Consider the following 55,793-nt stretch of genomic DNA (forward strand, 5'->3'; position numbering starts at 1 on the left):
GCCTGCCTTGAGCGGCTGGCCGCCGGCCTCGCCGGTGACCGACATCATGCCGCTCTCCGCCTGTGCCGCAATGTCGAGCCCGGGCCGCGTGCGCGACGGCCCGCGCGTGCCGAAGCCGCTGATGGAAGCGTGGATCAGGCCGGGACGCGCGGCGCGCAGCGTGGCGGCGTCCAGCCCCAGCGCTTCCATCACGCCGGCGCGGGTGTTGTGCAGCACCACGTCGCTGGCCAGCGCCAGCCGCCGCGCCGCATCCAGCCCGCCGGGGGTGCGCAGGTCCAGCGCGATGCCGCGCTTGCCGCGGTTGTAGGCCAGGAACATCGGGCTTTGCGGGCTGGTGCCGTCAAAGCGCCGCGCGCTGTCGCCGCGCAGCGCTTCCACCTTGACCACGTCCGCGCCCAGGTCGGCCAGCATCATGGCCGCGCCCGGCGCCGCGATGAACTGCCCGAACTCCGCCACGCGTATGCCTGCCAGCGGCAGGTCTTGCCGGTTTGCCATGCGGTTTCACTCCCCGAAGAAGCCGGCGCGGCCGGCGGTTGGCGTCGATGTGGAGCGATCATGCGTTAGCACCGCGCCTCGCGGCAGATGCCAAAACGGCTGCGATGCAAACCGTTGGTTAGCACCCTCGGGTTATCCCGAAGCCCGCGGATTGCCGCTATGCTGTGCGCCCAGTGCGTCGTCTGAGTGGAGACAAATCCATGCGTCTGAGCCAAGTCCAGGACTTCATCGCCGTGGCCGAGCACGGCAGCATCCGCGCCGGAGCCCGTGCGCGCGATGTGTCGGCGCCGGCACTGACCAAGAGCATCCGCCAGCTGGAAGAGGAGCTGCATGTGCCGCTGCTGACCCGCACCACCCGCGGCGTGGTGCTGTCGCGCTTCGGCGAAGCCTTCCTGCGGCGCGCGCGGCTGATCGCCACCGAGGCCCGCAAGGCCAGCGAGGAAATGGCGCAGATGCTGGGCGCGCGCAACGGCGTGGTGCGTGTGGGCGCCACCGGCGGCCCGGCGCACCTGCTGCTGCCGGCGGTACTGACGCGCTTCCGGGCCCAGCACCCGGACGTGCTGGTCTGCATCGACAGCGGCGTCTACCCGATGCACCTGGACGACCTGCGCGCGGGCGTGATGGACATGGCGGTCAGCCCGGTTCCGGACGAGGGCATCGAGCGCGAGTTCACCTGCGAGCCGCTCTACAACAACGATTCGGTGGTGGTGGCGCACCGCGAGCACCCGCTGCGGCATGCGCGCCGTCTGCACGAACTGGTGGGCTCGGACTGGGTGCTGACCGGCCAGCGCATGCAGGGCCCGGGCGCGGCCATCCTCGACGCCTTTCGCGAGCACAACCTGCCGCTGCCGCGCGTGGCGGTGCGCTGCGACACCATCGGCATGATCCAGTCGCTGTTGCAGGACCGCCATCTGCTGTGCATGCTGCCGCGCCAGCTGGTGCCGGGGCAGCTCGCCGCCGCCGGGCTGGTGCCCTTGCCGATCGAAGACCGGCTGCCCAGCCACCGGGTCAGCCTGATCTACCGCGCCGATTCGCCGATGACGCCGGTCGCCGCGCAATTTGCCACGCAGCTGCGGCGCGAAGTGCACTACCTGACCCACCTGCCCGACAGCCCGCTGCGCCGCCCCGCCTGAGCGCGCGTACCGCAGCGCGCGGCGCGCGGGAACTGCCAGCAGCGGCATGGTGCTAACCAGCGGTTTACACCTGAAATTCCGGAACCGCCCTGTTGCCGCGCCGGCGCTGCGTTTGCGGGCGGCATGCCGCAGTGCGGCGGGATATTCCCCAATCGCTGCCCCGCGCCCTTTTGCCTGACAGTGATGCCGACATTCAGCGGAACACAGGGAGGCAAGCATGCAGGACATCGAAGAGCGGCCGTCGGCGCTGGTCACGGGCAGCGGCATCGAACGCGCCGGCGACGGCGTATGGCTGCTGCACGGGCAAGGCCAGAGCCTTGTCGCCGATGTGGGCAACGGCCTGCTGGTGGTCGACAGCGGGCCCGGCGGGCGCATCACGCGCGGCATGATCGAGGCACTGCGCACGCAGACCGATTTGCCGGTGCTGGCGATCTGCTACAGCCACGGCCACATGGGCTACAACGCCGGCCTGCAGCAATGGCTGGACCACGCCGCCGCGCGCGGCGAGCCCGCGCCGCGCGTGCTGTCCCACGTCAACGTGCTGGCGCGCCAGGCGCGCTACCGCGAGACCCAGCGCATGCAGGAGCGCATGGCCGAGATCCAGTTCCGCCAGCCGGCCGGCGCGCTGGCGGGCAAGCTGGTCCATGTCGAACCCACCGAAACCTTTGCCGACGGCCTGACCCTGGGCCATGGCGAGCGCCGCGCGGAAATCCTGTGGGCGCCGTCCGAGACCGACGACGCCGTGGCGGTCTGGCTGCCTGGCCGGCGCCTGCTCTACGGCGGCCCGGCGGTGATCGACTCGATCCCCAACATCGGCACCCCGTTCCGCACCATGCGCGACACCGTGCGCTGGGCCGACACGCTGGAACGCCTGGCGGCGCTGCAGCCGCGCTCGGTGGTGCGCGAGTTCGGCGCGACCGTGCAGGGCGAAGCCGAATGCCAGCGCGTGCTGGGCGAAACCGCGCGCGCCCTGCGCTGGCTGCGCGCCGAGGTGGTGCGGCTGATGAACGCGGGCTGCAATGAACGCCAGATGCTGGCCGCGCTGCAGCCGCCCGCGGCGCTGTTCGACCAGCCCTGGATGCGGCCCACGTACGGCGACCCCAGCTACATCGCGCGCGACATCTACCGCTCGGAGAACGGCTGGTGGGACCGCAACGCGACCACGCTGCACCCGGCGCCGCCGCAGCAGGCCGCAGCGGAGATTGCCGCCGCCGTAGCCGACCACGGCGCGCTGCTGCGCCACGCGCAGGCGCTGGCCGAGCGCGGCGATACGCAGCTGGCCCTGCACGTGATCGACGTGCTGGCGCTGGCGCCGGATGAAACCCCCACCGTGCGCGAGGCGCGCCGGCTCAAGGCGGCATGGCTGCGCCAGCGCGCCACGCAGGTGCGCAGCTATGTGTCGCGCAGCCTGTATGGCGCGGCCGCCGACGCGCTGGAGAGCGAAGCGGCGGACAACTTCGGCCTGCACTAGGGAGACACCATGAAAGACACCGTGCCACGCACCCCCCTTGCGGCCGCGCCCACCCGGCTGACGGATGCGCGCCGGCGCGCGCTGCTGCGCAGCCTCGCCGCGCTCGGCCTGGGCGCCACGGCGGGCCGCCTTTACGCCGGCAACGACTGGCCGGCGCGGCCGATCCGGCTGGTGGTGCCGGCGCCGCCAGGCGGCGGCACCGACCTGTTCGCGCGCACGCTGGCGGCAGCGCTGGGCAAGGCGCTGGGCCAGACCATGGTGGTCGACAACAAGCCGGGCGCGACCGGCATCATCGGCAACGATGCCGTGGCCAAGGCCAGTCCCGACGGCTACACGCTGCTGTTCACCTATGCCGCCGCCGTGGTGATCAACCAGACCCTGCAGCCGAAGCTGCCGTATGACGGCCTGCGCGACCTGGTGCCGGTGGCCCAGATCGGCGCGGGCGGCAATTTCCTGGTGGTGACGTCGGACGTCCCCGCGCGCACGCTCAGGGAATTCGTCGCCCATGTCCTCAAGCGCCCGGATGCCTACGACTACGGCTCATGGGGCATCGGCTCGGGTGGCCACCTGACCATGGAAGCGCTCAGGATGCAGACCGGCATGAAGCTGCGCCACGTGCCATACAAGGGCGTGGCGCCGATCCTGGCCGACCTGCAGGGCGGCGTGATCAAGGCGGCCTTCGTCGACACCTCGTCGTCGCTGCCGCTGATCCGCGCCGGCAAGCTGCGCGCGCTGGCCGTCAGCGGCACGCGCCGCGCCCCGGCCACGCCCGACGTGCCGACCATGACCGAGCAAGGCTATCCGTTCGACACCGACAGCTGGTATGGCCTGTTCGCGCCGGCCGGCACCGGCGCCGCGATCGTGCAGCGGCTCAATGCCGAGGTGAACCGCCTGCTGGCGGACGCTGCCATGCGCGAGCGCTTCCTGCAGCTGAACATGGGCATGGCGCCGCCCAGGACCCCCGAACAGTTCGCGCAGACCGTGCGCGCGGACGTGGGCACGTGGGGCAGGCTGATCCAGGCCAACCACATCACCGTCGACTGATGCCGGCGCGCGACGCCTGCCCTGGCTCCCGCCAAAGAATCAAATGCCACTGTCATTCCCGCGAAGGCCGGAATCCAGTGTCTTAAAGGTCCCGCTTCGGGGGTAATGCCGTTCAGGATGTTGGTTCGGCCGGGGTACCGCGGTTGGCTTCTTTGTCGTGCTTGGCGGGCGCGGCTCTTTCGCCGGCTTAGCCGGCGACCTCCTTTCTGTCCAAGCGACAGAAAGGAGGCAAAGAGCGCGTCGCCTAAGCGGCTGGCTAAGGCGGCGTTGGTGGTTCCAGTGGAGGTGACTTGCGGTCAGGGGTTCGGTGGTTCCACCCTGCTGACGCTACCGGGAGGTGCCTGGCGTTCGAGGTCGGATGGACGAACCCGACTTTAGGTCGGTGGCAACCTGCTGACTACGTTATTGGTGGGACGCCTTCGGCTGCGCTGCGCGCGCTCCCAATCTCAGGTCTTAGGCTCTGGCACGGAGTGCATCGCTGCGCTCGCACAGCGTTGTCGCGCGCGAGCCCAAAGGCTTTCTCTCCCGCTGGTTTGCTCCCCTCTCCCGCTTGCGGGAGAGGGGCGGGGGAGAGGGCCGGCGCATCCACGAGGTCAACCGCATCCATCCATGCGCCCCCACATCATCCCCGGAATTCGGCGATGAACCTGACCTTATCCCCGAAGAGGACGTGAAAGACGCTGGATTCCCGCCTACGCGGGAACGACGGTGGTCAACTGAACGGCATTACCCCGGCGGCGTTCTGCTTCTCGATGGCGGTGTTGCCGCTGGCCACGGCCTCGCCGTGGCTGTTGGACCGCGGCGCGCTCGCCTATGCACCGTGGCTTGGCAGCGCCATGGTGGCGCTGGCGCGCCGCGCTGCCGTGAGGCGGCGGCGCCAACAGTCGACTTCCTCCTATATCGATGTCGGAATCGCACCGACAGCGCGTGCGCTGGCCAGCCACTAGTATCCATTCAGAAAAACAGCACGCCCCACGACAGCCTGGTGCCGCAAGCGGCATCCGGGCGCGGCTGCGCGCTGCATGGTCAACAGCAACAACAGGAGGAGCACCATGGACCGCCGCCAGTTTCTCAAGTGGGGGAGTTTCCTGACTGTCACCGTTGCCACCGGCGGGCTCAGCGCCTGCGGCGGCGGCGACGATGACCCGGCGCCGGAACCGGATACCGGCAACCCCGGGAACTTCAACTTCGTGCATGGCGTGGCGTCGGGCGACCCCCGTCCCGACAGCGTGATCGTGTGGACGCGCGTGGAAGGCAGCAACGGCAGGCGCCCGGTGGTGGTGCGGCTGCAGGTGTCGACGCAGCAGGATTTCGCCCCGCCCACGCTGTTGGTGAATCAACCCCTGATGGCCCTGCCGGACTGGGACTACACCATCCGCAACAAGGTCACGGGCCTGAGCCCCGGCACCCGCTACTTCTACCGCTTCCTGCTGGGCAACCGCCCCAGCACCACCGGCCGCACGCGCACCGCCGCCGCCGCGGGCACCCCGCTGTCGCAGCTGCGCTTTGCCTTTGTCAGCTGCCAGGACTGGAATGCCAACCACTGGGCCGGCATGGAAGAGCTGGTGCAGCAGGACCTGGACTTCATCGTCCATGTCGGCGACTACATCTACGAAGCCGTGCCGGGCGGCTCGCGCGCCGGCAACGTCGAGGACCGCCACACCGTGCTGCAGCTGCCCAACGGTACCGCGCTGCCGGATGGCAGCATCTACGCCACCACGCTGGACGACTACCGCTACCTGTACCGCAGCTACCGCAGCGACGCGCGCCTGCAGGCGCTGCATGCGGCATTCCCGATGATCGCGATCTGGGACGACCACGAGTTCTCGGACAACTGCTGGCAGGACCGCCAGACTTACAACATCACCGACGACCAGACCCCGCGCACCGCGCGCCGCCGCGCAGCCAACCAGGCGTGGTTCGAATTCATGCCGGCCGACGTGACGCTGGACCCGGACAACCCGTCGTTCCAGAACATACAGATCTACCGCGCCTTCACCTTCGGCAATCTCGCCACGCTGCTGATGACCGACGAGCGCCTGTACCGCGCCGACCACATCATTCCCGAGGCCTCGGTCGGGCGCTCGATCGGCAGCCTGTACTTCGTGCCGACGGCAACGCTGGCCGCCGCCGAGGCGCAGAAAATCGCCGCCGCCGGCAACGCCCTGACGCCGGTATCGATGCTGGGCGATACCCAGCGCGCATGGTGGCAGGACCGCATCGGCGCCGATGCCACCACCTGGAAGCTGTGGGGCAACCAGCTGTCGCTGCTGCGCATGCAGGTCGACGTGCCGCTGGCGGTGGCCCGGCTGATCGCACGGGCGCTGGTGGTGGCCAACAACGCGCTGGCCTCGCTCGAGACCGCGATCGCCAATGCGCTGGCCGACGACCTGCGCGCGGCGCGCGCCGCCGGCACCTATGTCAACCTGGCCTATACCGCGCTGCGCAACGTGCTGGTGCAGGCCGGCATCGACAGCGCCAACTTCGACGCCACGATCAAGCCGCTGATCGAAGCCCGGCTGCCGGCGATCACGCTGCTTGAACGCTTTATCCTCAATGCGGACCAGTGGGACGGCTTCAACGCCGAACGCAAGAACCTGATGGCGTTCCTGAAGACCAACGGCATCCGCAACGTGGTGGCGCTGAGCGGGGATATCCACGCCTTCTTCGGCGGACAGGTGATGGACGACTACGATGCCGCGGCGCCGGCGCCCGTAATGGTGGATCTGGTCACGGCCGGGCTGTCGAGCAACACGCTGCTCAGTTCCTTCCGCACCGTGGTCGATACCGACCCGGCCTTCGCCGCACTGCGCGAGCTGATCTACAGCAACGTGGGCGGCACCCTCGTCAATACCTTCGATGCCACGCTGCGCGCCTTCAATCCGTGGCTGCGGCATGCCGACACCAATGCCGAGGGCTACGCGCTGGTCACGCTGACGCCGCAGAAGCTGAGCTGCACCTTCCACACGCTGAAGCCGGTCGCGGGCGGCGCGGCGCCGGCGCTGCCGGCCACTGCCAGCACGCGCTTGCTGGAAGTGGCGGCAGGCACGGCCGATGTGACCGTGACCTAGTGAGCGTGAGTTAGTAGCCGGCCTGCCGGTCCACCAGGTTCAGCAGCGCGCGCCCCTCGCGCGCGCGCCGCAGGTTGTCGAGGCATTGCCGGGCCACCAGCGGGTACGACGGATCGGCCGCGATATGCGGCGTGGCCTCGATGCGCGGATGGTTCCAGACCGGGTCATCCGCCGCCGGCGGTTCCTTGGCGAACACGTCCAGCGCCGCGCCCGCGAGGTGGCCTTCATCGATCAGCGCGACCAGGTCCGGTTCGACCACATGTTCGCCCCGGCCAACGTTGATCAGGTAGGCGCCCCGCGGCAGGCGCGACAAGGTGCGCCGGTCGAGCAGCCCCTCGGTGCGCGGTGTCAGCGGCAGCGTGCAGACCAGGATATCGCTCTGCGCCAGTATGGCGTCGAGGCCGTCGTCGCCGGTGAAGTCGGTGACGCCTGGCAGGTGCTTGGCGGCGCGGCTCCAGCCGCTGACCGGGTAGCCGATGGCGACGAACATGCGCGCCACCTCGCTGCCGATTTCGCCCAGCCCCAGCACGCCCACGCGGCACTGCGCGGCATCGCGCCCCGCATGGCGCTTCCATTCGCCGCGGCGCTGCTGCTCGGCGTAGAGGCCCAGCGCACGCGTATGGCGCAGCGCCATCGCCAGTACGAAGCGGGCGATGCCGGCCTGCTGGCCGGGATCGACGATGCGCGTCACCGGGAGGTGCGCGGGCAGGTCGGGCGCGGCCAGCAGCTTGTCGACGCCGGCGGTGGCGGCGCATACCAGCCGCAGGTTGGGATAGGCCGGCACCACGCCGGGCTTCAGGCCCCACGCGATGATGGCCTCGACCTGTTCCGCGACGGCGGCCTCGCGGCCGTTCCACACGGTGATGTCGGGCGCCGCCTCGCGCAGCAGCGCAGTGATGGGCACCGCCATGAACGACGGCAGGTGGACGAGGATGGCCATGGTCAGTTGCGGTAGTCGGGGTCGATGCGGTCGAGGCGGCGCAGCAGGCCGGGCCAGGCCAGGCTGGAGCCCTTGCCCTTGGTGGCCTGGCGCGCCTGCTGGCCCATGTTGGTGCTGGCGGCGTCCGGCACCCGCGTCAGCGCCGTGCCGCCGCTTTGCGCCAGGATCTGGATGCGGCACGCCGACTCCAGCGTGTACATGGTCAGGAACGCATCCGCCACCGTGCGCCCGCAGGTAAGCAGGCCGTGATTGCGCAGGATCATCTGCTTGCAGCGGCCCAGGTCGGCCACCAGCCGCGTTTTCTCGTCCTCGCGCAGCGCCACGCCCTCATAATCGTGATAAGCCAGCCCGGTCAGCGCGAACATCGCCTGCTGCGAGATCGGCAACAGCCCGTCCTGCTGCGCGGACACGGCGACGCCGTGCGCGGTATGCGTGTGCATCACGCAGCCGACCTCCGGACGCGCCTCGTGCACGGCGCTGTGGATGATGAAGCCGGCCGGGTTGACGTCATACGGCGTGTCCAGCACGGGCTCGCCGTGGTGGTCCACCTTCACCAGGCTCGAGGCCGTGATCTCGTCGAACATCATGCCGTACGGGTTGATCAGGAACTGGTCCGGCGCGTCCGGCACGCGCGCCGAGATATGCGTGAAGATCAGGTCGTCCCAGCCGAAGTGGGCCACCAGCCGGTACGCGGCCGCCAGGTCGACGCGCATCTGCCATTCGGCGTCGGAGACGCGGTCTTTTACGGAGTCTTCTACGGAGCCTTTTACGGCTTCGACAAGCTGGACTTGCGCCATGCGTGGCCTCCCGGGGGCATTTGAGTGAGTCGTTGACCCGCTGCATTGTCCCGGCGCCCCAGGCCAAAGTCTGTTAAGTGTTAGACAATCTCGGCTCCGGCAAGGGGGGCGATGTGGGGTGTCAGGTGAAGGCTAAGATGAAGCATGCGTTGAATGCGGACGAACCGGTGCGCGCGCTGCCGCGCAGCGTGCTGGCCAGCGGCTGGCTGCGCAACGCGCCGCCACGCGTGCTGGACGCCGTGGCGCAGGCCGCACGCCGCCAGCGCTTCGGCGACGGCGCGATGATCTTCGCGCGCGGCGACCCGCCCACGTATTTCTGCATGGTGGTGTCCGGGCGCGTGCGCATGAGCCGGGTCAGCAGCGGCGGGCGCGAGTCGGTGTACTCGGTGATCGGGCGCGGGCGCTGGTTCGGCGAGATCTCGCTGCTCGACGGCAAGCCGCGCACGCATGACGCCTTCGCCGTCGGCAACACCGAACTGCTGGTGCTCGGCCAGCGCGATTTCCACCGCATCCTGGCCACGCATCCGGAAGGCATGCAGCTGATCGTGCAGCAGATCTGCGCGCGCCTGCGGGTGGCCTTCGACCATGCGCAAAGCGCGGCGCAGGCCCCGGTCGACGCGCGCATGGCGGCGCGCCTGCTGGAGCTGGCCGACCGCACCGACCATATCGTGCGCATCAGCGCCGAAGAGCTGGGCGACATGGTCAGCCGCTCGCGCCAGACCGTGGCCAAGACACTGCAGGCGTGGCAGGACGCCGGGCTGATCCGGCGCGCCTACCGCCAGATCGAACTGCTGGACCCGGCCGCGCTGAAGCGCCTTGCCAGGCGATGACGACGCCGCGCACGGCCACCCGCGTGCGCAAATAACCTGCCTTGGCCGCGATGGCAAGACTGGTTAACGACCGTTGCAAAAACAAACAGAATGTCAGGTGCCCCGGCGCTACAGTGGTCATTCCCTGCCTGTAGGCGTTTCTAGGAGGTACACGAATGAAGCAACATCTGGCGAAATCCCTGGTCATGGCCGGCGCGATGATCGCGTCCTATCCGCTGTTCGCGCAGCAGGCCCAGCCGCTGCAGCCAGGCCAGCCGATGCCGATGACCCAGCCGATGCAGCCGATGCCGTCCACCCCGCCGACGCAATCCGCGCAGCCGGTGCAGGCGATGCCCGCGGCGCCGTCGGCCGCCTCGGCCCAGGTGGCTCCGGTGGCCCCGGGCGCCGCTGGCAGCTATGCGCAGGCACCCGTGCCGCCAGCCCAGCCGGGCATGGCGCCGGTGCCCGCCGATCCGTCGCTGGCAGGCGGCACGGTGTCGGCAGTGGATCCCGCCAGCATGAGCCTGGCGCCCGATGCGCTCGGCACGCGCGTGGGCCAGCGCAGCACCTTCCTCGACGGCGCCTGAGCGCCGGCCGGCGCGGGCCCGCAGCGCGCGGGCCGCGCCATGCATCCCCTCATCCCGACACCCGTAACACGCGGGCGCGTCTCCCTTCACTCTTCCCCGGCGGCCGCGCCCTGTTGCTGCAGCCATTCCAGGAAGGCGCGCAAGTGCAGCGGCTTGTCGGCATCGCGCGGCACCAGCGCATGGTAGGTGTTGCCCGGCGCGCGGATCGCGCCGAACGGCGTGGCGATGCGCCCGCCGGCGCGGTCAGCCTCCAGCGTCGGAAAGGTGCCGATGGCAAAGCCCAGGCTGTCCGCCACCGCCTGCAGCGTGACAAAGAAATGGTCGAAGCGCAGCGTGCGCACCGGCAGCAGCGACGCATGCCCGGCCTGCTGCAGCCATGACTCCCAACTGCCCGGCCGCGTTTCCGTATAGAGGAACACACCCTCCACCAGGTCTTCCACCTCTTGCAGCGGCAACTGCCGCAGCAACGCCGGGCTGGCGATCACGGTCTGGTATTCGGCAAAGACCGGCATCGACTCGAACTGCTCGCCGCGCTCCAGCGTGCGCCGTATCGCCACGTCGAAGGTGCCGTTGAAGCCCGCCTCGTTGCTGAAGGCGGTCGAGACCCGCACGTCGACCTCCGGCTGCAGGCGCCGGAAATCGTCCAGCCGCGGGATCAGCCAGCGCATGGCAAAGGTGGCCGGCGCGTTGACGCGCACTACCTTGCGCGTGGCGATGCGGCCATAGCGCTCGGACGCGGCGCCGATCTGGTCGAACGCCGTGCTGATCTCGCGCGCGAACGCCTGCGCGTGCACGGTCGGCACCATGCGCTGGCCCTGGCGGATAAACAGCGGCTGCCCCAGCCATTGCTCCAGGATCTCGATCTGCCGGCTGACCGCGCCATGGGTCAGGTGCAGCTCGCGCGCGGCGGCCGAATAGCTGCCGGCGCGGGCGGCTACCTCGAAGATGCGCAGGGCGTTGAGCGGGGGCAGCTTGTGCGGCATTGTGAGATTTCCTGACAGAACCTGGAAAATAAACTCGTTTGTGAGAGTTTATCGCCTAACTTAGCATGGGTCTCAGGCAAATCCCTTCTCACATCCCGCCTCAAGAGACTCCATGAGCACCCCGATACAGGCCAACGGCCACAGTTACCAGTTTCCCGCCCGTCCCACCGTCATCGTCTGCATCGACGGCTGCGAGCAGGAATACATCAACCTTGCGGTGCAGGCGGGCGCCACGCCGTTCTTCGCCAGCCTGGCCCGGCGCGGCACCGTGCTGAGCGGCGACTGCGTGGTGCCGTCGTTCACCAACCCCAACAACCTGTCGATCGTGACCGGCGTGCCGCCGTCGGTGCACGGCATCTGCGGCAACTTCTTCTACGACACCGAAGCCGGCGCCGAGGTGCTGATGAACGACGCCCGCTACCTGCGAGCGCCCACCGTGCTGGCCGCCGCGGCACAGGCCGGCGCCAGGGTCGCCGTGGTCACCGCCAAGGACAAGCTGCGCGCGCTGCTGGGCCATGGCCTTCAGGGCATCTGCTTCTCGGCGGAGAAAGCCGACCAGGCCACCCTCGCGGAAAACGGCATCGACGACGTGCTGCGCAAGGTCGGCATGCCGCTGCCGTCGGTCTACAGCGCCGGGCTGTCCGAGTTCGTGTTCGCCGCCGGCGTGGCGCTGCTGGAAAGCGTGCGGCCGGACCTGATGTACCTGTCGACCACCGACTATGTCCAGCACAAGCACGCGCCGGGCACGCCGCAGGCCAACGCCTTCTACGCGATGATCGATCGCTATCTGCAGCGGCTGGATGCGCTCGGCGCGGTCATTGGCGTCACCGCGGACCATGGCATGAACGCCAAGACCGACGCGCTAGGCACGCCGAACATCGTGTTCCTGCAGCAGGTGCTGGACCAGCGTTTCGGCACCGATACCACCCGCGTGCTGCTGCCGATCACCGACCCCTATGTCGCCCATCACGGCGCGCTGGGTTCGTACGCCACCGTGTACCTGCCGGCCGGCACCGACCCGCGCGCGGTGCATGACGCGATCGCGGCGCTGCCCGGCATCGAGCTGGTGCTGGACCGGCGCGCCGCCAGTGCGCGCTTCGAACTTCCGCCCGACCGCATCGGCGACCTGGTCGTGGTCAGCGAGCGCCTGACGGTGCTGGGCACCACGCCGGCGCGCCACGACCTGAGCGGCCTCGATGCGCCGCTGCGCTCGCACGGCGGCCTGTCCGAGCAGAAGGTGCCGCTGCTGTTCAACCGCAAAGTCAGCGTGCCGCCCGGGCAGCGGCTGCGCAACTTCGACATCCTGCGGCTGGCGCTGAACCACGCCGACTGAAGCCCGGCCAGGCCGGCCGCGACCGGGCACAACCGGCCACACACACGCGAGGCGCCATGCAGATCCTGCTATCCCTGATGTCCGGTGTCGCCCTGCTGATCTGGGGCACGCACGTCACGCGCCACGGCATGCTGGAGGTACTGGGACCGCGCCTGCGCCTGGTGCTGGCCGCCGGCACCGCCAGCCCGCTGCGCGGCTTCCTGGCGGGCCTGGGTGTCACCGCGCTGATCCAGAGCAGCAGCGCGACCGCGCTGATGACCAGCGCCTTCGTCGCCGGCGGGCTGGTATCGCTGCCGGCGGCGCTGCCGATCGTGCTGGGCGCCGATGTCGGCACCAGCGTGATGGCGCGCCTGCTGGCGGTCGACATCGCGTGGCTGTCGCCGCTGCTGCTGGTCGCCGGCATCGGCCTGCGCCTGTCGGGCAAGGCCAGCGCGCGCGGGCAGGCCGGCGAAGTCGTGGTCGGACTCGGGCTGATCACGCTGGCGCTGCAGTTGATCCGGCTCTATACCGCCCCGCTGCTGCATGCCGACATCGTGCGCGCCATGTTCAACGCCCTTGGCAGCGACACCCTGCTGGCGGTGGTGGTGGGCGCGCTGGTGACCCTGCTCGCCTATTCCAGCCTGGCGGCAGTGCTGCTCACCGCCACGCTGGCCATGGCCGGCGTGATTGCACCCGGCACCGCGCTGCCGCTGGTGCTCGGCGCCAACCTGGGCAGCGGCCTGATTGCGTGCCTGGCCAACGCCGGCGGCGCACCGGCCGCGCGCCGGGTGTCGCTGGCCAACCTGCTGTTCCGCATCATCGGCGTATTGGCCTGCCTGCCGCTGCTCGATGCCGTGCCACCGTTGCTGGCGCGTCTTGGCAGCCAGGCCGGCACCATGGCGATCGATTTCCACCTGGCCTTCAACCTGGCGCTGGCCGCGACGCTGGTCTGGTTCGTCAACCCGGTGGCGGCGCTGTGCATGCGCTGGCTGCCCGATGCGCGGCACGATGCCGAGCCCCCCGGGGCCCGTTACCTGAGCCAGGGCGACTTGCAGCACCCGTCGGTCGCGCTCGGCAATGCGGCGCGCGAGGTGGTGCGCATCGGCGACGTCATCGAAGAAATGCTGCAGGGCATGAAGCTGGCGATCGCCGGCAACGACCGCGCCCTGAATGCCCGCTGCCGCGCTCTCGACGACCGCATCGATGAGCTGTACTCGTCGGTCAAGCTGTACCTGACCGACGTCGCGGCCACGCGCCTTGGCGAACAGGACGCCGCGCGCTGGGATGACATCATGCTGGTCAACATCAATCTCGAGTATGTCGGCGACATCGTCGAGCGGGTGCTGCTGGACCTGGACCAGCGCAAGCTCAGCCGCAACTTCCGTTTCTCGGACGCAGGCAGCGCCGAGCTGCTCGACCTGTGCGACCTGCTGGTGACCCACCTGCGCACCAGGCTGTCGCTGTTCGTTGCCAACGACCGCGCCGCCGCGGCATTGCTGCGCGATTGCGCTGCCGAGTTCCAGGGACGCGCCGAGCGCTTCACCGCGCGCCATATTGCGCGAGTGGCGCAGCGGCTTGCGGCGAGCGTCGAGACCAGTGCGTTGCATCTCGATATCCTGCGGGAGTTGTCGCAGATGAGTGCATTGTTGTGTGCCGCGCCGGCGGTGTCCCTGGGGTCGTGCGGGGGATCCCTGCTGAAGAAGGCGGCCAGTCACGACCGCCCGTTCCTCACGCCGCCCGCTTCGCCCGCATCCTCAAATCACTGACCACCGGCCACACCAGCACAAACACGGCCAGCCCCATGATCGTCCCCACCAGCCCATTCGACCAGAACACATCCAACGCCCCGGACGACACCAGCATCGTTTGCCGGAACGCGTCCTCGGCCCGGTCGCCCAGCACCAGCGCCAGCACCATCGGCGCCAACGGGTAATCCAGCTTCTTCAGCACATAGCCCACCACGCCGAAGCCCAGCATCAGCCAGACGTCGAACAACGCGCCGTTCACGGTGTACGCGCCGATCGCGCAGATCACCAGGATCAGCGGCGCGATGATCGAGAACGGAATGCGCAGGATCGCGGCGAACAGCGGCACCGTCGACAGCACCACGATCAGCCCGACGATATTGCCCAGGTACATGCTGGCGATCAGCCCCCATACGAACGGCCCCTGCTCGGCGAACAGCAGCGGCCCCGGCTGCAGGCCCCAGATCATCAGGCCGCCCAGCAGCACCGCCGCGGTGGCGGACCCGGGAATGCCCAGTGCCAGCATCGGCAGCAGCGCGCTGGTGCCGGCCGCATGCGCGGCGGTCTCGGGTGCGACCACCCCTTCGACGTTGCCCTGCCCGAACGAATCGGGATCCCTGGCCATGCGCTTGGCCACGCCATAGCCCATGAACGACGCCGCGGTGGCGCCGCCCGGGGTGATGCCCAGCCAGCAGCCGATCACCGACGAGCGCACCACGGTCAGCCAGTAGCGCGGCAGTTCGGCCCAGGTCTTCAGCACCACCTTCAGGTCGATGCGAGCCTGCTTGCCGCGGAAGGCCACGCCCTCCTCCATCGTCATCAGGATCTCGCTGATGCCGAACAGGCCGATCACCGCCACCAGGAAGTCGAAGCCGCGCAGCAGCTCGGTCGAGCCGAAGGTCATGCGCAGCGTGCCCGACACCGTATCCATGCCGACCGCCGCCAGCACGAAGCCCAGGCACATCGCGATCAGGATCTTGGGCTTGGACTCCTTGCCCATGCCGACGAAGCTGCAGAAGGTCAGCAGGTACACCGCGAAGAACTCGGGCGGGCCGAAGCGCAGCGCGAACTTTGCCACCAGCGGCGCCAGGAAGGTGATCAGCAGCACGCCGGCCAGCGCACCCAGGCACGAGCCGGTGAAGGCCGAGGTCAAAGCCTTGCCGGCCTCGCCGCGCTGCGCCATCGGGTAGCCGTCGAAGGTGGTGGCCACCGACCAGGCCTCGCCCGGAATATTGAACAGGATCGAGGTGATCGCCCCGCCGAACAATGCGCCCCAATAGATGCAGGACAGCATGATGATGGCCGACACCGGGTCCATCGAAAACGTCAGCGGCAGCAGGATCGCCACGCCATTGGGGCCGCCCAGGCCGGGCAGCACGCCCACCACGATGCCAAGCAGGATGCCGACGAACATCAGGCCGACGTTCTGCCATGACAGCGCCACGGCGAAACCACCCATCAACGCATTGAGTTCATCCATGACCGGCCCCTCCCTAGTAGCCCAGCGCCGCTTCGAGCGGGCCCTTGGGCAGCGGTACGCGGAACTGGATCTCGAAGATCCAGAACAGCAAGGCATTGACGCCGACGCCGATCAGCGCGGCCTTCCACCACGCCGCCTTGCCCACCCACACCATGAAGCCGGCGATGAAGGCCGCCGACGCGACGTAGATGCCGAGCAGCCCGATCAACCCGACATACACGGTCAGCGGCACCAGGATCACGCCGACCTGCCGCAGTTGCTGCCACGTCGCAAACACGGCGGCGCGGTCCCCGCGCAGCGCCTGCACGCCCACCAGCACGCTGCAGGCCAGGATGATGATCCCGACCCGCATCGGGAAATAGCCCGCTTCGGGCCCGTCCGGCGCCCAGCCGGCGCCGATGGCATGGTTGCTCCAGATCACCACCAGCGCGCCGGCCAGCAGGCACAGCGCCACTGCCAGTTCAACCGCCTTGACCGAGATGCCGGCGCCCGCATGCGCCGCTTCCTGTTGTGAATCCATGTTGTCCCCTGCCTTGCTTCAGGTCATCGGCTGCGCCGCGCGGCGCAGCCCGTTGGTGATCCGTGCCGTCAGCGCGCGGCGACGAAGCCCGCCTCCTTGATGATGTCGCGGTGCGCGGCTTCGTCGCGCGCCAGGAAGTCGGTCAGCGCCTTGCCGGTCAGGAACTCGTTCTTCAGCGCGTTCTTCTCCAGGTATTCCTTCCACTCGGGAGTGGCCACGATCTTCTGCATCAGGTCCACGTAATACTTCTGCTGTTCCGGGGTCACGCCGCCCGGCATCATGAACACGCGCAGCATCTGGTATTGCACGTCGAGGCCCTGCTCCTTGCAGGTCGGCACGTCATGCCAGCTCTGGGTCTGCGTGACCTTGCCGTTGTAGGCCATGCGCTCCGGCGCGAACACGCACAGCGCGCGATGCTCGCCGGCGCGCCACTGGCCGATCGATTCGGACGGGTTGTTCACGTTGGCGTCGATATGCTGGCCCGACAGCTGCGTGGCGGCCTCGCCACCGCCCTTGTACGGCACATAGATGAAGCGGGTGCCGGTCTTCTTCTGCACCAGCGCGCTGATGATCTGGTCTTCGCGCTTGGAGCTGGTGCCGCCGACCTTGATCTTGCCCGCGCTGGCCTTGGACGCGTCGATGAACTGCGCGACGGACTTGTACGGTGCCGCGGCATTGGTCCACAACACGAACTCGTCCTGGGCAATCATCGCCACCGGCGTGAGGTCGCGCCAGCTGAATGGCAGGTGGCTCACCATCGGCACCGTGTAGAGCGCCGACGAAGCCACCAGCAGCTTGTGCGGGTTGCCTTGCGATGCCTTGGTATCCATCAGCCCTTCGGCACCGCTGGCGCCCGCCTTGTTCAGCACGATCACCGGCTGGCTCATCAGCTTGTGCCTGGCGATGATGCCCTGGATCGACCGTGCCATCTGGTCCGAGGCGCCACCGGCGCTGAACGGCACCACGATCTCGACCGGCTTGGCCGGCTCCCATGCCCATGCGCTCAGGCAGGCCGTGGCACCCACCACGGCCGCCAGGGTCTTCCTGACTGTGTTGCGTTGCATCGTTGGTCTCCTTTGGCTTTGACTACCCGGTGCCGCTTGTTGCGGCTCTTCTCTCTTCTCTTTATCTGCGCTGCCGCGCGGCTGTCAGCGGCTCAGGCCGCGTGCCGCGATGTCCCACAGCTCGGCCACGTGCCCGTCGCGGCAGCACACGTATTGCGCGTGCAGGTTCGCGGTGGGGTCGCAATGGCCGGGCACCAGCCAGAGCTTGCTGCCCAGCAGGGCCTGGCCGTCTTCGTCCAGCACCTGCAGCACGCCGTGCTCGTCGTTGGCCGCGATATAGCGCAGCCACTCGCTCCCCGGGCCGGACCACAGGCGCGGCAGGCCGGAATCCACCGCGAGCGACTTCAGGCCCGCATCGCACACCGCCACGCCGGCGCGCGCGGTGCTCATCACCGTGGTCGCCAGGAACAGGCCGTGCCGCGGCTGGAAACGCCCGGGCCATTCGCTGGCGCCATAGTGGCCGTCCAGGAACACGTAGCTGCCGGGCTGGATCTCGGTATAGACGCCGCTTTCGCAATCGAACTCCGCGGTGCCGCTGCCGCCGCCGGTGATGACCGGGCAGGCGATGCCGCGGGCACGCAGGTGCGCCACGTAGGCGCCCGCCTGTTCGGCGGCGCGCCGGGCCGCGTCGCGGCGCTGCGTCCAGTGCGCCAGGTGCTGGGCGCCGCCGTGATACGCCTGCAGCCCGCCGAAATGCAGCGACGGCGCCTCGCCGATCGCATCGGCCAGCCGGCCCAGCGCTTCGGGGGTGTCGACACCGCATCGCCCCTGCCCGACATCGGCTTCCGCCAGCACGGTGATGCGCACGCCGCCGGCCGTCGCGGCGGCGGCGATCGCGCATACCTGGCGCAGGTCGTCCACGCAAACGCTCAGGTCCACATGCCGGGCCAGCTCCACCGCCATCGCCAGCTTGTCGGCGCCGACGAACTCGTTGCTGATATGGATGCTGGCGATGCCGGCGGCGGCAAACGGATAAGCCTCGCTGAGCTTCTGGCAGCAGATGCCCACCGCGCCGGCGGCGATCTGCCGCTGCGCGATCGCGACCGACTTGTGCGCCTTGGCATGCGGGCGCAGCGCCACGCCGCCGGCATCGGCAAGCAACTGCATCCGGGCCACGTTTTGGTCAAAGGCATCGAGGTCGACCAGCAGCGCCGGCGTGCCGACGTCCTCGATGCGATCGCCGATCTTTGCCGGCGCCGGCGGCTGCAGGCGGGCACGGTCGTGGACGGGATGGCGCATCGGCTCAGTCATGGCGGCCACCCTCCAGCGCCATCGCCAGCACTCTTGCCACATGCATCGCCTCGGCCTGCGCGCCGTCGCGGATCTGGTGGCGGCAACTGGTGCCGTCCGCGACCACGACGGCATCGGCGCCGCGCCGGCGCACCGCCGGCAGCAGCGACAGTTCGGCCATCGCCTGCGATGCTTCGAAATGCTCGGCTTCATAGCCGAAGCTGCCGGCCATGCCGCAGCACGACGACTCCACCGGTGCCACCTTCAGGCCCGGAATCCACCCCAGCACGGTCTGCACCGGCGTGAAGGCATCGAACGCCTTCTGGTGGCAGTGCCCGTGCACAATGGCCTCGGAGACCTGCAGCGGCCGCAGCGGCAACGCCAGCCGGCCCGCCTGGCGCTCGCGCACCAGGAACTCCTCGAACAGGAACGACAGGCTGGCCAGCTGGCGCGCCTCGTCGCCATAGCCGTAGCCCAGGAACTCGTCGCGCAGCGACAGCAGGCACGACGGTTCCAGGCCGACCACCGGCACGCCGCGCTCGACGAAGGGACGCAGTGTGTCGAGCAGGCGCCGCGCCTCGGCCTTCGCCTCGTCCACCAGGCCCGCGGCGAGGAAGGTCCGGCCGCAGCACAGCGGACGTTCGCCTGCGCGGGTGTTGAAGTGCACGGTATAGCCTGCGGCTTCCAGCACGGCCTGCGCGGCGCGCGCATTGTCGGGCTCCATGTAGTTGCTGAAGGTATCGACGAAGAGCAGCACTTCGCGGCCATCGGCGTTGCTGCCGGCATCGCTGGCTGTGCCGCGGCGGCCGGCCAGGAACGGCGCGGCGAAGCGCGGCAGCGACCGCTGCGGCGCAAACCCGAGCGCGCGCTTGATCCAGCCGGAGACCCCGGGCAGGCTGTCGGCCAGCGCCAGCAGGCCCGGCACGCGGCTGGCCGCCGGTGCGTAGCGCGGCAGGAATGCGACCATGCGCTCGCGCAGGCTGATGCCGTGCCGGCTGGTCCACGCGTGGCGCGCCTCGATCTTGAACTTCGCCATGTCGACGCCGGTGGGGCAGTCGCGCTTGCAGCCCTTGCACGAGACGCACAGGTCCAGCGCCTCCTTCACTTCCGCGCTGGCCAGCCCGTCGCTGCCGAGCTGTCCGGTCAGCGCCAGCCGCAGCGTGTTGGCGCGGCCGCGCGTGACGTGCTGCTCGTCCTTGGTCACGCGATAGCTGGGGCACATGGTGCCGGCGTCGAACTTGCGGCAGTGGCCGTTGTTGTTGCACATCTCCACGGCCGATGCGAGGCCATGCGTGGCGGTATCGTTGCCCGTACCCGGCGCGGTCTCGGCGCCCGTCATCGGATCGCGCCGCACGTTCCAGGCCGACCAGTCCAGCGCCGGCGCCAGCGGCAGCGCGGCGTAGCCGGGCGCGAAGCGGAAGTTCTCGCGCGCATCCATGCGGGGCGGGCGCACGAGCTTGTCGGGGTTGAAGCGGTTGTCCGGATCGAACAGCGCCTTGATCTCGCTGAACGCGGCGTTGATGCGCGGGCCGTATTGCCAGGCCACCCATTCGCCGCGGCACAGGCCGTCGCCGTGCTCGCCGGAATAGGCGCCCTTGTATTCGCGCACCAGCTCGGCCGCCTCTTGCGCGATCTCGCGCATGCGCAGCGCGCCGTCGCGGCGCATGTCAAGGATCGGCCGCACGTGCAGCGTGCCGACGCTGGCGTGGGCGTACCAGGTGCCCTCGGTCTCGTGCTTGTGGAAGACCTCGGTGAGCCGGCGCGTGTACTCGGCCAGGTGCTCGAGCGGAACCGCGCAATCCTCGATGAACGAGACCGGCTTGCCGTCGCCCTTCATGCTCATCATGATGTTCAGGCCGGCCTTGCGCACGTCCCACAGGGCCTTCTGCGCCTTCTCCTCCGGCATCTTCACCACCGAGCCCGGCAGGCCCAGGTCGGCCATCAGTTCGGCAAGCCGGTCCAGTTGCGCCAGCAGCGCCTGGCGGTCGTCGCCGGCGAATTCCACCAGCAGGATGGCCTGCGGATCGCCGGCCAGCGCGCGCTCGACCACCGGGCGGAAGGCGGGGTTTTCCATCGACAGGTCGATCATGGTGCGATCGACCAGTTCCACCGCCACCGGTTGCAGCGTGACGATATGCTGCGTCAGGTCCATTGCCTGGTAGAAGGTGGGGAAGTTGACCACGCCCAGCACCTTGTGCGCCGGCAGCGGCGCCAGCTTCAGCGTGAGCTGGCGGCTGCAGGCCAGCGTGCCTTCGGAACCGACCAGGATATGCGCCAGGTTGGCATGGCCGTCGTCGGTATAGGCGCGCGGATTCTGGCAGTCGAACAGGTCGATGTTGTAGCCGGCCACGCGGCGCAGCACCTTGGGCATGCGCTCGGCGATCTCGCCGCGCTCGCGCGTGGCGATGCGCTGCAGCCCATGAAGGATGCCCTCGGCGCGCCCTGCCGCCACCGGTTGCGCCAGCGAACCGAAATGGCAATCGCTGCCGTCCGCCAGCACCGCATCGATGGCCAGCACGTTATGCACCATGTTGCCGTAGGCGATCGAGCGCGAGCCGCACGAGTTGTTGCCGGCCATGCCGCCGATGGTGCATTGCGCCCCGGTGGAAACGTCCACCGGGAACCACAGCCCGTGCGGCCTGAGCCAGGCGTTCAGGTGGTCCAGCACGATGCCGGGCTCCACCGTCACCGTGCGCGCGTCGGCATCGAACGCGACCACGTTGTTGAGCCACTTGCTGGTGTCGATCACCAGCGCCTCGCCCACCGTCTGGCCGCACTGGCTGGTGCCGGCGCCGCGGGCCAGTACCGGCACGCGCTGGTCGCGCGCGATGTCGAGCGCGCGCACCAGGTCGGCCTGGTCGCGCGGCACCACCACGCCGACCGGCATGATCTGGTAGATGGAGGCGTCGGTGGCATAGCGGCCGCGGGCGGCGCGGTCGAACAGCACGTCGCCGCGCAGTTCCTTGCGCAGCAGCGCCGACAGCGGCGAGATGGCCCGGTGCTGCGCTGGCACCAGGTGGATCGGCTTGACCAGCAGGGAGGACGAAGTCATGTTCATGGCATGCAAGAAACAAGGGCTGCGCGCCCACGGCGATGCATGCGGCCGCCTGCGGTGGGCGCATGTCGTGGTGATGCTCCGGCAGGAAGGTCAGGCAGGCGGCGGACCATGCCGCGCCCGCCCTGGCCTGCGCGGCTCGGTCGGCTGCGCTCAGTCGGCTGTGCTCAGGCGGCGGCCTTGAGCACCGGCTTGTCGGCGTGCGCGGCGAGCGACGCCATGGCCGCGGCCACGCCGCTGCCGGCAAGCGGCACGCCTGCCAGCTTCAGTCCCATCTCGCAACCGGCCAGCGTTGCCATCAGGGTCAGGTCATTGCAATCGCCGAGATGGCCGATGCGGAACATGCGCCCGCGCATCTTGCCCAGCGCCTGCCCCAGCGACATGTCGAAGCGCTCATAGATCAGCTTGCGCACCGCATCCGCGTCGACGCCGTCGGGCATCATCACGCCGGTCAGCACCGGGCTGTACACCGCCGGGTCTGCGCACTGGATCTGCAGGCCCCACGCGCGCACGGCCTGGCGTGTCGCCTCCGCCAGCCGCTGGTGGCGGGCGAAGACCTGCTCCAGGCCCTCGCCCAGGATCATGTCGAGCGCTTCGGACAGGCCATACAGCAGGTTGGTGTTGGGCGTGTACGGCCAGTAGCCATTCTTGTTGGCTTCGATGATCTCGGCCCAGCCCCAGAACGCGCGCGGCAGCGTAGCGTTCTGGCTGGCGGCGATCGCCCTGGGCGACAGCGCGTTGAAGCTGATCCCCGGCGGCAGCATCAGGCCCTTCTGCGAGCCGGACACGGTCACGTCGACGCCCCACTCGTCATGGCGATAGTCGGCCGAACCCAGGCCCGAGATCGTGTCCACCAGCAGCAGCGCCGGGTGCCCGGCGGCATCGATGGCCCGGCGCACCGCGGCGATATCGGAGGTCACGCCGGTCGAGGTCTCGTTGTGGACCACGCAGACGGCGCGAATCGTGTGGCCGCTGTCCTCGCGCAAGCGCGCCTCGATCATGTCCGCCTGCACCCCGCGGCGCCAGCCTTCGATGCCGGGCAGCCCCAGGAATTCCGGGCGCAGGCCGAGCGCCTCGGCCATCTTCTTCCACAGGGTGGCGAAATGCCCGGTCTCGAACATCAGCACATGGTCGCCCGGGCTGAGCGTATTGGTCAGCGCCGCTTCCCAGGCGCCGGTGCCCGACGCCGGATAGATGATCACCGGGTGCCTGGTCTTGAAGATTTCCTTGATGCCCGCCAGCACCTTGCGGCCGAGTGCGCCGAACTCCGGGCCACGGTGGTCGATGGTCGGATAGCTCATGGCGCGCAGGATCCGGTCCGGCACCGGGCTGGGGCCCGGGATCTGCAAGAAGTGGCGCCCAGAAGGATGGAAATCGAGGTGAACCATGAAAAGCGTGCCTCCTTGTTGTTTTATGAATTTTGAATGCAATCGACTATAGCAGAGCCATCGAGGCGACCCAAGGTGAAATTTGCGCTGATTTGTCGTGGTTAACCCGCGATTTGAGGTCAGGAAGCGGGATGCAGTAGAATCCACGTCAAGTGGATAGAGGACATTGAATGCAAAACTCATATAACGATGACCGAGCGGCAGGCGTGGCCGAGCACGTTTCGCCGCCTTCGCTGCCGCGCCTGGCACGTCCGCGCCTGCACGACACCGTGGTCGAGCACCTGCGCCAGTTCATCGTCGAAGGCGTATTCGCGCCGGGCACCAAGCTCAATGAACGCGAGCTGTGCGAGACCCTGGGCATCTCGCGGACGCCGCTGCGCGAGGCGCTCAAGGTGCTGGCGGCCGAAGGCCTGATCGACCTTCTGCCCAACCGCGGCGCCAGCATCTCGCGCATGAGCGAGGCCGAGGTCAGGGAGAGCTTCGAGCTGATGAGCGGGCTGGAGGCGTTTTCCGGGGAGCTGGCCTGCGAGCGCATCACCGCGGCGGAACTCGCGCAGATCAAGGCGCTGCACTACGCGATGCTGGCCTGCCGCGCCCAGAACGACCTGCCGGGCTACTACAGCCGCAACCAGGAGATCCACGACCGCATCAACGAGGCCGCGCGCAACGGGGCGCTACGGCAGACCTACCAGTCGATCAATCGCCGCCTGCAGGCCCTGCGTTTTCGCTCCAACCAGCAAAGCGGCAAGTGGGACGAGGCGGTCGAGGACCATGAAGAGATGATCCAGGCGCTGGAAGCCCGCGACGGCAAGCGCCTGGCCGCGGTACTGAAGCGCCACTTGCTGGAGAAGCGCGACGCGGTGCTGCCGCTGGTGTCGGGCGACGCCGCTGGCACCAGGAATCTTCTGAACGCGACGCACGCGTAGTTTCGAGGCAGCCTTTTGCCGTGCGCGGGCCGGATTTTTCTTGCCTCCACGCCGATACTGTATATATTTACAGTAACTGTATGGATGAACAGTGGGGTCCGGCATGGAACACCTTATCCGCGTGCAAAACGACTATGACCGCCAGGTGCTGGCGTGGCTGCGCGGCCGCATCGGCGACGCCGCGCTGCAGAGCGCGGTGCATCGCCTGGCAGGCCCGCGCAAGCCCTACCTGTCCACGATCTGCCGCAGCCTGGGCATCCGCCCGCCCAGCCGGCGCCAGTTTGCCGCGGAGACAGCGCGCATCCACCGCGCGGTGGGCGACAGCTACCTGGCCCGCATCAGGGAAATCCTGGCAAAAACCCCGGCGCACGAAGCCCCGCGCCAGTAGGCATTTGCCGATCACCGGCCAGGCGCGGACCGTCGCGCGCGCGCCGGACGTATCATGAAAGCCCCGTTGCCGTCACACGGCAACGGGGCTTTGTGTTTCGCAACGTATTCCTCCCTCCAAGGCCGACATGAGCGAACTCCGCATTCCCACCCGCGCGCTGCACCAGTGGGTCACCGATCTCTGGCTTGCCGCCGGCAGCGGCACCCACGAAGCGCAACTGACCGCCGACCACCTGGTCGGCGCCAACCTGAGCGGACATGACTCCCACGGTGTCGGCATGATCCCGCGCTATGTGCTGGCGTGGCAGGCCGACGAGCTGCAGCTGAACCGCCAGGTCAGCGTGCTGCAGGACGGCGGCAGCCTGCTCAGCCTGGACGGCAACCGCGGCATGGGGCAGGCGGTAACGGCGCAGGCCATGGAGATGGCCATCGCCCGCGCCCGCGAGCATGGCGTCTGCGTGATGGGCCTGCGCCAGTCGCACCACCTCGGGCGGGTCGGCCACTGGGCCGAGCAGGCCACGGCCGCCGGCATGATCTCGATCCACTTCGTCAACGTGCTGTCCAAGCCGATCGTGGCGCCCCACGGCGGCTACGACGCGCGCTACGGCACCAATCCGTTCACCATCGGCGTGCCGGTGGCCGGCGCGCCGCCGCTGGTACTGGACTTCGCCACCAGCGCCATCGCGCTGGGCAAAGTGCGCGTGGCCCATAACAAGGGCGTGCCGGTGGGGGCCGGCTGCCTGCTCGATGCGCAGGGCGAGCCCACCACCGATGCCGCCGTGATGTACCCGCCCGCCGACACGCCGCAAGGCGCCTTGCGGCCCTTCGGCGAGCACAAGGGCCACGTGCTGGCGGTGATGTGCGAACTGCTCGGCGCCGCCGTCACGGGCGGCCATACCATCCGCCCGGAAACGCTGCGGCACGAGCACGCGGTCTGGAACAACATGCTGGCGATCGTGTTCGATCCCGCGCGGCTCGGCACCAGTACCTCGTTCGGGCATGAAGTCGCGGCCTTCGCCGACTGGATGAAAAGCGCGCGCTTGCAGCCCGGGCAGACCGGCATCCAGCTGCCCGGCGAACCGGAGCGCGCATTCCGCGCCGCCCGCGCGCAGCGGATCCCGATCGATGCCGGCACGCTGGCGCAGCTGGACGACGCTGCGGCGCGCGTGGCGGCGGCGCGGGCCGGCACCCATGCGGCGCCCGGTCCGCTGTCTGCGCTGGCGTGCGACTGAATGGGGGCTCGCGCAAGACTCGCCACCGTCCTTGCCAGGCCAGTATGCGTGCGTGCGCGGGTTTCCGGAGGTTGACTTCACCTACGGACTTCGTGAAGACCTGGGCGCCCCGCCGCTATTGGCGGACCGCTGCAGAATTGCATGGCACCAAGGGAAAAATCCCTGCATTTTCCGAGAAACCGCCAACCTATACTGGGCCTCCCTTCTCGGCTTGCGCGCCCTCCCGGCCGCGCAGGCCACTCCAGGAGCCCAAGTGAAAGCCATCACCCTCCCGTCCTTCGGCGATGCCGATGTCCTGCAACTGGCCGAGGTCCCCGATCCCGTGTTACGCCCCCACGACCTGCTGGTGCGCAACCACGCCGCCGGCGTGAACCGCGCCGACGTCAACCAGCGGCGGGGTGCCTATGGCCGCGCCGACTTTGGCGACTCCGCGCTCATGGGCCTCGAGATCGCCGGCGAGGTCCTGGCCGTTGGCGACGCGGTACAAGGCTTCGCGCCGGGCGACCGCGTCATGGGCATCGTCGGCGGGGGTGCCTATGCGGAACTGGCACGGATCGACTATCGCATGGCCATGCCGGTTCCGGCGGGACTGGCTTACGTGGAAGCCGCAGCCATCCCGGAAGCCTACGTCACCGCGCACGAGGCCCTGCTCCACCTTGGCCAGCTCCGCCCCGGCGAGCGCGTGCTGATTCACGCCGCGGCAAGCGGCGTGGGCTCCGCCGCGGTGCAGCTGGCGGCAGCGTGCGGGGCGCAGGTCTTTGCGACGGCCAGCGGCCACAAGCTGGATCAACTGAATGCACTCGGCGCAAGCGTGCTGATCGATTACCAGCGCGAAGACTTCCAGGCCGTCGTCGAGCAAACCACCGCGGGACGTGGTGTCGATGTCATCGTCGACTTTATCGGCGCCCCGTATTTCGAGCGCAATATTCTGTCGCTCGCCAATGGCGGCCGCCTGGTCCAGGTCGGCCTCCTCGGCGGCGGCACCGGCGCCAGCGTGCCGCTGGAACGCATTCTGTACGGCCACCTCAGGATCCTCGGCACGGTGATGAAGTCGCGCACGCCAGCGGAGAAGCACGCGATGGTCAACCGCTTCAGCGCGCATTGGCTGGCGGAGTTCCAGGCCAGAGGACTGAAGCCGGTAGTCGACAGCGTGGTGCCGCTGGAACGTGCCGCCGAAGCCCACCGGCGCATGGAGTCCAACCAGAACCTTGGCAAGATCGTGCTCGCCGTGAACCACCACGGCGCCGCGTAGCAGCGAGGGCCGGCAGGCACCAGATGCCGCCGGCCCCACCGGGTTACCGCTGTGCGACGTCCGCGCGTGCCAGCCATACTTCAGCGCTCGCGAGATCCGAAGCGATCGCAATCACCAGCGCCGCCACGGCGATGCCAAACAGCATCCGATGCCAGCAACACCACGTTCGAAGCAGAGAACCAACGGGCCTCGGTCAGCGGTGCAGGTCTGCACCACCCTGGCCGCGGCCGCCGCTAGCTGCCGCGAGGCTGGAAAGCGTCGACGATGCTGTCGATCATCGCTCTGACCCGCGCGGTATGCCGCAGGTCCTGGTGCGTGACCAGCCAGACCTCGTAGCGGCCGGCACGCTCGCGCTCAGGCCAGATCCGCACCAGCCCGTCGCGCTCGGCCAGCGGCACGGGCACCTCGCCGATGGCCATGCCGGTCCGGATCATGCTACGCAGCATCAGGCTGGAATTGGCCGCCGCCACCAGCCTGCCCGTGTGGATCGGCTCGCCGACGAGCGTCGGCGCGGAACTGCCGTGCAGGAACGGCTGGTACATCACCAGGTCATGGCCCGCGAAGGCATCGGCCTGCGCAGGCGTGCCGCGCCGCGCGAGGTATCCAGGTGACGCGAACAGGCCGACTGGCCAATGCGCGAGCCGGCGCGCCACCAGGTCCGGATTCTCGGGCTTCATGTTGCGTATCGCGATATCCGCCTCGCGGCGCGCGAGGTTCAGCATCTGCGTCGAAGTATTCAGCATGACGCGCACATCCGGATGCTCGGCATGCACGCGCGCGATGGCCGGGATCACGAACTCGAGCGCCAGCGAATCGGTGGTGGTCACCTTGACCTCCCCGGCCAGCCGGCTGTCCGCGCCCTGTGCCTGCCTGACCAGGTCATGGGCGAACTTCTCCATCTTTTCGGCCGAGCGCAGTGCATTCTCGCCGGCGGGCGTCAGCACATAGCCTTCGGAAGTCCGCAGGAACAGCGTCGCCCCAAGGGCATGCTCAAGTGCCGCCAGCCGGCGCCCTACCGTCGCCTGGTCGACACCGGCCACACGGGCAGCCTGGCGCAGCGTGCGCTCGCGCTGGAGCGCGAGGAAAATTCGAGTATCGTCCCAGTTCACTTCGATGCGGCGCCTGGCGCCGGTTCTGAATCATCCTGATGCGCCAGCGCTGGACCGCCCCGGCGACATCCCCTGTTCTTCCCCGCGTCGTCATGCCCGCGCTTGCCGCGCGGTCATCCTGCTTCCGGCCTTGGGCGCCGGCGCGCGCCGCGGGCCTTCCGGCAACGGAGCGGCCGGGTTGCGCCGTGCGCGCTCGCGCGCCGGCACCATTGCCAGTTGCCAGCTCGGCGGCGAGCCAATGCCGTGCGCAAGATGGGCGCAGAACGCCTTGACCTTCGCCGTGGCGCGCGGTGCCGCGCGCAGCAGGTAGATATTGCTTTGCGGCTGCGGCAAGGTGCCTTCCAGCAACAGTTCTTCGAGGCGCCCGGCGCCGATGTCCTCGCCCACGGACCAGTCCGGCATCAGCGCGATGCCCAGTCCCTGCAGCACCGACAGGCGCCGAGCATCGCAATCGTCGCACTCGACCGCGAATGCCACGCGCGCGGCATGGGCCGGTGTCAGCAGCTCGCGCCAGCCGCGCATGCTGGTGCTATGCGCACGGTCGACCAGCCGATGCCGCACCAGGTCATCGACATGGGTTGGACGCCCATGCATCCTCAGATAGTCCGGCGTTGCGCAAACGACATAGCGCTGCGTGGCGATCGAACGGGCGATCAGGTTGCTGTCGGCCTGCTGCCCCACGCGGATCACCAGGTCAAAGCGCTCTACCACCGGGTCGACCACGCGCTCGGTCAGCTCCAGTTCGACCGACAGGCCGGGGTACTGCGCGTAGAGGCTGCCCAGGTGAGGCACCACATGGCGGCGGGCGAACGCCGGCAGGCAGGCGACACGCAGCCGTCCGGCGACGCCCTGCTCCAGCGCCGCTACCGCATCGCGGGTTTCGCTCAGGTCCTGCAGGATGCGCGCGGCGCGCTCATACAAGAGGTCGCCCGCGTCGGTGCGCGCCAGCGCCCGGGTCGAGCGCGTGAACAGCGCCACGCCCATTTCGCGTTCGAGCGCGTCGATCTGGCGCGCCACCGACGACGCCACCTGTCCGCGCTGGCGCGCCACGGCGGAAAAGCTGCCGGTACGCGCGACGTCGACAAAGGTGGCCAGGTTTTCGGCAAAGCGGACAAATTCCATTTGTGCTTCCTTCGCAAAGGCATTGCGCAGCGGCGACGGCTTCTCGCAGCCATCACGCTGACCGTAGTATCGGTGTCATTCAGGCCGGCGACAAGTCTTTGCACGGCATGCAAAGCATCAAGGCCGGTCCCGTTATCCGACGCGAATCTTTCAATGCATCCCTTTTCCTACCAGACCTTGCCCCAGCGTGTCGTGTTCGGCCATGGCACCCTGGCACGGCTTCCCGATGAAGCCGACGCACTCGGCGCCGGTCGCGTGCTGGTACTGTGCACCCCCGGCCAGCGGGGGCTTGCCGAAAGTGCCGCCGCGCTGCTGGGGCCACGCAGCGCCGGCATCTTCGATGGCGCGGTCATGCACGTCCCGATCGAACAGGCGCGCCGCGCGCGCGAGGCCGCCGCGCGCAGCGGCGCCAGCGCGGTGGTCGCCATCGGCGGCGGCTCGACCGTCGGCCTGGGCAAGGCCATCGCGCTCGAATCGGATCTGCCGGTGATTGCCGTGCCATCGACCTACGCCGGCTCCGAAATGACCCCGATCTACGGCCTGACCGATGCCGGCCTGAAGCGCACCGGCCGCGATGCCCGCGTGCTGCCGCGCACGGTCATCTACGACCCCGAGTTGTCGCAGGCGCTGCCCGCCGCGATCAGCGTGACCAGCGGCATCAATGCGATCGCGCACGCGGCCGAGGGACTCTATGCCGCGGACCGCAACCCGGTCAGCGATTGGATGTCGCGCGAAGGCATCGCGGCAATGAGCCGGGCCTTGCCGGTCATTGCCGACGCGGCGTCGCCGACCGAGGCCTTGCATGTGGCGCGCGGAGATGCGCTGTATGGGGCCTGGCTGTGCGGCGCCGTGCTCGGCAGCGTCACGGTGGGGCTGCATCACAAGTTGTGCCACACGCTGGGCGGCACGCTGAACCTGCCGCACGCCGAAGTGCACACGGTGGTGCTGCCGCATGCGCTGGCCTACAATGCCGCTGCCGCGCCGCAAGCCATGCAGGCCATCGCGCAGGCCGTGGGCGCTCCGCAGGCTTGCGGCGCGCGCGCCGTCTTCGACCTGTCCCTTCGGCTGGGCGCGCCGAGCTCGCTGCGGCAACTGGGCATGGCGGCGACCGATCTCGACCGGATCTGCGCGCTGGCGCTGCGCGACCAGTATCCGAACCCGCGGCCGCTCGAACCGGAAGGCATCCGGCAACTGCTCGAGGATGCCTTCGCGGGGCGGCCGCCGCGCGCCTGACATGCAGCCGGGGCGCGAGGCGTCCGCCGCCTCAGCGGCGGTAGTGCGGCGCGATCTGCGCGTCGACATTCACCCACACCGAGCGTGCCTCGGTGTAGTCGCGCATGGCCTCGAAGCCCATCTCGCGACCGTAGCCCGACTGTCCGACGCCGCCAAACGGGCTGCCGGGGCTGACACGCTTGTAGCAGTTGATCCAGCACATCCCGGCCTGCATCGCCCCGGCCAGCTTGTGCGCCCGTGACAGGTCGCGGGTCCACAGGCCGCTGCCGAGCCCGTACGGCGTGCCATTGGCAATGGCCAGCGCCTGTTCGTCGCTGCCAAAGCGCAGCACGGTGACGAACGGGCCGAACACCTCTTCCTGCGCCACGCGGTCATCGGGCCGCGCCTGCACGATGGTCGGCTCGACGTAGTAGCCTTGCGCCAGCGACGCGGCTGCGGGCGCCTTGCCCCCCGCCAGCAGCTGACCGCCCTGCTCGCGCGCGACATCCACGTAAGACAGCACCCGGTCGCGATGCTGCGCCGAAGTGAGAGGCCCCATCTCCGTCTCAGGGTCCAGCGGGTTGCCGAGCCGGATCGAAGCCGCCAGCGCGCTGAACCGGTCCAGGAACGCATCGGCAATGCGCTCGTGCAGCACAAGGCGCGATCCGGCGATGCAGGCCTGGCCCTGGTTATGGAAAATGGCCCAGGCCGCGCCGTTGACCGCGGCATCCAGATCGGCATCGTCAAAGACGATGTTGGCACCTTTGCCGCCAAGCTCCAGCTGCACGCGTTTCAGGTTGCCCTGCGAGGCCTCGACGATCCTGCGCCCCGTGGCGGTCGAGCCCGTAAAGGCGATCTTGCCGACGCGCGGATGCTCGGCAAGGCGCTGGCCCGCCGTATGTCCGTATCCCGGCACCACGTTGACCACGCCGTCCGGAAAGCCGACCTCGGCCATCAGCTCCGCAATGCGCAGCGACGACAGCGGCGTCAGCTCGGACGGCTTGATCACTACCGTATTGCCCGCCGCCAGCGCCGGGCCCATCTTCCAGCTGGTGAACATCAGCGGGAAGTTCCACGGCACGATCTGGCCGACCACGCCGATCGGCGCCCGCTGCACGTAGTTGAGGAAACCCGGCTCCACCGGCACCACCGCGCCTTCGAGCTTGTCGGCCATGCCGCCGAAGTAGCGGAAGCAGGCGGCCGTGCGCGGCACATCGAGGGCGCGGGAGTCGCGGATCGGATGGCCGGTGTCCAGCGATTCGAGCCGTGCCAGCTCTTCGGCGTTGGCTTCGATGGCATCCGCCAGCCTGAGCAGCAGGCGCCCGCGCTGCGCGGCGGCCATGCGGGACCACGCCGGGAAAGCGCGCGCGGCGGCTTCCACCGCGAGATCGACATCGGCCGCTTCCGCTGCCGCGATGTGGGTGATGACACTGCCGTCGTGCGGGTTCAGTACTTCGATGGTGACGCCGCTCAGTGCGTCGACGAAGCGCCCGTTGATAAAGAGCTTGTTCTGCATGCTGGAATGGTTGACAGGTTAAAGCCGACGAACTATTCGGCAACGATATTGCGGGACTTGATCAGCCGGCCCCAGCGCGCCGATTCCTGCTGGACCAGTTGGTTTGCCTGAGCGCCGTCGCCGGCCACGATGTCGAAGCCGCCATCGGTCAGTTGTCTCGCCACGGCCGGGTCGCGCAGCGTTGCGGTCACCGCCGTCCCAAGTCTGGCGACGACCGCGGGCGGCGTCTTCGCCGGCGCGATCATGGCAACCCACGAGTACGCCTCGAAGCCCTTGTAAAGCTCGGCCACGGCCGGCACGCCGGGCAGCCGGGCGTCGCGTTGCGTCGACGTGATCGCCAGCGCGCGCAGCTTGCCAGCCTGCACATACGGCAGGCACAGCGCCAGGCTCGCGATCATCGAATCGACGTGGCCGCCGAGCAGGTCATTGATAGCCGGGCCGCCGCCCTTGTAGGGCGTATGGATGCCGCTGGTGCGGGCCGCCTCGTGGAAAGCCTCGGCCACCAGCTGGTTGGAGCTGCCGGACCCGACCGACGCGTACGACACCTTGCCGGGCGTGCGCGCCGCGGCCACGTATTCCTGCACGGTCTTGTAGGGCGAAGCGGCGGGCACGACCAGCACCATCGGCGCGCGTACCATGTACGAGACGCCGGCCAGGTCCTTATGCGCGTCATACGGCAGCTTCGGATAGAAGCGGCGCTCGGTGGCAAAGCTGTCGAACACCATGCCGATGGTGTACCCGTCCGGCTGGCTGCGCGCGATCTGAGCCGTGCCAATGGTGCCGCTGGCGCCGGGGCGGTTGTCGATGATCACCGACTGGTCCAATCGCTTGCGTAGTCCCTCCTGCATCTGACGCGCGACCTTGTCGACCACGCCGCCCGCGGGAAACGGCACGATCAGCGTGACCGGCCTGGTCGGCCAGGTTTCGGCCGCGGCCGCAGCGGCGGGCAGCGCCAGCGCCTAGGCAGCCAGCACCGGGGCCAGCCACCGGATGCCCGGCGCCAGCGGGGCCACCCGGCGGACCATGAAACGTTGCTTGCGTACAGATGCCGTCTCCATTTGCTTCACCTCGGTTTGCATTGGTTTGTTTTTGGCGGACACATCTCACCTATTGCTTTCTGAGCAAAGATGAGATGCCGCTTTTTGCCGATCCAATAATATGGGCCGCTGCGGCGGGCGATAAGACCTTCGCACTGCCTAATGCTTTTGCAGCCGAAGCAAAGATATTGGCGACGGGCCCGCCTTTGGCCGCGCGCCCGCCGCGAGCGCGGCGTGGCCGCGCAGAAGCGGGGATGCCGGCAATGCGGTCTATCATCTGGATAGGCGCCGGCACGGCGCACCACCCAACCGGACACTGACATGAGCAAGATCGGCTTTATCGGACTTGGCGTGATGGGCAAGCCCATGGTGCGGCACCTGGTCGACGGCGGGCATACAGTGTTCGCCCACAGCCGCAGCGGCGTGCCGCAAGACCTGCAGGATGCCGGCGTGAACGCCTGCGCCAGCGCCGAGGAGGTGGCGCGGCAGTCGGAAACCATCATCCTGATGCTGCCCGACACGCCCGACGTGGAAAAGGTGCTGTTCGGCGAGCGCGGCGTCGCCGATGGCCTGGCCGATACCGCGGGCGGCGTCACGGTGATCGACATGAGCTCGATCTCGCCGATCGCCACGCGGGAGTTCGCGCGCTGCATCGAGGCCATTGGCGCGGACTATGTCGACGCGCCGGTGTCGGGCGGCGAAGTCGGCGCCAGGGCCGGCACCTTGTCGATCATGGCCGGCGGCAAGCAGGCGGTGTTCGACCGCGTGCTGCCCATCCTGCAGCTGATGGGCAAGAACATCACGCGCGTGGGTGCGGCCGGCGACGGCCAGGTGGCGAAGGTGGCCAACCAGGTGATCGTGGCGCTGACCATCGAGGCGGTCGGCGAGGCCCTGGTGCTGGCGGCCCGCGCCGGCGCCGACCCGGCCCGCGTGCGCGAAGCGTTGATGGGCGGCTTTGCCAGTTCGCGCATCCTGGAAGTGCATGGCGAACGGATGATCCGCCGCACCTTCGAGCCGGGCTTTCGCATCGCGCTGCACCAGAAGGACCTGGAGCTGGCGCTGTCGACCGCGCGCGAGCTTGGCGTGGGCCTGCCCAATACGGCGTCGTGCCAGCAACTGTTCAATGTCTGCAACGGGCTGGGCGGCGCGGCCTGGGACCATTCCGGGCTGGTCCGGGCGATCGAGCATTTGTCCTCGTACGCCATCGGCGACACCGGCGACGAGCGGCCCGCCGGCTAAGCGCAAGGCCGGCCCGCATGCCGCCCGCAAACACCGCGTTGCTGACCGCGCTGGCGATGCTGGCCTTCGCCGGCAATTCGCTGCTGTGCCGGCTGGCGCTGAAAGGCACCACCATCGACGCCGGCACCTTCACGCTGGCGCGCGTCGCGGCCGCGGCGGCGGTGTTGTGGCTGATCGTGATGGCGCGGCGGCAGGCCGGACGCCACGGCGCCGGCGCCATGACGCTGGGCGGCAACTGGCTGTCTGCGCTGGCGCTGTTCTGCTATGCCGCGGCGTTCTCGTTCGCGTATGAGCGCCTGAGCGCCGGCACCGGCGCGCTGCTGCTGTTCGCCGCGGTGCAGGCGACCATGACCGGCTACGGGCTCTACACCGGCGAGCCGCTGCGCGCGCAGCAGTGGGTGGGCCTGGCGCTGGCGCTGACCGGGCTGGTGTGGCTGATGCTGCCGAGCCTGGCGACGCCTCCGCTGGCCTCATCGCTGCTGATGATTGCGGCTGGCATCGCCTGGGGCGTTTATTCGCTGCGTGGCAAGCGGGCAGCGGATCCGGTCGAGACCACCGCTGGCAACTTCGTGCGCGCCGTGCCCATGGCGCTGGCGCTCGGTGCCGCGATCCAGGCACAGCGCTCCCTGGATGGCACCGGGCTCGCCTATGCGGTGGTGTCCGGCGCCATTACCTCGGGGCTTGGCTATGTGATCTGGTACGCCGCGGTGCCGCGCCTGCGCGCGGCTACCGCGGCCACCGTGCAGCTGAGCGTGCCGGTCATCGCCGCGGCAGGCGGCACCGCGTGGCTCGGCGAGGCCCTGACCTTGCGCCTGGCGCTGAGCGCGGCGGCGGTGCTGGGCGGCATCGCGCTGGTGATCCTGGGCAAGCGGGCCGAGCGCGCCTAGCCGGCGCAGGGTTCGCGCGCGTCGGCAAAGCCGCCGCCATGGAACACCGGCGGCGAGCCCGGGCAGGCCCTCCACCGGCGCTTGCTGAATGCGCCAGCGCCATGCGGCCGTGGCCAACGGATGCAGTACTTCGCTCATTGGCGCCTGCGCTCCGCCGCGGCTGAGCTGCGCAGCGGCAACCGCTCCATCAGCGAGGTCGCTGGCGCCACAACTGCACCGAAGCGGCGCATGCATGAATGAAAACGGCCCGTGCCTGGGGCACGGGCCATCGCGACTGGCCACAGCGTGGCCGCCAGCAACTCACATCTTCTGCTTGGTGGTTTCCGCCGCGCCCTGCACCTTCTCGCCGCCGCGCTCGATATCCTTGCCGGCACCGGCCATGGTGTTGCAACCCGTGACCAGCAGCATGCCAGCGAGGGCAAACAGTGCGTATAGCTTTCTCATGATGATCTCCTTGCTTCGTGTGGATGCGGCATGCGCCGCCAGGATGGAAGAGCTCGGAATGGCTTGACCGGGCAGCCTGTTGCCCAACCGGCAATTGGATCGTAGCAATCCGTGGCGGTACGAAAAGTCGGCATTCGTCCTACCGCGATGTCAGCAGAACGCGCGACATGCCACGCGGCATGCCGCACTACGGCGGTGCCGCGCCCCCGCGTGCCGGCTGGTCCCGAAAATGCTTGTAGGACTGCGACCGATAGCCCGCGGCCGCGGGATCCTTTAAAACCCCAATGTCACTGCCAGCCATCACGGAGAACACCATGACGTCACGCAGCATCCACGTGCTTCCCGCCTCGACCGGCGACTCCGAATACGCCAGCGAGGAGCAATGGGCGCTTACCATCGAGGGCCTGGAAAGCGGCCCCGACGACGCGGCACTGCACTTCCCGACGCAGGAAGCCGCCATCGCCGCCGGCTGGATGCGTGCCCGCGAGGACGGCGTGCCGCTGTGCATCCATGGCCGCGACGGCCTGGTGCGTGAACGCAAGATCTATTGCCGCGATGCCCGCGGCAATGCCCGCCTCGGCCGCTAGCGCCGTCTCGGCCGGCCCGCCCACGGCGGCGCCGGCTACCTCGCCATCATTGCCTCGCGTGCCCGCTGACACAGCGGGCCGCAACGGTTCATTGCGCGAGATGTATTGAGTCGCATCAAAGTGACGCGCATCTTCTGCTGAAAACCTCGGGTCCACCGCCAATACTGGAGTCAGGCCACAGGCCGACGACCAGGACCACCGAGACCCGTCATGCGTTTTCTTCTCCGATACCGCCCGCTGGACATTTATCCCGACCCGCTCGACGCCAGGGTGGCGGAACTGCACGATCTTGCCGAAGACATCCAGGATCGCCACGCCCGCAAGTGGCGCCGGCATGGCTCCATGCTGACCCGGCATGACGGCGCGCCGCCCAGCTTTCCCACCGGCGACCCGAAAACGCGGCACTGATGCACCCTGGCGATTTCGTTGCCTTCTCTTGCAGGAATGTGAACAAGTGTCATATCGGGTTGGCAAGACCATGACCCCTGCTGAAGAATGGTTATCCGCAGGCAAGGAACCCGATCGGCGGGTTCGCTGCCGCACCATTTTTCTGACGCAGCGACATGAATCGAACCACCCGGGAATGCGTGATGGCGTTGATTTCCAGCCTGCGTGCCAATGGGCCCATGCCCCGGCACCGGCTCGCCACCGCCAGCCGCCTGAGCGCCGCCGAACTGACCCGCGCGCTCAAATCCGCCCGCCAGATGGGCGTCGTCGCCTACGAGGGCGAGCCCGAGCTACCGCCCGAGGCCGAAACTCCGCTGGTGCTGACCGGCCGGCCGTTGCCGCCGCCACGGCGCGTCACGCCCGTGCCGCGCGACAACACCCCGCACTTCGAGCCGCTGCTGGACGTCTGGGGCATCGCCCGGCCCGCCACGATGCGGCGCGGACACGCTTCCTGACACGCTCCACGCCCTGCGGCACGCCGGCTCGCGCGTGCCGTTCTTACAAAGGCATGTAAGGCGCACACGCAAAAGCCGGGCCCGGCGCGGCAGCAGCGGGCGCCTGCGCAGGGTACGGAACTTGCGCGACGCTTCAGGCTATGGCTTTCGCTTCCCCTGAGCGTACGCAATGAGGCAATACAATCCGCCCGGCACCACGGCGTCCCCAGCGCCCCCGGCGTCGCCGCCACCGCATGATCCCGCCTCGCCGCCCGGCTTCCAGCTCAAACCCGGGCGCAACTGCTGGCGCGTCGAAGCTTGCCGGCGCTTTGCCATGCTGGTCGACGCCGACGCCTATTTCCGCGCACTGCGCGAGGCGCTGCCGCTGGCCGAGCACACCATCTTCATCCTGGGCTGGGACATCGACAGCCGCATGGAACTGGTCCCGGCCGGCGCGCAGGATGGCCTGCCGCCCGGGCTGCGCGACTTCCTGTGCGCGCTGGCCGACCGCCGCCCCAGCCTGCGCATCTACATCCTGAGCTGGGACTACGCCATGGTGATGGCGATGGAGCGCGAATGGCTGCCCTCGGCCAGCGCGCACTGGCAGGCGCACCGGCATCTGTCGTTCCTGCTGGACGGCAATCATCCTCCCGGCGCTTCGCACCACCAGAAAGTGGTGGTGCTCGACAACAAGGTCGCCTTCGTCGGCGGGCTGGACCTGACGCTGCGCCGCTGGGACGACAACCAGCACGCGCCCGGCGCGCCGCTGCGCATGGCCGAAGGCCGGCCCTACGCGCCCTTCCATGACGTGCAGTGCGTGGTCGACGGCAGCGCCGCCGCGGCGCTGGGCAAGCTGTGCGCGCAACGCTGGCTGCGCGCCAGCGGCAGCCAGCCGCGGCCGGTGGCGCCGACCTCGTCGGATCCGTGGCCGCCAAGCCTGGCGCCCGAACTGACCGACGTGCGCGTGGGCATCGCCCGCACCATGCCCACATGCGAGGATGAGCCCGGCGTCAGCGAGATCCGCATGCTGCTGCAAGATGCCATCGCCTCGGCCCGGCACAGCATCTACATGGAGAACCAGTACTTCAGCTCGGGCGAGATCGCCAAGGCCCTGGCCGCGCGCCTGGGGCACGAGGACGGCCCGGATATCGTGCTGGTGTCGCGCCGCAATGAAAGCGGCTGGCTCGAGGCACACAGCATGGGCGTGCTGCGCGCACGCCTGTACCGGCAGTTGCGCGCGGCCGACCGGTTCGATCGCTTTCGCCTGTACTGCCCGACGATTCCCGGCCTGCTGCCCGAATGTGTCAACGTCCACAGCAAGGTGACGGTGATCGACGACGACTTCCTCACCATCGGCTCCTCCAACCTCAGCAATCGTTCGCTGGGGCTCGACACCGAGTGCAATATCGTGGTGGTCTCGGGCGGCGAGCCGCGCATCCAGGCGGCGATCGCCGCCATGCGCGCGCGGCTGCTGGGCGAACACCTGGAGGTGGCGCCCGAGGCGTTCCAGGCCGAGGTGGCCTCCACGCGCAGCGTGCTCGGCGCGATCCGCAACCTGCAGCGCAGCGACGGGCGCTCGCTGGAAGACTATGTGCCGCCGCTGCCCGACGATGTCGATGCCGCGTCACCGGCCGCCAACCTGCTGGACCCGATCGAGCCGATCGACAGCGACCAGGTGCTGGCCGAGTTCGTCAGCCACGAGGCGCGCCCGCGCGTGCTCGGGCGGGTGGGGGTGATGGTGGCGCTGGCGCTGCTGGTGGCGGGGCTGGCCTTTGCGTGGCGCTATACGCCGCTGCGCGAGTGGGCGGACTTCCGTGCCCTGCTGGGGGCCATCGAGCGGGTGGACGAGATGCCGCTGGCCCCGCTGGCCATGATGGGGGTCTATCTGGCCGGTGCGGTAACACTGCTGCCGGTAACCCTGCTGATCCTGGTCACCGTGGTGGTGTTCGGCCCGCTCTACGGCGCCGTGCTGGCCCTGTGCGGCACGGTGCTCAGCACCGGCGCGGGCTACCTGGCTGGCCGGCTGCTGGGGCGCCACGCCGTGCGCCGCTTCGGCGGCAGGCGCCTGAACCGCGTCAGCCACCAGCTGGGCAAGCACGGCATCGTCGCCATGGTGGTGCTGAGGCTGGTGCCGATCGCACCGTTCTCGCTGGTCAACCTGGTGGTGGGGGCCTCGCGCATCAGCCTGCGCGATTGCCTGATCGGCACCGCGCTGGGGATGTTGCCGGGCATCGTGGTCAGTGCCTTGCTGGTGGACCGGGTCGCCGCCGCGGCGCGCGACCCGGGTCTGGTCACCTTTGCGCTGCTGGTACTGGTGCTGCTGGTGCCCGCCTCGCTGTTGCTGTTGTTGCGCCGCCGGCGCCGGCGCAATGCGCAGCGGTCGCGCGGCGGCCGCCACGACGATCCGCCCGGCCCCGGCTCGCGCTTGTCGCGGCTGGCGCGGATGGCCGGGGAGCGTTCCTGAAGCTCACGGCTGGCGACGGTAGGTGGCCTTCACGATCTGCGTCCATTCGCCGTTTTCGCCCTGCATGTACGAAGTCAGTTCGCGGTGGTTGTCGTCGCGGAACGTGATCACGTCGCGGTACTGCACCATGCGGCCGTTGCCCGAGCAGTCCGGCCCTTCGGCGCGCAGCGTCAGCTGCTGGCCGCCCGCGTCGAGATCGCCCTCGTAGACCCACAGGTGGGTCATCATCGAGCCGATGAAGGTGCCGACGAAGTGCTTGCGCGCCGGGTCGTAGCCCAGCGTCATGACCGTCGAGGCCTGGCCGCAGCCGGGCATGTCGCCCTGGGCCACGCACTGCACCCAGACGTCGCCGATCGCGCTGACCCGCTCCGGAATCTGCCAGGTCTGCACCGGCTGGTCCGGTCCCATGACGGCCTCGCCCTCCGCCATCCAGTTGCCAACCAGACGTTGCAGCCAGCGGTGTTCCTTTTGTGCTTCGATTTGCATTTTCGGTCTCCAGTGAGTGGGTAACGGCCGGGGTGCGGCGATTGCCGCGAGCATTTGTGGATGCTGTACACATAGACTAGCAAATCAAATGGACAGTGTCCACATTAAATTGCAACAGCCGGCTTGGGCAGCCATCTGGGATTAATGCGGCAGCCGCAGCTTGGGCACGGCGAAGCGGTTGCCCTGGGCGCGGCGTACGTCGCACTGGACCTTGGCCTCGCGCACGGCGCCGTCCTGGGCCAGGTATTCGACATCGGCCACCACGCTGTAGTTGTCCTTGTCGATCTGGCGCGCGGTGGCGGCCACCCACTTGAAGCTGCCGGGATTGGGCAGCGCCGCCTTGACCGCGTGCTTGCAGGCGGCCTCGGGCGCGCCCTCCTTGGCCGATGGACGCGATGCATCCTGCTGGGCCGCGGCCAGCGCGGCCGGCACGCCCGCGGACAACGCTACCGCGAGCGCGGTAGACAGCAAACGTGGGGAAAGCGGCGAGAACATCCTGGACTCCTGCGACTGGGCGGCGCCGAACCGCACCACCTGGCGCCGGCGCCGATGCAGATCAGGCCGCGGCGTGCATGCGAAAGTTCCCTTGCCGCCACAGCCAGCGGCCCTAACGCCGCACGCAGGCCTTGTAGGTGAACTTGTCGCCGCGGAACATGAATTCCGAAAACGCCAGCGGCCGGTCGTCGATGTCGTGCGGCGTGAAGCGGATGCGCAGCAGCGGCTCGCCCGGCGCGACCTGGAGCCGGCGCGCGCTTTCCGCGGTGGCGGGGATCGCCGCGCTTTCCGTGTGCAGGTACTTGAGGCGATAGCCGAGCCGGCCCTCCACGATCGTCAGCGCGTCGTTGTTTTCCAGGTCGTGCTCGAGGATGGCGCGCATCAGCGCTTCGGGCGCCATGGTCATGCCGACCGCCACCGGCGTGCCGCCCACGGACTTGAGCGTGGTCACGCTCAGCAGCTTGCTGCCGGGCGGCATGCGCAGCGCATCGGCGGCGATGGCCGGCGCGGTGATCAGCCGCGTCGACAGCAGCTTGCCGTGCGCTTCGTGGCCACGGGCGCGCATGTAGTCGTAGAAGCCGGTCAGCGGTCCCAGGTCGGCCTGCCCCGCGGGGCGGCTGACAAAGCTGCCCTTGCCGTGGACCGTCTCGATCAGCCCCTCCGCCAGCAGCGATGCCAGCGACTGGCGCACGGTGATGCGGCTGACGCCGAACTCCGCCATCAGCTCGGCCTCCGATGGCAACTTGATGCCCGGCGTCCATTCGTTGTTGACGATGCGCTGGCGCAGCGCGCCTTCGATCTGCTTGAAGCGGGGCAAGGAGCTGGTTGTCACGAGATTCGCGGGATTCATGGGGACAGCCCATGCGGGCATCTACTTATCATAACAACGTTGACTCATCATAACATGTTATGACAACATCAGCCGGCATCATCCATGACAAGACCAGCGGCGCCCGCCCGCAAGGGCCCTACGTGACGGCGCACGCATACGGAGACACCGATGCCAGACCTGAGCGCATTGCTGCAACCGCGCACCATCGCCGTGATCGGCGCATCCACCCAGCCCGACAAGGTAGGCGGCATGCCGGTGCGGCTGCTGAGCGAGCTGGGCTACACCGGCCGCATCGTCCCGGTCCACGCAAGCGCCAGCGAAGTGCAGGGGCTGGCGGCGGTGCCGACGCTGGATGCGCTGGATACGCCGGCCGACCTCGCCATCGTGGCGCTGCCGGTCAGCGCCAGCCTTGACGCGATGCGCCAGCTGGCGCGCAACGGCACGCGCGCCGCGGTGTTCTTCACCTCCGGCTTTGCCGAGACCGGCGGCGTTGGCACCGCGCTGCAGGCCGAACTGGCGGCGCTGGCGCAGGCCCATGGCATCACGCTGCTGGGGCCCAACTGCCTGGGCGCGATGAACCTGCGCGAGCGCGTGTTCGCCACCTTCTCGCCGATCCCGCTCAGCGGGCTGCCGCCGGTCGGCGATGTCGGGCTGGTCAGCCAGAGCGGCGCGTTCGGGGCCTATGCCTTCGCGCTGGCGCGCGAGGCCGCACTGGGCCTGAGCCACTGGGTCACCACCGGCAACGAAGCCGGCCTGCATGTGGCGGACGTGATCGAATGGCTGGCCCGCGACGAGGCCACGCGCGTGATCCTCGCCTACCTGGAAGGCTGCCGCGACGGCGCCCGCCTGCGCCGGGCGCTGGCGGCCGCGCGGGCAGCGGGCAAGCCGGTGGTGGTGACCAAGGTCGGCACCACCGAAGCCGGCGCGCGCTCCGCGCAATCGCATACCGCCAGCCTCGCGGGCGAAGACGCGGTCTACCAGGCGGTGTTCGACGAGTACGGCGTGTTCCGCGCCGATACGCTGGAGGAATTCTTCCGGCTCGGCTACGTGCTGTCGCGCGGGCGCCGGCCGACGCGGTGGCAGCCTTCGGCGAAGGAGCCGGCCAATGCCGTCACCCCGGTCGCGCTGGTCACCGTCTCCGGCGGCGTCGGCATCATGATGGCCGACCAGGCCGAGGCGCTGGACCTGCCGCTGCCGCCGATGCCCGAAGCCCCGGCCGCGGCGCTGCGCAGCGCAATTCCGTTCGCCAGCACCGCCAATCCCATCGACGTCACCGGCCAGGTGGTGGCGCAGCCCGAAGTCTTGCTGGCCGCCATTGCCGCCGCGGCACAAAGCCCGGACTACGGCAGCGTGGTGGCCTTCCTGGCCGGCGGCGTGGGCTCGCCGCGGATCTGGCCCGGCCTGCAGGACACCGTCGACGCCCTGTACCGCAGCGGCACCGCGGCGCCATTGCTGTTCAGCGGCCTCGCCGATGACGACAAGCGCCGCTGGCTCGAAGCGCGCGGCGCACTGGTGTTCCGCGAACCGGCGCACGCGGTGCAGGCCGTGGCCGTGCTGGCCCGTGCCGCGGCGCAAGCTGCGGCGGCACAGACGCCCATCTGCGTATCGGCCGCCGCAGGCAGCCTGCCCGTTCCCAATGTCCCGCCCGGCACCACCGCCTTGTCCGAGTTCGAAGCCATGCAGTGGCTGGCCGCGTGCGGCATCCCCACCGCGCCGCACGGCCTGGCGCGCGATGCCGACGAGGCCGTGCGCATCGCCGAAGCCATCGGCTATCCGGTCGCGATCAAGCTGTGCTCGCCCGACATCTTGCACAAGAGCGATGTCGGCGGCGTGGTGCTGAACGTGGCCGACGCCCGGGCGGCACGCGCGGCCTTTGCGCAGGTGCAGGCCGCCGCGGCCAGCCACGGCACCTCCGCGCGCTTTGACGGCGCGCTGGTCGCCGGCATGGTGCGCGGCTGGGGCGAACTGATGGTAGGCGTGCGGCGCGACCCGGTGTTCGGCCTGGTGGCGCTGGCCGGCATCGGCGGCACCGCGGTGGAAATCTTCCGCCAGACTGCCTTCGGCCTGGCGCCGCTGAGCCATGGCCGTGCGCGCACCATGCTGCGCGCAAGCCGTGCCGAGGCACTGCTGTCGGGCCACCGCGGCCATCCCGCGATCGACGCCGAGGCCGTGGCCGAGGTGCTGGTACGCGTCTCGCAGGCCGCGGCGGCGCTGGGGCCGCGGCTGGACACACTCGAAATCAACCCGCTGATCGTCACCGCGCGCGGCGTGGTCGCCGCCGATGCCGTGGTGACCCTGCATGCGGCGGACCCCGACAGCCACCAGAACGGCCCAGACCAGGAGACCACCCGATGAACCAACCCGCTGCGCCCTTCCTTGCCGGCGCTCCCGTCGACACCCCGCAGGAAGCCCTGACCGCCGCGGCGGCTGTGCCGTTGGTGCTGGCCACGTATCCGCTGTTTGAAAGTTTGCGCACCTGCCGGCTGCAGACCTCGGTGGCGCAGGCCACCGGCTACGGGCGCGCGCCGGTCAACACGCTGTCGGCCAGCACGCAGCCGTGGACGCACCGCGACCGCGACATCGTCACGCCCGCCAATGATCTGCTCTACTTCTGCGCCTGGGTCAACCTGGCCGACGGGCCCGTCACGCTGCGCGTGCCCGCGCTGCCGGATGCGCGCCGCTACTACGTGGTGGAACTGCTCGACGCCTGGACCAACAACTTCGAGAACCTGGGCCCGCGCAACGTGCCCGCCGCGGGCGCCGACATCGTGCTGGCCGGCCCGGGCCAGCACGCCGACGGCGCGCACGTGGTGCATTGCCCCACCTCGCTGGTCTGGCTGCTGGGCCGCGTGCTGGTGACCGGCTCCGACGACCTGCCGGCCGCCAGCGCCTTCGAGCAGGGCTTCCGCCTGTCCGGCGGCAATGCACGGCAGCCCGCCTGCGTGCGCGACTGGCAGGACAGCGGCGAGCCGGCGCTCGACTTCTTCGCCAACGTCTTCAACGCGCTGCGTGAATATCCGGCCGAGCCTTCCACGACGGGCCTGCTGTCGCTGCTGCGCAAGTGCGGCATCCGTGCGGGCGAGCCGGTCGACGTGGGCGCGCTGCGGCCCGCGGTGCAGCAGGGCCTGGTGCGCGCCTGGCGCGAGGGCATGGCGCTGATCGAAGCCAATACCCGCAGCCATGCGCGTAAGAGCTGGACCTACAGCCTGCTGCTGGGCCGCTATGGCGACGACTGGATGCAGCGCGCCGTGACGGCGATGAAGGGCCTGGGCGCACTGCGCGCCGACGAAGCCGTCTACGCCGCCGCCGACTACGATGCCGACGGCGAGCTGCTGCATGGCCGCCACACCTACACGCTGCACTTCCCGGCCGGACACCTGCCGCCGGCGCAAGCGTTCTGGTCGGTCTCGCTCTACGGCGCCGACCGCTTCTTCACCGACAACGCGATCGGCCGCTATGCGCTGGGCGACCGCAGCCCGGGACTGCAATACCACGCCGATGGCGGGCTCACGCTGACTATCTCGCACCAGCGCCCCGGGCAGGCACAGGACAACTGGCTGCCGGCGCCGGACGCCCCGTTCTACCTGATCCTGCGCCTGTACCACCCCACCGACGGCTTCATCGCCGGCGACTACGTAATCCCGCCGCTGCGGCGCATTGCCTGAAGGACCCCGCCCATGGCAACCCATGACATTTCCCTCGACGCGCTTGCCCGCGACGCGGTGCGCTACACGCTGCCGCTGTACGAAATGGCGCGCATGCGCGCCGCCACCTGCCCGCGCCGCGACAGCGCCGGCACCTTTGCCGGGGACGGCCCCGATTCCACGCTGCGCTGGATCAACACCGTCACGCACGTGCGCGCGCTGCTCGGCCCGCAGCACCGGCAGGTCGTCACGCCGAACAACGACACGCTTTACACCAACGCCTGGCTCGACCTGTCGCGCGGCCCGCTGCTGCTGGACGTGCCCGACTGCCACGGTCGCTACTACGTGCTGGGGCTGCTCGATGCCTATACCAACCCGTTCGGCTACATCGGCACCCGCACTACCGGCACCCAAGGCGGCACCTGGCTGCTGCACGGGCCGGCCTGGCGCGGCGAAGTGCCCGCCGGCGCCACGCCGCTGCCCTGCCCCACCGATGCGGTCTGGATCATCGGCCGCATCCTGGCCGACGGCGAAGCCGACCTGGCCGGTGCGCATGCCTTGCAGGACGGCATCCGCCTGCGCCGCCCCGACGGCACCGCCGCCGCCAGCGTGATCGACGCCGGCATGCACGCCGGCGAGCGGCCGGGCGATCCCGACCGCTACGCCGCCATGGTCCGGCGCATGCTGGCCGAGAACCCGCCGCCCGCCGCCGAAGCGGACCTGGTGCGCAGCTTCGCCGCCGCCGGCATCGGCAGCGCAACGCCGCTGACGCAGGCGCAACGCACCGCGCTGGCTGCGGCACTGGCGCAGGTCGATGCAGAACTGGCCGCGCCCAGGGCTGCCGCGCTGGGCGGCGGCTGGTCCCTGCCGGTGGAAATCGGCACCTCGTTCGGCTCGCACTACGCGCTGCGCGCCGAGGTGGCGCGCAACTACATCGGCGCGCTGGGCATCGAGGAAGCCATGTACCTGATGGCCGATTGCGACGCCGACGGCCTGCCGCTGGACGGCACGCACCAGTACGAGCTGGTGTTCCCCGCGCACGGTTTGCCGCAGGTGGGCGCGTTCTGGTCGCTGACCCTGTACCGAAAGGCGGACTGCATGCTGGCGGAGAACCCGCTGCAGCGCTATTCGCTGGGCGACCGCTCGCCAGGCCTGCGCGCGGCGCCCGATGGCAGCCTGCGCATCGTGCTGGGCGCGCGCGGCCCGGCGGACCCCGCGGACGGCGGCAACTGGCTGCCTGCGCCGCCCGAACCGTTCTACGTGGCGTTGCGCCTGTACGTCCCCGGCAGCGCGCACCTGGATCGCACCTTCCGCTATCCCGCCATCCGCCGCATCAAGGAAGCGTCATGAACCGAACCGCAGTCTTCGCCCGGGCCGTGCTGACGGCCAGCGTGGCCGTGCTGTGCCTGGGCGGCCAGGCGCAGGCGCAAACCTATCCTTCGCGGCCGGTCAAGCTGGTGTCGCCCTACGGCGCGGGCGGCTCCAACGATATCTCGGCGCGTATTCTCGCCGACGCGCTGGGCGGCAAGCTCGGCCAGCAGGTGGTGGTCGAGAACAAGCCCGGCGCCGGTACGCGCCTGGCCACGGAGCACGTGGCGCATGCCGCGCCGGACGGCTATACACTGCTGTGGGCGGCCGCGCCCTTTGCCATCAATACCGCCGCCGGCATTGCGCAGCGCTACGATGTGCACAAGGATTTCGTCGCGGTGGGACCGCGCGTGCTCGGGCCGATCTTCCTGATCGTCAATGCCAATTCGCCGGCGCGCACGGTGGCGGACTTCGTACGCATGGCCAGGGAAAAGCCGGACGGCGTGACGGTGGCCTCGCCGGGTGCGGGCTCCGGTCCGCACCTGACCGCCGAGCTGTTCGGGCAGGTCGGCAAGTTCAAGCTGCTGAGCGTCCACTACCGCGGCGACGCCACCGCCTACACCGAACTGCTGGCGGGCCGAGCCGATGCCACGCTGACCGCCATCACCTCGGCGCTGCCCTTCATCAAGGCCGGCAAGCTGCGCGTGCTGGCGGTGGCCTCGGAACAGCGCACGCCGGTCTATCCGGATGCGCCCACCTTCGCCGAACAGGGCTATCCGGGCATGGTCGGCTACGGCTGGTTCGGGCTGGTCGCGCCGGCCGGCACGCCGCCCGCCGTCACCGAGCGGCTGAACCGCGAGGCGTCGGCCGTGCTGGCCGATGCGCAAACCCGCAGCAAGCTGCTTGGCCTGGGCCTGGAGCCGCATCCCGAGCGCGGCAGCGCGTTCTCGGCCTTCATCGACCAGGAGATCGGCAAGTGGGGCAAGCTGATCCAGGCGCGCGGCATCAAGCTGGACTAGCGTACGGGCGCACGGCGTCCGCGCAAGGCAAACCGTGACATCGCATCAACAGGAGACCACGCCATCATGAAGACCGTTGCCCGATTTTCGCCGTGGCTGCGCGGCACGCTGCTGCAGGCCACTCTGCCCTGGCTCGGCGTCGCGGCGCTCGCCGTCGCACCCGTCGCCGCGCCGGCACAGGGCGCCTACCCGGCCAAGCCCATCCACCTGATCGTCGCCTATCCGCCGGGCGGCCTGACCGACACGCTGGCGCGCGCCGTGGGCGACGGCCTGTCGCGCCAGCTCGGCAAGACCGTGGTGGTCGAGAACAAGGGCGGCGCCGGCGGCATCATCGGCACCGACTATGTCGCCAAGGCGGCGCCGGACGGCTACACCCTGCTGATGACCATTCCGGGCCCGATCACTTCCAACCTGGCGCTGTACAAGAAGCTGCCCTACGATCCCCGCACCGACCTGCGCCCGGTCTCCGACATTGCCACCGCGCGCACCGTGCTGGCGGTCAACAGCAGCGTGCCGGCCAAGACCGTCGCCGAGTTGCTGGCCTATGCCAAGGCCTCGCCCGGCAAGCTGCGCATGGGTTCATGGGGCGCGGGCACGCAGCCGCATACCATCCAGACCTATTTCGCCCGGCAATACCAGGTCGACATGCTGCACGTGCCCTACCGCGGCGAAGGGCCGATGGTGACCGACCTGCTGGCCGGCCAGGTCAACGTGACGGTGGGCTCGGTGACCGCGCTCAAGCAGCATTTCGCCACCGGCAAGCTGCGTGCGCTGGCGGTCACCGGCACGCGGCGCGCACAGGCGCTGCCGGACGTGCCCACCTTCACCGAAGCCGGCTACGCCGACGAGCCGTTCCGGCTGACCGGGCCCATCACGCTGATGGCGCCGGCAAAGACCCCGCAGGAGATCATCGACCGCCTCGGCCGCGAGACCGCCAGCCTGATTGCCAGCGCCGACATGCAGCGGCGCATCGTGGACATGGGCGCGGAACCGCTGGGCACCACGCCGGCGCAGGCCGAGGCGGCCTACAAGGCCTACCTGCCGGTGGTGCTGAAGCTGACCGCGGATACGGGGGTGACGCTCGACTGAAGCCGCCACCGGGCTAGGCCACGGTTGCGTACTCCAGCGTCTTGGGGGTCTTGACGATGACTTCCGGCTGGTCGCCGACCACCACGGTATCGTCGAGCCGGAAGCCGCCGAGGCCGTAGACATAGAGCCCCGGCTCCGCTGAATAGACCTCGCCGGCCAGCAGCGGGCGCGGGTTGAACGCCATGTCTTCCGGGTATTCGTGCAGCATCAGCCCGACCGCGTGGCCGGTGCGGTGGAACACATAGTCGCCGCACCCGGCCTGTTCGATCACGGCCTGCGCGGCGGCATCCATGTCGCACACGCGCTTGCCCACCACCGCCGCGGCAACCGCGGCATCGGTGGCCCGCGCGGCGATTTGATAGAAGCGTGCCTGCTCGTCGCTGGGACGCCCGCAGAACCACGTGCGCTCGTTCTCGACATAAAGCCCGTTCAGCCGCGGCAGCACCAGGTTGACGATGGTGTCGCCCGCGGCGATGCGCGAACCGCATGCGGCACCGTCGCCGTGCGGCGAGGCCGACGCGGGACCGGTCAGCGTCCAGCACTTGAGAATGTCGAAGTCCTCGCCGGGGAAGCGCCTCGCCGCTTCCTCCACCATCAGCGCGGCCATGGCATGGTCCAGTTCCTGCACCAGGCGGCCAGGCCGGATGTTCTCCTTGTAGCGGTCCTGCACCCAATCGGTCAGTGCGCCGAGCTCGCGCATGGTCTGGAGTTCCTCGGCATGCTTGACCCAGCGCAGGCTGCGCAGGTCGGCCAGCGACGGGCGCAACGACAGCTCCAGCAGATGGCGCTGGGCGCCCGCCAGGATGGGATGCTGCACGTCGATGGCAAGGCGCGACATGCCGAGCCCCCTGGCGCTCAGCAATGCAGCAACCACCTCCGGCAGCTGCGCCGGCAGCGGCAGGCGGTTCGACACGCGCGGATGCTCGGCATAGTAGGTCACGTCGCGCAGCCACACCGTGCCCTTCTCCGTGGCGAAACGCATGTGGTTGGTCGACAGTTCGTTCATCACCGCGAAGGTCTCGCCATCGCGCGGCACCACCACGAACACCGGCCGCTCCCACGGCCAGACGTCGAGCTGGAAGTTGGTGGCGTACTGGAAAAAGTCCGGCGTGCCGAACACCAGCGCATCCACGCGCAGCTTGTCCATCAGCTTGCGCATGGCTGCCAGGCGGTAGTCACGGACGGCTTGTGTGAGACGGGGCATGGTTGGCTCTCAGAGGGAAATGTTCAGGCGCTTGATGATGGGGCCCCAGGTGTCGGCGTCGCGCTTCATGTAGCGCTCTACCTCGGACGGCGGCCCCTTGATGGCATCCAGGAACTGGGAGTCGAGCTTGTCCCTGAACTCCGCATCGTCCAGCACCTGGTTGATGTCGGCATTGATTTTCCGGATCACGCTGGCCGGGGTGCCGGCGCGCGCGACGATCGCATACCAGCCCGGGACCTGCACGTCATAGCCCAGCTCCTTGAAGGTCGGCACGGTTGGCAGCGCCGCCAGGCGCTTGTCACCCGTGACCGCGAGCGGCAGCAGCTTCTTGCTCACGATCATGGGGTGCACGCCGGCCACCACATTCATCATCACCGGCGTCTGCCCGGTCATCAGGCTGGTGGCACCGCCGGCGCCGTTGAAGGGAACATGCTGCATCTGCACCCCGGTGCGTTCCGCGACCAGTTCCATGGCCAGGTGGGTCGAGTTGCCGATGCCCCCCGACGCATAACTGATCTCGCCGGGCCGCGCCCTGGCAATGCGCACGAAGTCCTGGAAGGTCTCGGCCTTGAGCGACGGCGCCGCGACGAAAACGAACGGCGAATTGGCCAGCATCGCCACGCCGGCCAGATCCCGCGCCGGGCTGTAAGGCAGCTTCGGATACAGGAACGGGTTGAAGCTGAGGTTGGAGACGCCGGCAAAGAACAGCGTGTAGCCGTCGGCTGGCTGTCCGCGCACGTAGCTGATGGCCAGTGCGCCGTTGGCGCCGGGCTTGTTCTCCACCACCACCGACTGGTGCCAGGCGCGGGCGAGCTTGTCTGCCAGCGCGCGTGCCAGCACGTCGTTGCCGGTGCCGCCGGCCTGCGGCACCACCAGCCGCACGGCCTGGGCGGGGAAGGCCTGCGCCTGCCCGGTTGCCGGCAGCCCCATCGCCACCGCGGTTCCGGCCAGCCAGGCCAGTAGTTGTCTCCGATCCATCTTGCACCCCGTTGGTTTGCCACGATACGCACCTGCCGGTGCAGGTGTGGAGCGCAATGTACCATGTGGTACATGCATACGCAAAATCGGGGTTAACGCCGATGGGGCGCGAATTCCAGCTGAGATTCCGGCTTGGGTGGCTGTTGCGTCCGGCTACGTGCCGGCTTGTGGCGGAGCCGCCATCATGGCGGCAAAGTATTTCAGCGCCGCCGTCGTGCCCTTGCGGTCACCCGTGGTGACCAGGTCCAGCAGCAAGCCGCGCACGGTAGCCAGCTCTACCCTTGCGCGCAGCTTGGCCTCGGCCGCGTCCAGGCCCAGGTCGCGCTGCAGGCGCGCCGCCAGCATGGTGGTCCAGCTGCCGACCACATCCTCGAGGAATCCGCTGAAACGCTCGCGGTCGCGGATGGCACGGCCGTAGATCTCGAACATCAGCTGCATGATGGGCAGGTACCCGGGCGCGGAATAGCGCTCCCATGCGGCCTCGACCGCGGCCCGCGGATCGCCGGGAGAAGGCTCGGGGCGCTGGCGCGCGGCTTGCTCGGCATGGCGGATGCGGTGCAGCAGCGCCTGCCAGAAGCCGTCGCCGGAGCCGAAGTAATAGATCAGCATGCGGTGGCTGGTGCCCAGCGCCTCGGCAACGCCGCGCAGCGACAGGTCGCCCAGGCCGTGGGCAAGCACGTGGTCGGTGGCAGCATCCAGCAGCTGGATCGCCTGCTCGGTGGCGGAGCGGTCGATGGCGGGGGTCTTGGCTTTCGGCATGGAAGGATGGCAGGTTTGCCAACCCGGATTCTACGATAGCCGTCCTCGCCGGCGCCCGGCCCCGCACGCGGAGCGCGTGCTACAGTCCTCCAACACGCGGCATCCGGCCGCGCCAGCGCCCCGCACGCATGAAAACGCTGCTGATCGTCTACCACACCATGACCGGCGGCACGCGCCAGATGGCCGCGGCCGCCGCGGATGCAGCACGCCGGCAGCCCGGCGTCACGGTCGTGCTCAAGACCGCCGCCGAGGCCGGCCCCGACGATGTGCTGGCCGCCGACGGCTACCTGTTTGCCAGCCCGGAGAACCTGGCCGCGCTCGCGGGCATGATGAAGGACTTCTTCGACCGCTGCTATTACCCCGCGCTGGACCGCATCAACGGCCGGCCCTACGCCGCCATGATCTGCGCCGGCAGCGATGGCCAGAATGCGCTGCGCCAGCTCGAGCGCATCGCCACCGGCTGGCGCCTGAACCGCGTCGCGCCCGGGCTGATCGTCTGCACGCATGCCCAGACGCCGGAGCGCATCCTCGCCCCCAAGCAGATCGAAGCCGCCGACCTGGCGCGGTGCGCCGAGCTTGGCGAAGGGCTGGCCGCGGGGCTGGGGCTGGGAGTGTTCTGAAGCCCACAGCGCCTTCAGGCCGGCCTCAGTAAGTGATTGTGACCGTGATCACATCGGTATAGGTGCCTGCTACCGGCGTCGCCTGCGCCGGCACGCGGCCATAGACGGTGTAGGCCTGGCTGAGCCCGGTGCCGGTGCCGCTCTGCGTGGAGCTGCCGCCGGTGCCGTCGCCCCACGGCAATGCATAGGCGGCGTCCCGGTAAAGCTGGTAGGCCACCTGCTCGGTGCCGCCGGTGCGCTGCAGCCGCCGGCTGGCCACGCTGGCCCCCGGCGAGGTGCCCGCGCCCAGCGCAATGGTGTAGTTGCTGCCGTTGGTGCAGCGCGCAGTCAGCGTACCCGTGCCGGTGCGTGCCGCCGTCAGTGCGCCGCTGGTGCCGAAGTCCAGGTCGGTCGCCGTGATCACGCAATCCGGGATCACTGTCGCGCTGACCGTAAACGGAAACCGCGCCACGGGCGTCGTGACTGTGGTGCAGCTGGGCGCCACAAGCGCATAGCCGGCGTAGTTCATCTCGGTATGCGCCCCGCCGAAGCTGGACTGGTAAATCCCGGCACGCAGCGTGGTCTGGCCGGCGACGATGCGCCCGTAGACGTTCACCGTGGCGCTGCCAGCGCCCAGAAGCATCGGGATATCGACCTGAACAATGCTGGTCGACGTGGCCGTACGCGTGCCCCATGTCGGCGCCATGCTGCTGGACGGCGACAAATTGAAGTTCAGCAGCGAAGAGCCGTTGGCCAGCGTACGCGGCGCATAGCCGGTGCCGGAGCCGCCGGTACCGATGCTCAGGCATACCCGCGCGTTGGACAGGATGAAGCCGGTGCAGGAGATCGAGATCGTGCTGCTGGCATTGACTTCCGCGGCAACTACCGGGCTGATATTGCCGAAGTTGAGCGCCGCCGCGGTGGCGGTGCAGGTTTGCGCGAGCGCGGTGCCGGCACAGGCAAGCATCGGCGGCAGCGCCAGCCACGCCGCCCTCATCGCGCTCCTCCTCGCGGCCCTCATTGCGGCCCTCCTCGCTGCGCTCCGCGGCACGTGATGCGGCCCAGCGACGGTATCGAACCCGCCGGCGCGGCGCGGTAGGAAAAACTCGCGGTGCAGCGCTGCTGCGCCTCGCCGGCGACCAGGTGGTTGTGCGCCGCCAGGTTGTCGAAGAACACCATGCCGTCGTAACCGACCACCGAGGTGGCACCCGATTCCACGTGCACCACCGGCGTGCCCGCGGCGACGGGTTCGCCGGCTGGCGTCACCAGCGACAGCTGCGCGCCGCGGAAGCGTTCCACCTGGAAGCGCGCCAGCGCGCCGGCGTGCCATGACGGCACCACGTACTGCGAGGGCTTGTCCAGGCGGGCGTCGGCAGGCAGTACCAGGGGGTCGATGGCAACCCTGTTGGCCTGGTAGGGCATCAGGTCTGGCACCAGATAGTGGCCGTTGCCATCGGTGGTGCCGATGCGGCGGCTTTCCACCAGCACCGGCACGCCGGCCATGCCGGTTGACACCAGCGCGAAGCTCTCGTTGATGCGCCGTGCGGGCAGCACGGCACCGTCCATCACCACCACCGAACCGGTCACGTCGACGGCGCCGGTGACATCGCGCTCGTTCGACTGGGCCGCCGCGAACATCTCGCCATAGCGGCCGCGATAGCGCGCCTGCGCCAGGTAACGGCGCACGCCGTCGGTCTGGCTGGCCTGCGCCTGCCAGCCCCAACCGCCCTCGTAGGGCGTGCTTTGCGCTGCGCTGGCGTACAGGCTGGCCTTGCCGCCGTCCACCCCCGCCGCGACGCTGGCGGAGGTATCGTGCCCCAGCACGGCCGTCAGCGTCACCAGTGCGCCGGATCCGCCGTTGCCGCCGAAATCCTTGTAGGCGCTGAGATTGACCGAGTAGCGTCCGCCCAGCTGCGCGGTGTATGCCACCGAACCGATCTTCGAGCCGCCCGGCTGCGCATCATCGAGCTGCACGTAGCTGAGCGCCAGGCTGCCGTTGCGCGCCATCGGCCAGGACAGCGTGGCGCGGTACAGGCCATCCGGATACGGCGCGCCGCTGCGCGCCGCCAGGTCCTGGTAGGTGGCCGCCGTGCGTATGCCCTGCAGGTCTATGGTGATGGCCGGCGTGCGCAACTGGTAGCCGAGCGAGAACAGCGCGCCGCGTTCGCGCCCCGCGCCCAGCGACGCTGCCGCGCTGAACACCCCGAATCCGCCGGCGCTGGCCAGCACGCCCCCGCCGACGGTGTAGGTGCCGGGCATGGCTTCGGCATGGCCTTCCAGCGTCAGAGTCTCGCTCAGGCCGTGGCGCACCGAGGCGCTGCCGGCCGGCTGACGCCCGTAGCCCGCCGAGCGCAGGCCATAGTCCTCGCGCAAGAATCCGGCCTCCACCGAGAAGTCGGTCAGGCCGGCCGCGAGCAGGCGCGTATCGATATACAGCGGGATGGTGGTCGAGATATCGCGGCCGAGCGCGTCGCGCACCACGATCACGGCCTGGCCGGCACCGTTGACGGCGGGCGTATTGTTCAGCACGAACGGGCCGGACGGCACCTCGCCGCTGAACTGGCGCACATTGTTGACGTAGAGGTCGACCGCGCTGGGCACCGCCGCCGATGCGCCCAGCAGCGGCACGGGATACGTGACCAGGTCCGGGCGCACCGTGAAGTTGCGACGGTACTGCAGCCCGCCCAGCCGGACCGCGCGCGACCAGTTCAGCGCGCCCGAGATGGCGTCACCCACCTGCACGGAAGACAGCGTCGCGGCATCGGTGTAGGTCCACGCGGTGTCCAGCCGGACATAGCGGTCCTGCGCCTCGCTCCAGGTCGCCACGCCGCTGTTGGAGAGCACGCCCTGGCCGTGGAACACGCGCTGTTCGCTGTATAGCCCCACATGGCGCCCGCGCCCGGTCTCGCCGTAGAGGTCGTAGCTGAGCACCAGCCCGGTGCCGCCGGAAAGCCGGGCCTCGGGCCGCGCCAGCGTGCCGACGATGGCCGGCACCAGCAGCGCGTCGGGGGCGTCGAGCGCGGCTTCCTGGCTGGACTGGCGGTAGCTGACGCGCAGCCCCGGAATGGCGTCGAGCCAGACCAGCCCATTGCCGTCAACGGGCAGCACCTCCGCGCGCAGGCCGATCTGGCGCAGCTCTTCAGGCGTGGTGGCGAGCATGCCGTCGCGCAGTTCGAAACGCGCCACCAGTCCGCGCGGCACGCCGTTGAGCGACACGGCAAGGTAGACCGTCTGTGCCCCGGGCCCCGCCACGGCAACGTCGGGCCCCGGCCCCGGAACCTGGTGCGGCGCGGCAAGCGGCGCCGGCAACGACAGCGACGGCGCATCGGGCGATGGCGGCTGCGCCAGCGCGTGCGGCGACACCAGCAGCAGCCAGGCACCCCGCCATGCGACGCTGCGCCAGCCGAGCGCCGTCGCCGGCACGAGTGCGCCAACCGTGCGCAAGGTTTCCCTCACGAACCGCCGCGCCGCGCATCTCCACCTGTATCCAGCGGCACTTGCACCGGATCGCCATTGACGACGGCGCGCACGGTCATGGCACCTGGCCGGTCCGGCGCGCGCGTGGCCAGCCGCTGTATCTGCGCGCTCAGCGCGCTGTCCAGCCGCCACGAGCGTCCGCTGTTGCGCAGCGCATAGCCCAGCAACCCGGGGGCCAGCGTCACGGCCTGGCCGTCGGCGGCACTGAGCTGAACCTGGCTGATCTGCGCGTGCATGCGCCCGGTGTTGCGGGCCGACAGCACCCACGCGTCGTGTTCGCGGGCCAGCGCAAATTGCAGCGGCGGGCGTGGAGCATTGGCGGGCGTGCCCGCGAACACCGGCACGGAGTAGCGCAATTGCACCCGGACACCGGTGGTGGCAGGCGCGTCGGCTTCGCCGGGCGCGGCGGGCAGTTCGTCGATCAGCAGCCGGTAGGTGGTTTCGCCATCGGCCGCCGTGGCGCCCGGCCGCACGATCCGCACCA

The 55,793-nt window shown here is 69.4% G+C and carries 49 protein-coding genes (2 of these 49 running past the window's edge); 25 read left to right on the top strand and 24 right to left on the bottom strand.

Annotated elements, in window-relative coordinates:
* Positions 1 to 495: the 5' portion of a CaiB/BaiF CoA transferase family protein gene (locus tag FHX60_RS11000; protein ID WP_183283353.1), read on the bottom strand. Its footprint begins 729 nt before the window's first position; the window shows 495 of its 1,224 coding nt (coding positions 1-495); it begins with the start codon at positions 493 to 495; its stop codon lies beyond the left edge, outside the window.
* 200 nt (positions 496 to 695) lie between these two features.
* On the opposite strand from FHX60_RS11000, the gene FHX60_RS11005 reads away from it, so the two are divergent.
* The 4 genes from FHX60_RS11005 to FHX60_RS11020 all read left to right on the top strand — a co-directional run bounded on the left by FHX60_RS11005 (position 696) and on the right by FHX60_RS11020 (position 7,214).
* Positions 696 to 1,628 (top strand): LysR family transcriptional regulator, encoded by a 933-nt coding sequence (locus FHX60_RS11005; protein WP_092310454.1) that lies wholly within the window; start codon positions 696 to 698, stop codon positions 1,626 to 1,628.
* A gap of 217 nt (positions 1,629 to 1,845) precedes the next feature.
* Positions 1,846 to 3,099 (top strand): alkyl sulfatase dimerization domain-containing protein, encoded by a 1,254-nt coding sequence (locus FHX60_RS11010; RefSeq protein ID WP_183283354.1) that lies wholly within the window; start codon positions 1,846 to 1,848, stop codon positions 3,097 to 3,099.
* A 9-nt stretch (positions 3,100 to 3,108) separates the two neighbouring features.
* The gene (locus FHX60_RS11015; RefSeq protein ID WP_183283355.1) at positions 3,109 to 4,143 is read left to right on the top strand and encodes a Bug family tripartite tricarboxylate transporter substrate binding protein; all 1,035 of its coding nucleotides are present in this window, start codon (positions 3,109 to 3,111) and stop codon (positions 4,141 to 4,143) included.
* A gap of 1,052 nt (positions 4,144 to 5,195) precedes the next feature.
* Complete coding sequence (locus tag FHX60_RS11020) at positions 5,196 to 7,214, top strand: alkaline phosphatase D family protein (RefSeq protein WP_183283356.1); 2,019 nt, start codon at positions 5,196 to 5,198, stop codon at positions 7,212 to 7,214.
* 10 nt (positions 7,215 to 7,224) lie between these two features.
* On the opposite strand, the gene FHX60_RS11025 is transcribed toward FHX60_RS11020, so the two are convergent.
* Positions 7,225 to 8,154, bottom strand: a complete 930-nt coding sequence (locus FHX60_RS11025) for a 2-hydroxyacid dehydrogenase (protein WP_183283357.1) — start codon at positions 8,152 to 8,154, stop codon at positions 7,225 to 7,227.
* A gap of 2 nt (positions 8,155 to 8,156) precedes the next feature.
* A complete protein-coding gene (locus FHX60_RS11030; protein ID WP_183283358.1) occupies positions 8,157 to 8,951 on the bottom strand; it encodes a class II aldolase/adducin family protein in 795 nt (264 codons plus the stop codon).
* A gap of 137 nt (positions 8,952 to 9,088) precedes the next feature.
* Here FHX60_RS11030 and FHX60_RS11035 point away from each other — a divergent pair, with 137 nt between their 5' ends.
* The gene (locus FHX60_RS11035) at positions 9,089 to 9,781 is read left to right on the top strand and encodes a Crp/Fnr family transcriptional regulator (protein WP_221209954.1); all 693 of its coding nucleotides are present in this window, start codon (positions 9,089 to 9,091) and stop codon (positions 9,779 to 9,781) included.
* Between the two features lie 155 nt (positions 9,782 to 9,936).
* The gene (locus tag FHX60_RS11040; RefSeq protein ID WP_183283360.1) at positions 9,937 to 10,347 is read left to right on the top strand and encodes a hypothetical protein; all 411 of its coding nucleotides are present in this window, start codon (positions 9,937 to 9,939) and stop codon (positions 10,345 to 10,347) included.
* Between the two features lie 86 nt (positions 10,348 to 10,433).
* Here FHX60_RS11040 and FHX60_RS11045 read toward each other — a convergent pair whose 3' ends face one another.
* Positions 10,434 to 11,330, bottom strand: coding sequence for a LysR substrate-binding domain-containing protein (locus FHX60_RS11045; RefSeq protein ID WP_183283361.1), 897 nt, complete (start codon positions 11,328 to 11,330; stop codon positions 10,434 to 10,436).
* A gap of 112 nt (positions 11,331 to 11,442) precedes the next feature.
* On the opposite strand from FHX60_RS11045, the gene phnA reads away from it, so the two are divergent.
* A complete protein-coding gene (gene phnA, locus FHX60_RS11050; RefSeq protein ID WP_183283362.1) occupies positions 11,443 to 12,663 on the top strand; it encodes a phosphonoacetate hydrolase in 1,221 nt (406 codons plus the stop codon).
* 56 nt (positions 12,664 to 12,719) lie between these two features.
* A complete protein-coding gene (locus FHX60_RS11055) occupies positions 12,720 to 14,408 on the top strand; it encodes a Na/Pi cotransporter family protein (protein ID WP_183283363.1) in 1,689 nt (562 codons plus the stop codon).
* Here FHX60_RS11055 and FHX60_RS11060 read toward each other — a convergent pair.
* The 6 genes from FHX60_RS11060 to FHX60_RS11085 all read right to left on the bottom strand — a co-directional run bounded on the left by FHX60_RS11060 (position 14,371) and on the right by FHX60_RS11085 (position 23,124).
* Positions 14,371 to 15,867, bottom strand: coding sequence for a tripartite tricarboxylate transporter permease (locus FHX60_RS11060; protein WP_112775646.1), 1,497 nt, complete (start codon positions 15,865 to 15,867; stop codon positions 14,371 to 14,373). The two genes, FHX60_RS11055 and FHX60_RS11060, sit on opposite strands and share 38 nt — an antisense overlap.
* A 13-nt stretch (positions 15,868 to 15,880) precedes the next feature.
* Positions 15,881 to 16,387, bottom strand: coding sequence for a tripartite tricarboxylate transporter TctB family protein (locus FHX60_RS11065; protein ID WP_112775647.1), 507 nt, complete (start codon positions 16,385 to 16,387; stop codon positions 15,881 to 15,883).
* Positions 16,388 to 16,455: 68 nt separating this feature from the next.
* Positions 16,456 to 17,451 (bottom strand): Bug family tripartite tricarboxylate transporter substrate binding protein, encoded by a 996-nt coding sequence (locus tag FHX60_RS11070; RefSeq protein ID WP_183283364.1) that lies wholly within the window; start codon positions 17,449 to 17,451, stop codon positions 16,456 to 16,458.
* An 84-nt stretch (positions 17,452 to 17,535) separates the two neighbouring features.
* A complete protein-coding gene (locus tag FHX60_RS11075) occupies positions 17,536 to 18,702 on the bottom strand; it encodes a DSD1 family PLP-dependent enzyme (protein ID WP_260163816.1) in 1,167 nt (388 codons plus the stop codon).
* Entirely contained in the window at positions 18,695 to 21,739 is a 3,045-nt protein-coding gene (locus tag FHX60_RS11080) for an FAD-binding and (Fe-S)-binding domain-containing protein (protein ID WP_183283365.1), read from the bottom strand. The genes FHX60_RS11075 and FHX60_RS11080 overlap by 8 nt, the downstream gene beginning before the upstream one ends.
* A 164-nt stretch (positions 21,740 to 21,903) precedes the next feature.
* A complete protein-coding gene (locus tag FHX60_RS11085) occupies positions 21,904 to 23,124 on the bottom strand; it encodes a pyridoxal-phosphate-dependent aminotransferase family protein (protein ID WP_183283366.1) in 1,221 nt (406 codons plus the stop codon).
* 170 nt (positions 23,125 to 23,294) lie between these two features.
* On the opposite strand from FHX60_RS11085, the gene FHX60_RS11090 reads away from it, so the two are divergent.
* The 4 genes from FHX60_RS11090 to FHX60_RS11105 all read left to right on the top strand — a co-directional run bounded on the left by FHX60_RS11090 (position 23,295) and on the right by FHX60_RS11105 (position 26,921).
* Positions 23,295 to 24,050: a GntR family transcriptional regulator gene (locus FHX60_RS11090; protein ID WP_112775652.1), complete on the top strand. Its 756-nt coding sequence runs from the start codon at positions 23,295 to 23,297 to the stop codon at positions 24,048 to 24,050.
* A gap of 103 nt (positions 24,051 to 24,153) precedes the next feature.
* A complete protein-coding gene (locus FHX60_RS11095) occupies positions 24,154 to 24,438 on the top strand; it encodes a CppA family protein (RefSeq protein WP_112775653.1) in 285 nt (94 codons plus the stop codon).
* A 127-nt stretch (positions 24,439 to 24,565) separates the two neighbouring features.
* Positions 24,566 to 25,669, top strand: coding sequence for a malate/lactate/ureidoglycolate dehydrogenase (locus FHX60_RS11100; RefSeq protein WP_183283367.1), 1,104 nt, complete (start codon positions 24,566 to 24,568; stop codon positions 25,667 to 25,669).
* Positions 25,670 to 25,922: 253 nt separating this feature from the next.
* A complete protein-coding gene (locus FHX60_RS11105; protein WP_183283368.1) occupies positions 25,923 to 26,921 on the top strand; it encodes an NAD(P)H-quinone oxidoreductase in 999 nt (332 codons plus the stop codon).
* Positions 26,922 to 27,154: 233 nt separating this feature from the next.
* On the opposite strand, the gene FHX60_RS11110 is transcribed toward FHX60_RS11105, so the two are convergent.
* Positions 27,155 to 28,030, bottom strand: a complete 876-nt coding sequence (locus FHX60_RS11110) for a LysR family transcriptional regulator (RefSeq protein WP_183283369.1) — start codon at positions 28,028 to 28,030, stop codon at positions 27,155 to 27,157.
* A gap of 90 nt (positions 28,031 to 28,120) precedes the next feature.
* Entirely contained in the window at positions 28,121 to 29,152 is a 1,032-nt protein-coding gene (locus FHX60_RS11115; protein ID WP_183283370.1) for a LysR family transcriptional regulator, read from the bottom strand.
* Between the two features lie 153 nt (positions 29,153 to 29,305).
* On the opposite strand from FHX60_RS11115, the gene FHX60_RS11120 reads away from it, so the two are divergent.
* The gene (locus FHX60_RS11120; protein WP_183283371.1) at positions 29,306 to 30,385 is read left to right on the top strand and encodes a maleylacetate reductase; all 1,080 of its coding nucleotides are present in this window, start codon (positions 29,306 to 29,308) and stop codon (positions 30,383 to 30,385) included.
* 31 nt (positions 30,386 to 30,416) lie between these two features.
* Here FHX60_RS11120 and FHX60_RS11125 read toward each other — a convergent pair whose 3' ends face one another.
* Positions 30,417 to 31,880 (bottom strand): aldehyde dehydrogenase family protein, encoded by a 1,464-nt coding sequence (locus tag FHX60_RS11125; protein WP_112775659.1) that lies wholly within the window; start codon positions 31,878 to 31,880, stop codon positions 30,417 to 30,419.
* Positions 31,881 to 31,912: 32 nt separating this feature from the next.
* The gene (locus tag FHX60_RS11130) at positions 31,913 to 32,836 is read right to left on the bottom strand and encodes a tripartite tricarboxylate transporter substrate binding protein (protein WP_260163835.1); all 924 of its coding nucleotides are present in this window, start codon (positions 32,834 to 32,836) and stop codon (positions 31,913 to 31,915) included.
* Between the two features lie 402 nt (positions 32,837 to 33,238).
* Here FHX60_RS11130 and FHX60_RS11135 point away from each other — a divergent pair, with 402 nt between their 5' ends.
* Both FHX60_RS11135 and FHX60_RS11140 read left to right on the top strand, forming a co-directional pair.
* Entirely contained in the window at positions 33,239 to 34,156 is a 918-nt protein-coding gene (locus FHX60_RS11135) for a 2-hydroxy-3-oxopropionate reductase (RefSeq protein ID WP_183283372.1), read from the top strand.
* Positions 34,157 to 34,173: 17 nt separating this feature from the next.
* The gene (locus FHX60_RS11140) at positions 34,174 to 35,043 is read left to right on the top strand and encodes a DMT family transporter (RefSeq protein WP_112775661.1); all 870 of its coding nucleotides are present in this window, start codon (positions 34,174 to 34,176) and stop codon (positions 35,041 to 35,043) included.
* A 300-nt stretch (positions 35,044 to 35,343) separates the two neighbouring features.
* On the opposite strand, the gene FHX60_RS11145 is transcribed toward FHX60_RS11140, so the two are convergent.
* Positions 35,344 to 35,487, bottom strand: a complete 144-nt coding sequence (locus FHX60_RS11145; protein WP_112775662.1) for an entericidin A/B family lipoprotein — start codon at positions 35,485 to 35,487, stop codon at positions 35,344 to 35,346.
* Between the two features lie 314 nt (positions 35,488 to 35,801).
* On the opposite strand from FHX60_RS11145, the gene FHX60_RS11150 reads away from it, so the two are divergent.
* The 4 genes from FHX60_RS11150 (at position 35,802) to FHX60_RS11165 (ending at position 39,419) form a co-directional block, all read left to right on the top strand.
* Positions 35,802 to 36,074, top strand: a complete 273-nt coding sequence (locus FHX60_RS11150) for a DUF2188 domain-containing protein (RefSeq protein ID WP_092310544.1) — start codon at positions 35,802 to 35,804, stop codon at positions 36,072 to 36,074.
* A 210-nt stretch (positions 36,075 to 36,284) separates the two neighbouring features.
* Entirely contained in the window at positions 36,285 to 36,482 is a 198-nt protein-coding gene (locus FHX60_RS11155) for a hypothetical protein (RefSeq protein ID WP_183283373.1), read from the top strand.
* A gap of 182 nt (positions 36,483 to 36,664) precedes the next feature.
* Entirely contained in the window at positions 36,665 to 36,976 is a 312-nt protein-coding gene (locus FHX60_RS11160; RefSeq protein WP_183283451.1) for a hypothetical protein, read from the top strand.
* A 169-nt stretch (positions 36,977 to 37,145) separates the two neighbouring features.
* Positions 37,146 to 39,419 (top strand): VTT domain-containing protein, encoded by a 2,274-nt coding sequence (locus FHX60_RS11165; RefSeq protein ID WP_183283374.1) that lies wholly within the window; start codon positions 37,146 to 37,148, stop codon positions 39,417 to 39,419.
* A 3-nt stretch (positions 39,420 to 39,422) separates the two neighbouring features.
* Here the strand turns inward: FHX60_RS11165 and FHX60_RS11170 are convergent, their stop codons facing one another.
* From FHX60_RS11170 to FHX60_RS11180, 3 genes are all read right to left on the bottom strand, one after another.
* The gene (locus FHX60_RS11170) at positions 39,423 to 39,905 is read right to left on the bottom strand and encodes a DUF1579 domain-containing protein (RefSeq protein ID WP_112775665.1); all 483 of its coding nucleotides are present in this window, start codon (positions 39,903 to 39,905) and stop codon (positions 39,423 to 39,425) included.
* A gap of 141 nt (positions 39,906 to 40,046) precedes the next feature.
* Entirely contained in the window at positions 40,047 to 40,400 is a 354-nt protein-coding gene (locus FHX60_RS11175; protein ID WP_092310558.1) for a DUF2880 domain-containing protein, read from the bottom strand.
* A 112-nt stretch (positions 40,401 to 40,512) separates the two neighbouring features.
* Complete coding sequence (locus FHX60_RS11180; protein WP_112775724.1) at positions 40,513 to 41,250, bottom strand: GntR family transcriptional regulator; 738 nt, start codon at positions 41,248 to 41,250, stop codon at positions 40,513 to 40,515.
* 150 nt (positions 41,251 to 41,400) lie between these two features.
* On the opposite strand from FHX60_RS11180, the gene FHX60_RS11185 reads away from it, so the two are divergent.
* The 5 genes from FHX60_RS11185 (at position 41,401) to FHX60_RS11205 (ending at position 48,292) form a co-directional block, all read left to right on the top strand.
* Complete coding sequence (locus FHX60_RS11185) at positions 41,401 to 43,587, top strand: acetate--CoA ligase family protein (RefSeq protein ID WP_183283375.1); 2,187 nt, start codon at positions 41,401 to 41,403, stop codon at positions 43,585 to 43,587.
* Positions 43,584 to 44,897, top strand: a complete 1,314-nt coding sequence (locus tag FHX60_RS11190) for a DUF1254 domain-containing protein (protein WP_183283376.1) — start codon at positions 43,584 to 43,586, stop codon at positions 44,895 to 44,897. Before FHX60_RS11185 ends, FHX60_RS11190 begins: the two co-directional genes overlap by 4 nt.
* A gap of 12 nt (positions 44,898 to 44,909) precedes the next feature.
* A complete protein-coding gene (locus FHX60_RS11195; RefSeq protein WP_183283377.1) occupies positions 44,910 to 46,226 on the top strand; it encodes a DUF1254 domain-containing protein in 1,317 nt (438 codons plus the stop codon).
* On the top strand, positions 46,223 to 47,203 hold the full coding sequence (locus tag FHX60_RS11200; protein WP_112775669.1) for a Bug family tripartite tricarboxylate transporter substrate binding protein: 981 nt from the start codon (positions 46,223 to 46,225) through the stop codon (positions 47,201 to 47,203). The genes FHX60_RS11195 and FHX60_RS11200 overlap by 4 nt, the downstream gene beginning before the upstream one ends.
* Positions 47,204 to 47,269: 66 nt before the next feature.
* Positions 47,270 to 48,292 carry a Bug family tripartite tricarboxylate transporter substrate binding protein gene (locus FHX60_RS11205; protein WP_183283378.1) on the top strand — a complete coding sequence of 341 codons (1,023 nt, stop codon included), beginning with the start codon at positions 47,270 to 47,272 and terminating at the stop codon, positions 48,290 to 48,292.
* Between the two features lie 13 nt (positions 48,293 to 48,305).
* Here FHX60_RS11205 and FHX60_RS11210 read toward each other — a convergent pair whose 3' ends face one another.
* The 3 genes from FHX60_RS11210 to FHX60_RS11220 all read right to left on the bottom strand — a co-directional run bounded on the left by FHX60_RS11210 (position 48,306) and on the right by FHX60_RS11220 (position 51,233).
* Positions 48,306 to 49,496, bottom strand: a complete 1,191-nt coding sequence (locus FHX60_RS11210; protein WP_183283379.1) for a M24 family metallopeptidase — start codon at positions 49,494 to 49,496, stop codon at positions 48,306 to 48,308.
* A gap of 9 nt (positions 49,497 to 49,505) precedes the next feature.
* Positions 49,506 to 50,474, bottom strand: coding sequence for a Bug family tripartite tricarboxylate transporter substrate binding protein (locus FHX60_RS11215; RefSeq protein ID WP_183283380.1), 969 nt, complete (start codon positions 50,472 to 50,474; stop codon positions 49,506 to 49,508).
* 153 nt (positions 50,475 to 50,627) lie between these two features.
* On the bottom strand, positions 50,628 to 51,233 hold the full coding sequence (locus FHX60_RS11220) for a TetR/AcrR family transcriptional regulator (protein WP_183283381.1): 606 nt from the start codon (positions 51,231 to 51,233) through the stop codon (positions 50,628 to 50,630).
* Positions 51,234 to 51,361: 128 nt separating this feature from the next.
* Between FHX60_RS11220 and FHX60_RS11225 the strand changes: the two genes are divergently transcribed.
* A complete protein-coding gene (locus FHX60_RS11225; protein WP_092310579.1) occupies positions 51,362 to 51,853 on the top strand; it encodes a flavodoxin family protein in 492 nt (163 codons plus the stop codon).
* Positions 51,854 to 51,878: 25 nt separating this feature from the next.
* Here FHX60_RS11225 and FHX60_RS11230 read toward each other — a convergent pair whose 3' ends face one another.
* The 3 genes in view from FHX60_RS11230 to FHX60_RS11240 are tightly spaced (at most 20 nt apart) and all read right to left on the bottom strand, a layout consistent with a single transcriptional unit that may run on beyond the window.
* The gene (locus FHX60_RS11230; RefSeq protein ID WP_260163817.1) at positions 51,879 to 52,829 is read right to left on the bottom strand and encodes a Csu type fimbrial protein; all 951 of its coding nucleotides are present in this window, start codon (positions 52,827 to 52,829) and stop codon (positions 51,879 to 51,881) included.
* Positions 52,830 to 52,849: 20 nt separating this feature from the next.
* Positions 52,850 to 55,288 (bottom strand): fimbria/pilus outer membrane usher protein, encoded by a 2,439-nt coding sequence (locus FHX60_RS27910; RefSeq protein ID WP_146748194.1) that lies wholly within the window; start codon positions 55,286 to 55,288, stop codon positions 52,850 to 52,852.
* On the bottom strand, positions 55,285 to 55,793 hold the 3' portion of the coding sequence (locus FHX60_RS11240; RefSeq protein ID WP_183283382.1) for a fimbrial biogenesis chaperone. 232 nt of this gene lie beyond the right edge of the window; only the last 509 of its 741 coding nucleotides appear in the window; its start codon lies off the right edge, out of view; its stop codon occupies positions 55,285 to 55,287. Before FHX60_RS11240 ends, FHX60_RS27910 begins: the two co-directional genes overlap by 4 nt.

The sequence above is a fragment of the Cupriavidus alkaliphilus genome (assembly GCF_014191175.1).
Lineage (GTDB): Bacteria > Pseudomonadota > Gammaproteobacteria > Burkholderiales > Burkholderiaceae > Cupriavidus > Cupriavidus alkaliphilus.

What these genes read in the sequence shown, in the direction of transcription:
- FHX60_RS11115 (WP_183283370.1), bottom strand. Translation starts at nt 29,152, where the DNA reads ATGGAATTTGTCCGCTTTGCCGAAAACCTGGCCACCTTTGTCGACGTC.
- FHX60_RS11185 (WP_183283375.1), top strand. Translation starts at nt 41,401, where the DNA reads ATGCCAGACCTGAGCGCATTGCTGCAACCGCGCACCATCGCCGTGATC.
- FHX60_RS11200 (WP_112775669.1), top strand. Translation starts at nt 46,223, where the DNA reads ATGAACCGAACCGCAGTCTTCGCCCGGGCCGTGCTGACGGCCAGCGTG.
- FHX60_RS11120 (WP_183283371.1), top strand. Translation starts at nt 29,306, where the DNA reads ATGCATCCCTTTTCCTACCAGACCTTGCCCCAGCGTGTCGTGTTCGGC.
- FHX60_RS11135 (WP_183283372.1), top strand. Translation starts at nt 33,239, where the DNA reads ATGAGCAAGATCGGCTTTATCGGACTTGGCGTGATGGGCAAGCCCATG.
- FHX60_RS11125 (WP_112775659.1), bottom strand. Translation starts at nt 31,880, where the DNA reads ATGCAGAACAAGCTCTTTATCAACGGGCGCTTCGTCGACGCACTGAGC.
- FHX60_RS11210 (WP_183283379.1), bottom strand. Translation starts at nt 49,496, where the DNA reads ATGCCCCGTCTCACACAAGCCGTCCGTGACTACCGCCTGGCAGCCATG.
- FHX60_RS11230 (WP_260163817.1), bottom strand. Translation starts at nt 52,829, where the DNA reads ATGAGGGCGGCGTGGCTGGCGCTGCCGCCGATGCTTGCCTGTGCCGGC.
- FHX60_RS11175 (WP_092310558.1), bottom strand. Translation starts at nt 40,400, where the DNA reads ATGTTCTCGCCGCTTTCCCCACGTTTGCTGTCTACCGCGCTCGCGGTA.
- FHX60_RS11070 (WP_183283364.1), bottom strand. Translation starts at nt 17,451, where the DNA reads ATGCAACGCAACACAGTCAGGAAGACCCTGGCGGCCGTGGTGGGTGCC.
- FHX60_RS11075 (WP_260163816.1), bottom strand. Translation starts at nt 18,702, where the DNA reads ATGACTGAGCCGATGCGCCATCCCGTCCACGACCGTGCCCGCCTGCAG.
- FHX60_RS11020 (WP_183283356.1), top strand. Translation starts at nt 5,196, where the DNA reads ATGGACCGCCGCCAGTTTCTCAAGTGGGGGAGTTTCCTGACTGTCACC.
- FHX60_RS11010 (WP_183283354.1), top strand. Translation starts at nt 1,846, where the DNA reads ATGCAGGACATCGAAGAGCGGCCGTCGGCGCTGGTCACGGGCAGCGGC.
- FHX60_RS11215 (WP_183283380.1), bottom strand. Translation starts at nt 50,474, where the DNA reads ATGGATCGGAGACAACTACTGGCCTGGCTGGCCGGAACCGCGGTGGCG.
- FHX60_RS11090 (WP_112775652.1), top strand. Translation starts at nt 23,295, where the DNA reads ATGCAAAACTCATATAACGATGACCGAGCGGCAGGCGTGGCCGAGCAC.
- FHX60_RS11040 (WP_183283360.1), top strand. Translation starts at nt 9,937, where the DNA reads ATGAAGCAACATCTGGCGAAATCCCTGGTCATGGCCGGCGCGATGATC.
- FHX60_RS11065 (WP_112775647.1), bottom strand. Translation starts at nt 16,387, where the DNA reads ATGGATTCACAACAGGAAGCGGCGCATGCGGGCGCCGGCATCTCGGTC.
- FHX60_RS11220 (WP_183283381.1), bottom strand. Translation starts at nt 51,233, where the DNA reads ATGCCGAAAGCCAAGACCCCCGCCATCGACCGCTCCGCCACCGAGCAG.
- FHX60_RS11035 (WP_221209954.1), top strand. Translation starts at nt 9,089, where the DNA reads ATGAAGCATGCGTTGAATGCGGACGAACCGGTGCGCGCGCTGCCGCGC.
- FHX60_RS11055 (WP_183283363.1), top strand. Translation starts at nt 12,720, where the DNA reads ATGCAGATCCTGCTATCCCTGATGTCCGGTGTCGCCCTGCTGATCTGG.
- FHX60_RS11015 (WP_183283355.1), top strand. Translation starts at nt 3,109, where the DNA reads ATGAAAGACACCGTGCCACGCACCCCCCTTGCGGCCGCGCCCACCCGG.
- FHX60_RS11170 (WP_112775665.1), bottom strand. Translation starts at nt 39,905, where the DNA reads ATGCAAATCGAAGCACAAAAGGAACACCGCTGGCTGCAACGTCTGGTT.
- FHX60_RS11140 (WP_112775661.1), top strand. Translation starts at nt 34,174, where the DNA reads ATGCCGCCCGCAAACACCGCGTTGCTGACCGCGCTGGCGATGCTGGCC.
- FHX60_RS11205 (WP_183283378.1), top strand. Translation starts at nt 47,270, where the DNA reads ATGAAGACCGTTGCCCGATTTTCGCCGTGGCTGCGCGGCACGCTGCTG.
- FHX60_RS11095 (WP_112775653.1), top strand. Translation starts at nt 24,154, where the DNA reads ATGGAACACCTTATCCGCGTGCAAAACGACTATGACCGCCAGGTGCTG.
- FHX60_RS11180 (WP_112775724.1), bottom strand. Translation starts at nt 41,250, where the DNA reads ATGAATCCCGCGAATCTCGTGACAACCAGCTCCTTGCCCCGCTTCAAG.
- FHX60_RS11190 (WP_183283376.1), top strand. Translation starts at nt 43,584, where the DNA reads ATGAACCAACCCGCTGCGCCCTTCCTTGCCGGCGCTCCCGTCGACACC.
- FHX60_RS11150 (WP_092310544.1), top strand. Translation starts at nt 35,802, where the DNA reads ATGACGTCACGCAGCATCCACGTGCTTCCCGCCTCGACCGGCGACTCC.
- FHX60_RS11085 (WP_183283366.1), bottom strand. Translation starts at nt 23,124, where the DNA reads ATGGTTCACCTCGATTTCCATCCTTCTGGGCGCCACTTCTTGCAGATC.
- FHX60_RS11145 (WP_112775662.1), bottom strand. Translation starts at nt 35,487, where the DNA reads ATGAGAAAGCTATACGCACTGTTTGCCCTCGCTGGCATGCTGCTGGTC.
- FHX60_RS11005 (WP_092310454.1), top strand. Translation starts at nt 696, where the DNA reads ATGCGTCTGAGCCAAGTCCAGGACTTCATCGCCGTGGCCGAGCACGGC.
- FHX60_RS11165 (WP_183283374.1), top strand. Translation starts at nt 37,146, where the DNA reads ATGAGGCAATACAATCCGCCCGGCACCACGGCGTCCCCAGCGCCCCCG.
- FHX60_RS11060 (WP_112775646.1), bottom strand. Translation starts at nt 15,867, where the DNA reads ATGGATGAACTCAATGCGTTGATGGGTGGTTTCGCCGTGGCGCTGTCA.
- FHX60_RS11155 (WP_183283373.1), top strand. Translation starts at nt 36,285, where the DNA reads ATGCGTTTTCTTCTCCGATACCGCCCGCTGGACATTTATCCCGACCCG.
- FHX60_RS11045 (WP_183283361.1), bottom strand. Translation starts at nt 11,330, where the DNA reads ATGCCGCACAAGCTGCCCCCGCTCAACGCCCTGCGCATCTTCGAGGTA.
- phnA (WP_183283362.1), top strand. Translation starts at nt 11,443, where the DNA reads ATGAGCACCCCGATACAGGCCAACGGCCACAGTTACCAGTTTCCCGCC.
- FHX60_RS11080 (WP_183283365.1), bottom strand. Translation starts at nt 21,739, where the DNA reads ATGAACATGACTTCGTCCTCCCTGCTGGTCAAGCCGATCCACCTGGTG.
- FHX60_RS11160 (WP_183283451.1), top strand. Translation starts at nt 36,665, where the DNA reads ATGGCGTTGATTTCCAGCCTGCGTGCCAATGGGCCCATGCCCCGGCAC.
- FHX60_RS11030 (WP_183283358.1), bottom strand. Translation starts at nt 8,951, where the DNA reads ATGGCGCAAGTCCAGCTTGTCGAAGCCGTAAAAGGCTCCGTAGAAGAC.
- FHX60_RS11225 (WP_092310579.1), top strand. Translation starts at nt 51,362, where the DNA reads ATGAAAACGCTGCTGATCGTCTACCACACCATGACCGGCGGCACGCGC.
- FHX60_RS11195 (WP_183283377.1), top strand. Translation starts at nt 44,910, where the DNA reads ATGGCAACCCATGACATTTCCCTCGACGCGCTTGCCCGCGACGCGGTG.
- FHX60_RS11025 (WP_183283357.1), bottom strand. Translation starts at nt 8,154, where the DNA reads ATGGCCATCCTCGTCCACCTGCCGTCGTTCATGGCGGTGCCCATCACT.
- FHX60_RS11100 (WP_183283367.1), top strand. Translation starts at nt 24,566, where the DNA reads ATGAGCGAACTCCGCATTCCCACCCGCGCGCTGCACCAGTGGGTCACC.